This window comes from Micromonospora sp. SD19 (genome assembly GCF_054462275.1).
The window spans coordinates 115,344-173,014 of the sequence record NZ_JBTLMN010000013.1; the positions used below are offsets into that span (position 1 = coordinate 115,344).

A 57,671-nucleotide genomic window follows, 5' to 3' on the forward strand; every position below is an offset into this window, starting at 1 on the left:
GCTCCAGGTTGTCGATGGCGGTCGCCACCGACGGGCCACCGAGCTTGATGGCGGTGGAGATCAGCGGCCAGCTCATGTAGCGCGGGTGCAGGCCGGCGTACGTCCAGGGGGCGATGCCGGCGGCCTTGATCTGCTTGCAGAGCGCGATGTGGTCGTCCCAGGTCTTCGCGTACGACCAGCCGCGGTCGGCGAAGAGCTTGGCGGAGTGCCAGATGCCGTAGGCGGTGTAGGTGTAGTTGAGCACCAGGAACTTGCCGTCGTAGGAGCCGACCTCGACGGCGCCGGGCAGCAGGGTTTCCTTGACCGTCTTGCCGGGGATGTCGAGGCTCGGGGCGGCCAGCAGCTCGTCGAGGCCGGCGAGGGCGTTCTGGCTGACCAGCCCGTTGAAGTCGATCTGGCCGGAGCCGGAGTTGTTGACCACGTCGGGCGGGGTGCCGTCGACGAAGCGTGGCTGGAGAGTCTTGCTGATCTCCTGGGTGGAGGAGTGCTTGATCTTCGCCTTCGGGTACTTCTCGGTGTACATGGCCTCGTGGGCCTTGGCGTACTCCTCACCGAACCCGCCGCCGAAGATCACCACCTCAAGTGGGGCGTCCTCCTTCACGCCGAGCGGGTTCTGGGCGCTCTTGGTGCCCTGGTAGGTCTCGGCATCGTTCTTGTCACCGCCACCGCTGGTGGCGCAGCCGGACAGCAGGCCGGCGGCGGGGGTGGCCAGGAGGCCGGCGGCGGCGCTGCGCCGCAGGATGTCACGCCTGTTCATGGGTTCTCCTCGGGTCGGGTCGGGCGGCCGCCGGTGTGGGGGAGGCGTCCGCCGCGCGAGGCGCGGTGATTCTCTTCAGTTCGTGCTCTGTTGCTGAAGAATTTCTACGACAGCCGGGCCCGGACTTCAAGTCCTGACTGTCGAACCGTTATCACCACCAGCCGTCGCCGGGTCGCCTAGCCTGAGGCGATGCGCCGTCTGCGCCAGCTGGCCGAGCACACCCCGGCTGGGCGGGAACGGTACGTCGACCTGCTCCGCGCGCTCGCCATCACCATGGTCGTTGTCGGACACTGGAGCGTCACGGTGATCGGGCGCGACGCCGCCGGGCAGGCCACCGGTCACTCCGCACTCGGCGACCTGCGCTGGGCGTACCCGCTGACCTGGCTGGCCCAGGTCATGCCGGTCTTCTTCCTGGTCGGGGGGTACGCCAACGCGGCCTCACTGACCCGGCTGCGGGCCCGCGGCGGCGACGCACCCGGCTGGCTGATCGACCGCAGTGCCCGCCTGGTCCGCCCCACCAGCACACTGCTGCTGGTGCTCACCGCCGCGGCGGCGGCCGCCTGGCTGCGTGGTGCCGAGCCGACCCGGATCCGCGAGGTCGTCTGGTTCGCCACCATTCCGCTCTGGTTCCTGGTCGCCTACCTGGCGGCGGTCGTGCTCACCCCGGCGATGTACGCGCTGCACCGCCGTCTCGGCCTGGCCGTGCCGCTGGTCCTGGTGGTTCTGGTCGGCCTCGGCGACCTCGGCCGGCTGATCGGGCCGGAGGAGCTGAGTTACGGCAACTACCTGTTCGGATGGCTCGCCGTCCACCAGCTCGGCTTCGCCTGGCACGACACCCGCACCGTGCCACCCGCCGGTCGGGCCGCGCCGCCGCAGCCGTCGACCGGCCCGGCCGGCCAGACCGCGCCACCACCCGCCGAGGCCGACGCCGCCGGGCCGTCGACACCCGACCGTCCCGGGGTACGCCGACGACGGCTGCCCACCTCCCGCCGGGCCGGCCTGGTGTTCCTGACCGCTGGGATTGGTGCGGCGCTGCTGCTCACCGTGCTCGGCCCGTGGCCGGTGGTCATGCTCAAGGTGCCCGACGAACGGTTCGACAACAGCGCGCCGCCCAGCCTCGCGTTGCTGGCCGTCGCCGCCGGCCAGCTCGGGGTGATCCTGCTGCTGCGCGGCCCGGCGGAGCGGCTGCTACGGCGCACCGGGCCGTGGCAGCTGGTGATCGGGGTCAACCTGGTGGTGCTGACCGTCTTCCTCTGGCACCTCACTGCCGCGATCCTGCTGATCGGGATGCTCGACGCGGTCGGGACGCTGCCCGCCCCGGCGGTCGACACTGCCGCCTGGTGGGCCTGGCGGGTGCCCTGGCTGCTGCTGCTCAGCGCCGTCCTGGTGGCGCTCGTCGCCATCTTCGGCCCGGTGGAGGCGCGCAGCGCCCGGCACCGCACCGGACGCCGGACCCGGGGCAGCCCCGCCCGGGCGGCGTTGGCGGTGGCCGGCTACGCCGCCGTGGTGGCCGCGTTGCTGATCAACAGCGCCACACCGCAGCGGGCCCCGGAGCCGCTCGGCACGCCCGTCCCGGCGCTGGTGGCGTACCTGGCCGGGGCGGGCGTGCTGCGACTGCTCAGGTCTGGGTGGGGAACCCGAGGTTGACCCCACCGTGTCGGGGATCCAACCAGCGACTGGTGACGACCTTGCCCCGGGTGAAGAACCGCACCCCGTCCTCACCGTGCGCGTGCAGGTCACCGAAGAGCGACGACTTCCAGCCGCCGAACGAGTGGTACGCCATCGGCACCGGAATCGGCACGTTGATCCCGACCATGCCCACCTCCACCTCGTGCTGGTAGCGGCGGGCCGCGCCGCCGTCGTTGGTGAAGATCGCCGTGCCGTTGCCGTACGGGCTGGCGTTGACCAGTTCCACCGCCTCGTCGTACGAGCCGACCCGGACCACACTCAGCACCGGTCCGAAGACCTCGTCGGTGTAGATCGACATGTCCGGGGTCACCCTGTCGAACAGCGTCGGGCCGAGCCAGAAACCGTCCGGGTCGCCGTCCGGCGTCACGTCCCGCCCGTCCACCACCGGCACCGCGCCGGCGGCCACACCCGCGTCCACGTAGGAGCGCACCTTCGCCGCGTGGGCGGCGGTCACCAGCGGGCCCATGTCGCAGCCCCGTCGACCGTCGCCGGTGCGCAGACCGGTCATCCGCTCGGCGATCCGCTCGACCAACTCGTCCGCCACCGGCTCCACCGCCACCAGCACCGAGATGGCCATGCACCGCTCCCCCGCCGAACCGAACCCGGCGTTGACCGCCGCGTCGGCGGCCAGATTCAGGTCGGCGTCCGGGAGCACCACCATGTGGTTCTTCGCCCCACCGAGCGCCTGCACCCGCTTACCGGCGGCTGTCCCGCGCTGGTAGACGTACCGGGCGATCGGGGTGGAGCCGACGAACGACACCGACCGCACCTCCGGGTGGTCCAGCAACGCGTCGACCGCCTCCTTGTCACCGTTCACCACGTTCAGCACCCCGTCGGGCAGGCCCGCCTCGGCGAACCACTCCGCCAGCAGCAGCGCCGCGCTCGGGTCCTTCTCGCTCGGCTTGAGCACCACCGCGTTGCCGCAGGCCACCGCCACCGGCACGAACCACAGCGACACCATCACCGGGAAGTTGAACGGCGAGATCACCGCCACCACCCCGAGCGGCTGCCGGATCGTGTACGAGTCGACCTCGGTCGACACGTTCTCGCTGAACGCGCCGCGCAGCGCCGACGGCAGCCCACACGCGTACTCGATGACCTCCAGGCCGCGCTGCACCTCGCCCGCGGCGTCGGCGAGCACCTTGCCGTGCTCGGCGGTGATCACCTCGGCGAGCCGGTCCCGGCGGGCGTGCACCAACTCCCGGAAGGCGAACAGCACCGCCGAGCGCTTCGCCAACGACGCGTCCCGCCAGGCCCGCGCCGCGCGGGCGGCGGCCTGCACCGCGACGTCGACGTCCGCGGTGCAGGCCAGCTCGACCTCGGCGGTACGCCGACCGGTCGCCGGATCGAACACGTCGCCGCGCCGCGCCGACGTGCCGCCGACCCGCTTGCCGTCGATGAAGTGACCGATGCTCATGCCGCCACCCCCGCGCACGAGCGGATCGCGTCGACGAGGATCGCCAGGCCCTCCCGGGCCTCCGCCTCGGTGAGCGTCAACGGTGGACCCATCCGCAGCACGTTGCCGTGCAGGCCGCCCTTGCCGGCCAGCAGACCACCCTCCCGGGCGGCCTCGAAGACCCGGTTGGTCAACGCCGGGTCCGGTTCGCTGGTGCCCGGCCGGACGAACTCGACGCCGAGCATCAGCCCCTTTCCGCGTACCTCGGCGACGCAGTCGAGCCCACCCACCGCGGACCGCAGGCCGTCGGCGAGGATTGCGCCGACGCGGGCCGCGTTCGCCTGGAGGTCGTGCTCCAGGAGATAGTCGAGCACCGCGTTGCCGGCCGCCGTGGAGATCGGGTTGCCGCCGAAGGTGGAGAAGCTGATGGCCGCCACCGACTCCAGCACCTCGGCCCGACCGACCACCCCCGCGAGGGCGAAGCCGTTGCCGATGCCCTTGGCGAAGGTGAGCAGATCCGGGGTGACGCCGTGCGCCTGGTAACCCCAGAAGTGCTCCCCGGTACGCCCCCAGCCGGTCTGCACCTCGTCGGCGATGAACAGGATGCCGTGCTCGTCGAGGACCTTCTTCCAGCCGGCGAAGAGCCCGTCCGGCGGGTGCACGAACCCGCCCACGCCCTGGATCGGTTCGGCGATCAGCGCGGCCACGTCACCGGCGGTCTGGGTGGCCAGCACCTCGCGCAGGTCCTCCACCGCCGCGTCGACCTGCTCGTCGGGGCTGAGCCGGGCCATCAGCCCGCGCACCCGGTCGCCCGAGTGCAGCCAGGCCACCTGGAGCGGGTTGAGGCCGCTGGCCGACCAGTTGCGGTTGCCGGTGACCCCCATCGCCGCGTACGACCGGCCGTGGTAACTGTTGCGCACGGCCAGGACCTGGTGCGATCGGCGGTGGTTGGTGGCGACCAGCAGCGCCGCCTCGTTCGCCTCCGTGCCGGAGTTGGTGAAGAACACCCGGGCGTCCGGGATGCCGGAGCGCTGGGCGATCTTCTCGGCCAGCTCCACCTGTTGGCGGATCAGGTAGAGCGTCGAGGTGTGCACGATGCCGGTGGCCAACTGCCGCTCGACGGCCTCCCGGATCTCCGGGATGTCGTACCCGATCATGTTGGTCAGCACCCCGCCGAAGAAATCCAGGTAGCTGCGACCCTGCGCGTCGGTGACCCGGCGGCCCGAGCCGGACACCAGCTCGATCGGCTCGGCGTAGTACAGCGGCATCCAGGACGGGAGCACGGCCCGGTGCCGGGCCAGCAGGTCGTCGGTCATCGTGGCAACCCTTCAGCGGCGTTCGTGGATACCGCACGCTCCCACCGCCAGCCGAGGCGAACAACTGCCAGCCTGTAGCCCATAGCTGCCCCGACCTGACAGCACGTCAACGGTTTCCGGGGTGAAGCTTCGCCTTGGCCACCGATTTGGGCAGTCTTCTTACGTTCGCTCCACTCGATCCGCAGCGTGGTGGCACACCGCTACCCTGGTTCGGTCCACTGTGACCGGGGAGGCACGCGGTGCGCATCGAAGAGACGATCGCCGAACTGGAGCGCGTCGCGGCGCGCGAGGTGGGCCGGGGCAGCGAGGCGCTGGCCGCGCCGGCGGCCGGTGGACTGCTCGCCGCCGCCCGGTCGCTCGCCACCGCCGGGCCGCCCGACGCCGCCGTCTTCACCGGGTTCTTCATCCCCGGCGCCGACCCACCCGCCGCGGAGACCGACGGCCCGCTCGGCGCGGTGCAGATCGCCGTCGCGCTGCGCCTTCTCGGCGGCCGATGCCGGCTCGTCACCGACGAGCCCTGCGCCCCCGTGCTCGAGGCGGCCGTCGCCGCCACCGCGCCCAACCTGCCGGTGGACGTCGCGCCACTGCGCGGGTACGAGGACTGGGCCGCCGCCCGCATCCCCGCGTACGGCCAGCTGACGCACCTCATCGCCTGCGAACGGGTCGGGCCCGGGGTGGACGGTCGGCCGCGGAACATGCGCGGCGAGGACATCGGCGCACACACGGCACCCCTTGACCAGCTCTACACCTCCGGGTCTGCCTTCCGGATCGGCATCGGCGACGGCGGCAACGAACTCGGCATGGGCCGCCTGCCGGCGGACCTGGTCGGGCGGGTGGTCGCCGCGGGCGAGCGGATCCGGTGCGTGGTGGGCGCGGACGCCCTACTCGTCGGTGGCACCTCGAACTGGGCTGCCGCCGCCCTGGTCGGCGCGCTGTCGCTGCTCCACCCCGAGGTGCCCGAGCTTCGTACGCTGCTGGAGCCGGCCTGGTCGTACGACCTGCTGAGCGCGGTAGTGGGCGCGGGCGCGGTGGACGGCGTACGCCGCCGCCCCACGCTCAGTGTCGATGGCCTCGACTGGCCCGCGTACGCCGAACCCCTCACCCGCATCGCCGAACTGGTCGGAACCAGCCGCTAGGACGTGTTCCGGGCCGCTCGTCGCCGATGACGTGCGGGCCAAGACGTGTCGGTCGAGCGCGCCGGAGTCCGGGCGTCGCCCGGCCAGCACCTCCGAGATCGCCCGCCAGGTGTCCTCATCGGACGGAAGGGGGTTCGGTCGCCGGCCGGAGTGGCCTTGGCGGGCGTACCTGCGCGGCCCTCCGCGCCACCGGCGGGCCGCCGCCCGTCAACGTGGCGGGATCGCGACGGCGCGCCGACTCACCGGGGGTCGCGTCGTCGGCGGGCGGCGTGGCCGGTCGCCGGTCCGGCAAGGGCTGGTGCGGCGGCGACGCGATGGTCGGGCCCGCCGTCGAAGGGTCCGGGGCCGCCGGTCGTGGGCGCAACGGCAGGTGCAGGGCCACAGCAACCACCGCGAAGGCGGCCCAACCGGCACCCAGCGCCACGGCCGACGAGACGTCCTGGAGGTAGTGGTACGCGGTGAGGAAACCGACAAGCGCGAGACTGTTGCGGGCGAAGTGACGACTGAATTCGCGCAACTGGTGGCGGGCCTCGACGGCGACCAGCACCCCCGAGTACGGGAAGGTCACCACCATGCCGCGCAGCACGGCACCGAGCAGCGCGGTGAGAATCGCCCCGACGAAGATCACCACCAACTTGAGCAACGCCGGCAGCCCGTCCGGGCGTCCTCCGTCCGAGGTCTCGGCGACGGCGGCCCCCTCATCGGTGGGGGCCGCCGGGGCATCAGCGGGGGCGACGCTCGGGCGAGCGCGGCGGTGCAGCAGCAGCATGGCCCCCGACCAGAGCACGAGCGTGCCGACGAGCGCCGCCTCGAACGGGATGACGACGGCCAGCAGGCCGGCGCTGAGCGCCACGTAGACGGCGATCCCCGCAGCGTCGGCGAGCAGGATCGGCCAGCGCAGCCGGTGGTAGGTGACCGCCACCGTGACGAAAAAGAGGTTGAGCCCGAGCACGCCGAGCAGTTGCGCGCCGCCCACCCGGTAATCGGTGCTGAGCAGGGCGAGCGTCATCGGCAGCGGCAGACTGTAGACCAGCGCTCGGAGCCGGACGGAGCGGATCACGCTGACCGCCCAGACCACGGCCGTCACCAGCAGGACCGCACTCCACGTCATGGCTCACCCGTCTCCGCCCCGGTGGGGCCGTCAGTCCTGGAAGGTCGCGGCATTCGAGCAGAGGTCGAACACGCGGGTGAGCCGGTTGACGTCCGTCCGGTTGACCGAGAACTGGTTCTCGCCGATCTCGCCGTGTGCGGTCATGTGGGCCTCCCAGCAGCTCGACCCGTCCCAGAGTGCCAGATTGACGTGTAGCTGGGGACTGACCACACCGTAGGGCAGCAACCCCACCCGTGCCCCCGCCGCACGCTGCTTCTCCACCAGGGCGGACAGCTCGTCGCTCATTCTGGCGTAGACGAACACCCGGGTGATCTGAACGCCCCGCTGCAGGGCTTCGAGGTTGGCCTCCCAGTAGCGCCGGCCGATCTCGCTGCGCCACCAGCTCAGCTCCCCGCTCGCCCGGGGCATCACGTTGGTCAGGGCGTCCAGTCGTTGGGTACAGGTGCGGGTCGCGCCGATCAGGTCCTCGTCCTCGTCGCCGCGCCGGATGATGCGACCCTCCGCGAGTTGCTCGGCCTCCACCCGGAACTGCTCATACCGCCGCTGCGCCTCCGCCGCGACCCGGGTGCCGGCGTGCTGCTCGGCCGCGTCCCGCATCGCCCCGGCGAGCTCCGTCGTGGTGCGGACGAGCCAGGGCGGGCCATCCAGCAGGGTTCGCAGGTGGAACCGGCGCTCCGCGCGGGCCAACGAGTCCACCAGGAGTGAGATGGTGATGCCCATCAGGCCGGCCAGCAGCGACTCCACCCCCGATGCGGCGTTGCTGAGGTCGAGCGTGATGCTCAGGGTGATCGACAGGGTGATGCCGACCAACGCCACCGGGTCGGTGTGCGCCACCAGACGGACGAAGCCTCCACTGGAGCTGCCCTGCCCGCGTATCCGCTCACGGGCCATGTCACGGGCCATCGACATCCCCCAATCAGCCGCTCCCGCCAGCGTAGACAGCTGCCACAACCGCCGGGTCCCGCCGCAGCGGGCCGGTAGCATCCGGCAGGTGCAGAGCGCGGACGCGGCGTCGTCGACCGGAACGGACGACGAGCAGATCACGGCGGAGATCCGGGCCTGGGTCTGCTCATCCCCGGTCCGCGGCCTGGTCGCCCGCTTCGGCGGCGCCTGGCCCGACGGCGATCTCACCGAGGTGCTTCGATTCCTGGACGAGTTCTCCGCCCGACACTGGGACTTCCGGGGTGGCCGGGAACGGCCCGACGCACGCGAACCCGACCTCGATCCGGCCACCGCCGCGCTGGTGCTCGACGCGGCAGCCGCGCTCGGGCTGGTCCATCCGGTGCCGCCGACCCGTGGCGCGTACGCCCACCTGGTGGTGCTCGGCGGCCTGGCACACGCCTGCGTGCGCCGCGTCACCTACGCCGCGCACCTGCTGCGTGCCGGGCTGGCGGTGGGCGGCGAGGTGGCCGTGCTGGGCAGCTTCCGGCCGCTGTCCGAGTGGGAACGCGCGACGCTGGCCGACGCTGGCCTGCCGGCCGACGACACCGAGGTGGACGTACTGGACACGGCGGTCCGGCGGGCGTTCGGGGTGGCCGTCCCGGCGGAGCGCGACGGGGTCGACGCAGGCCACCCGCACCACTCCTGGTCGTCGCGGACCTACCACCCCAGGGGCCTGCCGCCGGTACGGGTGCTGGCGGCGCCGTCGAGCGAACCGCACCTGCGGCGGGCGCACACCGCGGACACGCAGCGTTTCTGGGCCGGGCACGCCCAGGTCGCCCCGGGCGATCAGGTGCTGATGCTCACCGCGCCGATCTACGTGCCGTTCCAGCACTGCGACGCGCTGCGCACCCTGGCCCTGCCGTACGGCTGCGGGATCGACACCGTCGGGGTGGACCCCACCCTGCCCGACCTGGCCCGGCTGCCGGAGCAGACGCTCAGCCCCGGCCGCTACCTGCAGGAGATCCGCTCGGCCGTCCGGTCGATGCGGGCCCTGCACGCGGCGCTGGTCGCCGGCTGACCCGGGCATGGTCGAGGGCCGGCGCACGGCGGATCGCCCGCGCACCGGCCCGGTGGAGCATGGTCAGTTCACGTAGACGGCGGCGTTGCCCTTGGTGCTGTCGCGCACCGGCGAGTACGTCGCCGAGAAGTACGCGGTGCCGAAGCAGAGGGACGGGCCGGAGAACTTGGTGAACGGCTGATGGGTGAAGGTGATCGAGTTGGTGGCGTTGGCCGCCGTGCCGGTGAGGCTGTTGGTGCTGGTCCGGTAGACGCAGGTGATCGTGCCGAGCAACGAGTTCAGCACGACGGTGCTCTGCACCGGCGCCGCCGTGGTGCCGGAGATCTTGACCACGCCGGCGCTGGTGACGGAGGTGGCGTACGGCAGGTTGTTGAGGGCGATGCTCTGCACCCCGGTGGTGCCGAACACGTTGGTGGTGCAGGTGCCGAAGCTCTGGGCGGTGAGGCTCTCGGTGGCGGTGCCCGGGGCGGTCGGGTTGGTGAGCACCTTGGCGCTGAAGCTGGACGCGGCGCACTTGATGCCGGTGGTGCCCGAGGTGGAGCTGTAGAAGGTGGCGTTGGTGCCGGTCTTGAGGCTGGCCTGGATGACGTCGTTGACGGCGACGGCGGTGCCGCCAGTCGTGGGGTAGGTCAGGACGTTGCCGGCGAGCGCGGCTGACGGGTCGGCGGAGGCTGGCGGGGCGGCTACGAGACCGGTCAGCAGCGCGAGGGCGACGAGACCCCCGCCGATTTTTCCGTACCTGAGCATGATGCTTCCTTCCGGTGGCGGGACGGGAACGAGCGGACCGCGCAGGCGGTCACCGCCGGGCGGGCACGCCGGGCGGCGATCATGGCCGTCCGAGGTGGACGGCGGTGGTGGTGGAGGCGCCGGGCGACCGTCGGGTCGGGCGCGGGTGACGGAGGTGCCGCGGATCAGCGGGCGGGTCGGCGTGGTGCACTGCGGCGTAGCCGCGTCACCTGCGCCTTTCCGGCATTGGGAGAGCGTTCGTGTTCGGCGATAATGACAGCCATCGAGCCCTCCTTCGACGAGTCAGGGTGACCATCCGGGGAGATCACCAAAGGTGACGGGGAGCGAACTGAGCGTGAGGAAAGTTATAAACCCCGGAGGGTCGCAAAGTCAATGAATCAACGGAGGTCGATGAATTGACCACGCAGAGCCACCCTCAGCCGGCGCCGGCACCCCTGCCGGGTGCACGCCCGGGCCGCGACCCGGACCGCGCGATCAAGCGCGGCCCGCGACGGGTCTCCGCAGAGGTCGTGGCCGCGACCCAGCGAGACCGCCTCTTCGACGGGCTCGTGCACGAGGTGGCGACGAAGGGCTACGACAACGCCCGGGTCAGCGACATCTGCCAGGCCGCCGGCGTGACCCGGCCGGCCTTCTACGCCCTGTTCACGGGCAAGGAGGACGCCTTTCTCGCCGCGTACCGGCACGGGATCGCCGTGGTGTCACAACTGATGGAGAACGCCTACCGCGAGGCTGGCCCGACCTGGCCGGACGCGGCACGCGCCGCGCTGCGCACCCTGCTGGAGGTGCTGGCGAGCGTTCCGGCGTTCGCCCGGATGGCGCTCGTCGAGGTGGACGCGGCCGGCCCCGACGCCCGCCGCGAGCGCGACGCGCTGCTCACCAGCTTCCGTCGGTTCTTCGTCGACGCCGGCCCGGGGCCGGCGCTCGCCGAGGTGGGCCGCGACGAGCTGGTGTCCACAGTGGTCGGTGGCATCTACGCCACTGTCCGCGGCCGTGTGGCGCGGGGTCGGGCGGCGGAGTTGCCGCAACTGCTGCCGGTGCTCACCTACGCGGCCATGGCGCCGTTCCTGGGCACCGAGGCCGCGATTCAGGCGACCCGGCCGATACGGCCGGACGACGGCCCGAGTACGACCGCGCCATGCGCACCGGCCCACCCCTCCTGATCACACGGTCGGAAACCGCAGCGGTTTCTCACCTTGGCCACATTTAACAAATACCGCCCAAATGGCCGTCACGTGCCGTTGACCTCTCCTTTACTCGGCGGTAACTTCGGCTCTGCGCCCACAGAACGCGGGTCAGGGATGCAATTCCCATTGTCGCCGATGAATCGATCTTAAGGGGAGCCGCCATGTCGGAGGAAACCACACCCGTCGCACCCGGGCCGCCGCGCAGTGGCACGCGTTGGCGTCGGTTCGCCGCCACGTTCGGCATCGTCGTGGCGGGCGCCGCCGGCATGATCATGCTGACCGCCCAGGGCGTGCTGGGCGCGCAGTTCGCCATCTCGGGCATGCCGTTCACGGTCACCGCCGACAGGCTCACCGGCACCGGGTTCGAGCAGTTCGCCACCCTCGACCAGATGATCCCGGACAGCCCCAACCAGGGCGACACCGGTGGACAGGTCCTGGTGATGGTCTCGGCGATCGACAAGGCGGAGCTGACCAACCTCTGCCAGAGCATCAACCTCGGCGGTGTCTTCCTCAAGATCACCGCCGGCAACGGCGACAAACCGGTCACCGCCCGGACCCTTGTGGTCGACGGCGACGAGATCGCCGGCAACGCCGCTTTCCGGAACATCGACATCGGGCAGGACGCCAGCACCCTGGACAAGGTGCCCGGTGTGAAGGGTAACCCCGGCGTCTTCTCCCAGCAGGCGGACTCGATCGTCATCGAGAACCTGCGGCAGAACAACTACGCCACCACCGCTGCCGTCTTCAACCTGCCCAACCTGCGCATGGCGTTCACCTCCGACGGGTGCTGACATGAGCACCGAACAACACCAGACGGCGCCGGCCGTCCGCGAAACCCGCGGGCGGTGGCGCCGCTGGCGGCGGGCCCGCCCGTTCACCGCCGCAGTGCTGATCGCCCTCGGGGGCGCCGAGATGCTGGCGACCCTGCGCGCACCGCTCGGGGTGCTGCTGCACATCGGACCGCAGGGGCTCGCCGCATACCTGGTGCCCACCATCCTCGTGATCTGCGGCGTCCTGCTGATCACCACCCCGCAGCAGCGGGTCTTCTACGCCGTGATCTCGCTGGTGCTCGGGCTGGTCTCCTGGTTGACCTCGAACCTGGGCGGCTTCCTGGTCGGGATGCTGCTGGCCCTGATCGGCGGGGCACTCGCTTTCGCCTGGACTCCGGACAAGGACCACCCTCCCACCGGCGCCGCGACGAAACCCGCGTCGGACGAGGACGAGAACGAGCACGAGGACGCCGCCCACACAGTGCTGCTGCCCGGGATGCGGTCACCGGACCCCAGCCCGGTCGACCGGGGCTGAGTCAGCGGGCGGTGTCGGCGACGGCCTGGGCGAACACCTCGGAGCGGTGCTCGTAGTTGCGGAACCGTCCGTAACTGGGCGCGGCCGGGGAGAGCAGCACCACCCCGCCGGCCGGTGTCACCTCGCGGGACAGCCGGACCGCCGCCACCAGGTCGTCGACCAGTTCGGTACGCACCTTCGGCAGGTTGGCGAGCACCTCGACGATGCGGGCGCCGCTGTCCGGGATCCCGATCACGGTCAGCTCCCGCTCGGCCAGGTGCTCGGCCAGCGGCGTGTAGTCCAGACCTCGGTCGTTGCCCCCGACGATCACCGTCAACGGCCGCCCGTCGTACGCGTCGATGGCGTGCATGGCCGCGTACGGGCTGGTGGCCAGGGTGTCGTCGACGAACGTCAACCCGGACGGGTCGGTGATCTCGGTGAGCCGGTGGGCCAACCCCTGGAACTCGGCGACGGCGACGGCGAGGTGGTCCTTGCCGGCCAGCACGTCCACGCCGAGCGCGTCCAGCACGGCGAGCGCGACGCAGAGGTTGCCCTCGTTGTGCCGGCCGACCAGCGGCAGCACGGCGCGCGGGAAGAGCGGCTGGTCGCCGACGTGGAACCACTGCGTGCCGTCGGCGCCGGTGGCGACGTGGAAGGTGTCGGGGCGACCGGCCCGGATCGCCGGCAGCTCACCCAGCTCCGCGGCCAGTCGGGGGTCGGCACCGTTGACCACGATCGTCTGCGGGTCGTGGGCCAGCAGGTTCAGTTTGTCCCGGTAGTACTCCCGCTCCCCACCGTGCGCGTCCAGGTGCTCGGGGAACAGCGCGGTGACCACTGCCACCCGGGGCGAGTCGGTGAGGTCGCTGCACTGGTAGCTGGACAGCTCCAGCACGTACAGCTCCGCCTCCGGCAGGTCCAGGGTCGGCACCCCGATGTTGCCGCCGAAGACGTTGGGCCGGCCCATCGCGGTGAGCAGGTGACTGATCAGGCTGGAGGTGGTGCTCTTGCCCTTGCTGCCGGTGACCCCCACGGTGCGCGCGGCGTGGTCGGCCATCCACAGCGCGGTGCCCTGGGTCACCATGATCCCGCGTCGGCGCAGCTCGACCAGCCACGGGTGGGTCTGCGGCACGCCCGGGGAACGGACCACCACGTCCGCGGCGGCCAGCCGTTCGAAGCCCGCCTCACCGGTGACCAGCGGCGCCGCCTCGGCCAGCGGACCGTCCCAGGGCAGCGACAGGAAGTTCGCGCTGTCGTCGACGGCGACCAGCTCGGCCGGACCGTGCGCGGCGATGGCGGTCACAGCGGCCCGGCCCTCCCGGCCGGTGCCCCAGACGGCGACGGAACGACCGCGCAGGTCAGAAAGGCGCACGAGGATCTCCTCGGGGGTCACGGCGGCGGCGGGCAGGGCCCGGTCCGGACACGGCCGGACGAACCAGGGCCTAGTATGGCGTGTGCCCAACGAGCAGCTCCGGCGGATGGACGCCTTCACCTTCCCGTCCTACTCGATCGACTTCGCCACCGGCGAGGTGTTGTTCGACTACGCCCTGACCGGCCCGGCCGGTGAGCAGCGGTTCACCGAGGTGATCACGCTTCCACTGCCGGCGGAGCCGCCGTCCGACGAGACGGTGGCGACCCTCAACCGGGTGCTGGAGGTGCTGCACCTCGTCGCCGGGGTCAGTTACTACAAGGCCGCCGCGCCGCCCCGACTCGTGCTGCCGGCGCCGCTGGGCGCGGCCACCGTCGACTACGTCACGGCCATCTACACCAAGGGCCTCGCCGAGTACGCGTACCGCAACCAGCTGCCGCACGTGCTCCAGCTGCGCCCGGAGGTGCCGGCCGGCACCCCGGAGTCGCCCCGGGTGTACGACGACTCGGACCGTCGCCCGCTCTCGGCGGTCGGCGGCGGCAAGGACTCGATCGTCAGCCTGGAGGCGCTGCGCCGCGCCGAGCTGGACCCGGTGCCGTTCTCGGTCAACCCGAACCATGTGATCGTCGCCGTCAACGAGGCGTCCGGGCTGGTCCCGCTGGCCGCCCGGCGGCGCATCGACCCGGTGCTGTTCGACCTGAACGCGGCGGGCGCGCTGAACGGGCACATCCCGGTCACCGCCATCAACTCGCTGATCGCGGTGGCCACCGCCGTGCTGCACGGGTTGGGCCCGGTGGTGATGTCCAACGAGCGTTCGGCGTCCGACCCGAACCTGGTCTGGAACGGCCATGAGATCAACCACCAGTGGTCCAAGGGCGTCGAGGCGGAGGGGCTGCTGCGGGCGTCGCTGGCCGAGCACGCGGGCCTGACCGAACCGTACTTCTCGCTGCTGCGGTCGCTGTCCGAGCTGCACATCGCCCGGCTGTTCGCCGAGTTCACCCGGTACGACGACGTGGTGACCAGCTGCAACCAGGCGTTCAAGCTACGCGACGCGAGTGAGCGCTGGTGCCGTGACTGCCCGAAGTGCCGGTTCGTCTTCCTGGCCATGGCGCCGTTCATGCCACGGGAACGGGTCACCCACATCTTCGGCGGTGACCTGCTGGCCGACGAGTCGCAGATCCCCGGCTACCGCGAGCTGCTGGGCGTGGACGGGCACAAGCCGTTCGAGTGCGTGGGCGAGGTCGAGGAGTCGGTGGTGGCCCTCGGCCTGCTCGCCGAGCAGGACCAGTGGCGCGACGCCCCGGTGATCCAGGCCCTGGTGGACGCGGTGCCGGCGACGGCCTGGTCCGCGGTGGCCACGTCCGACGTCTTCACCCCCGGCGGCCCCAACCACATCCCCCCCACCTACGCAAAAGCCCTGAACCAACTTATGTGACGCGCTAGACGTTCAGGCCCGCGCTCCGGCCCCGGGCCGGTGTTGCGAGCCCTCCCCCCGCCGTGGGTCGCATGATCGCGGCGGCTGGCCGGTGGAGTGTGTGTGGCGCTGCGCCTTTGGAGCTGATGTCGTAAACGAATCGAGCGAGGCAGGCCGAGCCCCGGCCGGGACACGCCAAGCCCAGCACGTCAGGGCGGCCCATGGTCGAGCGGACCAGGGCCGGCCCAGGGCCGGGCCGGACCCAGGGCCGAACCATGACGGGGTCGGACCCAGGGCCGAACCATGACGGGGTCGGATTCGAGGCCGAACCAGGACCGGACCGGACCCAGGGCCGAACCAGGACCGGGCCGGACCCAAGGCCGAACCAGGACCGGGCCGGACCCAGGGCCCAACCGAAGTCAGCGCCCCGCCGAGTAAGGCCAGGGGATGATTCGTTTACGACATCAGCTCCAAAGCGTGCCCGACCCAGACGTTCACCCCGACGCCGAGCCGTCGCCGCCGAATCGGCAACACAAGGAGCCACGTCAGGGCGCTCGGACCGCTTCCAGGGCCAGGAGAGCTACGTGGAGCGACAGGGCGGCCTCTACCGAGTCGAGGTCCACGTCGAGGATCCGGGCGATGCGGGCCAGGCGTTCGTAGAAGGCCGGTCGGGACAGGTGGGCGACGGCGGCCGCGGCGGACTTGTTACGACCCTGCTCCAGGTAGGCGCGCAGGGTGTCGAGCAGCTGCTCCCGGGGGTGCCGGGCGTCGTACTCCAGCAGCGTCCCGAGTTCGCGTTCGACGAAGGTCTGCAACCGGGGCTCGTCGCGCAGCAGGTGCAACAACCCCGCCAGACCGACGTGGGGTAGCCGGAAGATCGGCAGGTCGCGCCGGTCCCGGCGGGCCGCCTCGGCGATCTGCCGCGCCTCGACGAGTGACCTCCGGGCCTCCCGCAGGCTCCCCACACCCGATCCGGCGGCGACGATCACGGCAGCCGGGCCGGCACCCCGGGCCGGGTCGACACAGGCGGTGGACGCGCGGCCGGTGCCGGCGTCGAGGCGTACCCGATGAAGGGCGCTGGCGAACGCGGACAGCGCGCGGTCCTCGGCGGCCGGGTCCGGTAGGGCCAGCAGCGCGCCCACCGAGTGGTCGTCGACGGCGCTGGTCAGTGCGGTCAGCTTCGCCTCCCGCACCGCCTGCCCGACCGCCTCGGCGAGATCCCGCAGCCGGGCCTGGGCGGCCTCGGGGCCGACCTCCCCGGCGGCGTCGTCGGCGCGGTGCCGGACCATCACGCCGACCAGGTGACGCCGGTCGAGCACCACGCCGAGCGCCTTGGCGCGCAGCCCCACCTCGTCCACCGGCCGGGAGTGGTCGAGCAGCGCGGTGAGCAGGGTGCGGTGGATCTGCCGTTCCAGGCCCTCGGCGTCGCGGCGGATCAGCCGGCCCAACGCGAGGGTGGACGCGGCCCGCTCGATCAGGATGGTGAGCCGGGTGGGTGGGCCGACGGTCGGTTCGCCGGCCTGGGCGCTGGGCACGTCCCCGCTGGCCGGCCAGCGCAGCAGCAGCCGACCCCAGTCCTGCCCCCGGGCGCCGACGGTGGTCACCAGCCAGCCGCTGTCCAGGTCGTACGCGGTCCGCCCGGCCGGGCGGATCCGGCGAGAGTGCTGCTCCCAGCCGTCGAGCAGCAGTTCGGCGCTCTCGCCCGCCGGGTCGTACCCGAGCACCTGCCGGGACAGGTTCTCCAGCACGACCGGGCAACCCGACAGCTCGGCGGCCTGCCTGATCACCTCGGCGGTGTCGGCGCCTTCGACGGAGAGGTCGTTGAACCGTTGGTGGATCTCCTCGGTGGCGCGCAGCTCGGTGAGCTGCGCGTCGACGATCAGCGCGTGCACCGCCTCGGTGATCCGGACGAACGGGGTGGCCCGGCGCAGCTCCACCAGCGGCAGCCCGCGCCGGTCGGCGGCGGCGGCCATCACCCGGGGCACCCCGCTGAGGTAGCGGCGGCCCAGCTCGACGACGAGCCCGGACACGCCGACGTCGGCGAGGTCGCCGATGAAGGCGCGCAACCCGGCGTCGTCCGCGGGCAGGCCGATGCCGGTGGTGAGCACCAGTTCACCGCCGCCGAGCAGGGTGGCGATGTCCGGCACCTCGGCCACGTGCACCCAGCGGACGGGTCGGTCCAGCCCGTCGTCCCCGGCGACCACGCGCGGCGCGCCGTGGCGGACCGGGTCCAGGGCGAGGACCTCACGGACGGTAGGGAACACGGCCGACACGCTACCGTCCGTGACGCCGGAACTCGACTTGCCGCCGCGGGCCGGGACCGCCGGGCTCAGTCGACGCCGAACTCCATAGCGGCGCGGTCGAGCGCCTCGTCCTCCGGCGAGGCGACGCCCCGGGAGGCGATGGCTTCCGCGCCGCCCTGGGGCATGGCACCGATCAGGCCGGTCGAGGCGGCCTGCGCGGCCCCGATCATGCGCTGCGGGTTGCCGCCGCCGACCAGGCCGAGGGAGGCGTACTGCTCCAGCTTCGACCGCGAGTCGGCGATGTCCAGGTTGCGCATGGTGAGCTGGCCGATCCGGTCCGACGGGCCGAACGCCGAGTCCTCGGTACGCTCCATCGACAGCTTGTCCGGGTGGTAGCTGAACGACGGGCCGGTGGTGTCCAGGATCGAGTAGTCCTCGCCCCGGCGCAGCCGCAGCGTCACCTCGCCGGTGACCGCCGTGCCGACCCACCGTTGCAGCGACTCGCGCAGCATCAGGGCCTGCGGGTCCAGCCAGCGGCCCTCGTACATCAGCCGACCGAGGCGGCGGCCCTCGTTGTGGTAGTTCGCCAGGGTGTCCTCGTTGTGGATGGCGTTGACCAGCCGCTCGTACGCGTAGTGCAGCAGCGCCATGCCGGGCGCCTCGTAGATGCCCCGGCTCTTGGCCTCGATGATCCGGTTCTCGATCTGGTCCGACATGCCCAGGCCGTGCCGGCCGCCGATGGCGTTGGCCTCCAGCACCAGGTCGACGGCGCTGCCGAACTCCTTGCCGTTGATGGTCACCGGGCGGCCCTGGTCGAAGCCGACGGTGACGTCCTCGGTCGGGATCTCCACCGACGGGTCCCAGAACCGGACGCCCATGATCGGGTTGACGGTCTCGATGCCCGTGTCGAGGTGCTCCAGGGTCTTCGCCTCGTGCGTGGCGCCCCAGATGTTGGCGTCGGTCGAGTACGCCTTCTCGGTGCTGTCCCGGTAGGGCAGGCCGCGCTCCAGCAGCCACTCGGACATCTCCTTACGCCCACCCAACTCGGTGACGAAGGCGGTGTCGAGCCACGGCTTGTAGATGCGCAGCATCGGGTTGGCCAGCAGGCCGTAGCGGTAGAACCGCTCGATGTCGTTGCCCTTGAAGGTCGAGCCGTCGCCCCAGATCTGGACGTCGTCGGCGACCATCGCGCGCACCAGCAGGGTGCCGGTCACGGCCCGGCCCAGCGGGGTGGTGTTGAAGTACGCCCGCCCGCCGGTGCGGATGTGGAAGGCGCCGCAGGTCAGCGCGGCCAGGCCCTCCTCGACCAGGGCGGCGCGGCAGTCGACCAGGCGGCCGAGTTCGGCGCCGTAGCTGAGCGCGCGACCGGGCACCGACGCGATGTCGGGCTCGTCGTACTGGCCGATGTCGGCGGTGTAGGCGCAGGGAATCGCGCCCTTGTCGCGCATCCACGCGACCGCGACGGAGGTGTCGAGGCCGCCGGAGAAGGCGATGCCGACACGTTCGCCCGTGGGCAGGGAGGTGAGAACCTTGGACACGGGGAAAATTATGCAATAGAACGCATGGCCATGCAAGCCGAAGGGTCTACTCGCCGCCGAAGGGCGGGTCGTCGCGGCCCAGCTCCCAGAACGCCACCGCCGCCGCGGCGGCGACGTTCAACGAGTCGACGCCACGGCGCATCGGGACGACCACCCGCACGTCGCTGGCGGCCTGGGCCGCCGCGGTGAGGCCGGGCCCCTCCGCGCCGAGCAGCAACGCCGCCCGCTCCCGCTGCGCCGGGGTCAACAGCTGGATCGGTACGGCGTCCGGCGCGGGCGTCATGGCGAGCACCGTGAAGCCGGCCTCCCGCACCTGGTCCAGGCCCCCGGGCCAGCTGTCGAGCTTCGCGTACGGCATCGCGAAGACCTCACCCATGCTGACCCGGACGCTGCGCCGGTACAGCGGGTCGGCGCAGGTCGGCGAGAGCAGCACCGCGTCGACACCGAGCGCGGCAGCCCCCCGGAAGATCGCGCCCAGGTTGGTGTGGTTGTTCACGTCCTCCAGGACGACGACCCGGCGCGCGGTGGCGAGCACCTCGGCCGCCGTCGGCAGCGGCCGGCGGTGGAACGACGCCAGCACCCCCCGGTGTACGTGGAAGCCGGTGGCCCGTTGCAGCACGTCCTGGGTGGCGGCGTAGACCAGTGCGTCGCCGGTGTCCAGGTCGGCGAGCTGGTCGATCCGCTTGGCGTCGACCAGGTACGACCGGGCCGGGTAGCCCGCGCGCAGCGCCCGGCGCAGCACCAACTCCCCCTCGGCGATGAACAGGCCGTGCGGTGGCTCCCAGCGGGTGCGCAGCTCGACGTCGGTGAGCGCCCGGTAGTCGGCGATCCGGTCGTCGTCAGGGTCGGTGATCTGGTGTACGGGCACCGGACGATTCTGCCGGACGCGGGGCAGCGCGCTCCGACGCCCGCGCGGCGGGGTGTTTTGTCCGAAGAAGAAGGGGAATGACCGGCGGAGTATCGGACTCGACGGGAAGGACCAGCCAGGTGAGCGCAGACCACACGGCACCCGGCGAAGTGGGAGCCCTGCCCCGGCGCCCGACCGTCGCGGACCACATCGTGTCGCGGCTGTTCAGCTGGGGCGTACACCGCTACTTCGGCTATCCCGGCGACGGCATCAACGGCATGACCTCCGCGCTGCAACGCACCAACGGGCGGGCCCAGTTCATCCAGGTCCGCCACGAGGAGACCGCCGGCTTCGCCGCCTCCGCGCACGTCAAGTACGGCGGCGGCCCGCTGGGCTGCGCGCTGGTGACCAGCGGACCGGGCGCGATCCACCTGCTCAACGGCCTGTACGACGCGAAGCTCGACCACCAGCCGGTGATCGCCCTGGTCGGGCACACCGCGACCACCGCCGAGGGCGGCGGCTACTACCAGGAGGTGGACCTGCTCGCCCTCTACAAGGACGTGGCCGCCGCGTTCCTGGCCCAGCTCGACAACCCGGCGCAGGTACGCCACCTGGTCGACCGGGCGTGCCGGACGGCGCTGGCCCGGCGTACCGTCACCGCCCTGGTCCTGCCCCTGGACATCCAGGACGAGCCAGCCGTGCCCAACCCGCCGCACGCGCACGGCTACTACCAGACCAGCAACGCGCCGAGCAGCACGCCGACGGTGCCACCGGAGGCGGACGTACGCCGGGCGGCCGAGGTGCTGCGCGGCGGGCAGCGGGTGGCCATGCTGGTCGGCCAGGGTGCCCTCGGCGCGCGCGACGAGGTCCGCGAGATCGCTGACCGGCTCGGGGCCGGCGTGGCCACCGCGCTGCTCGGCTTCACCGCCGTCGACCATCGCGAGCCGTGGGTGACCGGCGCGATCGGGCTGCTCGGCACCCGACCCAGCTGGCAGCTGATGAACGGCTGCGACCGGCTGCTCATCGTGGGCAGCAACATGCCGTACTCGGAGTTCTACCCGCCGCCCGGACAGGCCCGCGCGGTGCAGATCGACCTGGACGGCACCCAGCTCGGGCTGCGGTACCCGACCGAGGTGAACCTGACCGGCGACGCCCGCCCCACCCTGCGGGCGCTGCTGAACGAGCTGGGCCCCGGCCCCGGGCCGACCGCCTGGCGGGCGGAGGTCGCCGAGGCCACCTCCGCGTGGCGCCGGGTGCAACGCGACCTGGCCGAGCAGAGCGCCGAACCGGTCAACCCGCAGTTGCTCTTCCACACCCTGAACGAACGGCTACCCGACGACGTGCTGCTCGCTGTCGACTGCGGCACCACCACCGCCTGGTACGCCCGGCACATCCAGGTACGCCCCGGGATGCTGGCCAGCCTGTCCGGCACGCTGCTGTCCATGGGCGGTGCCATGCCGTACGCGCTGAGCGCCAAGTTCGCCCACCCGGACCGACCGCTGGTCGCGTTGATCGGCGACGGCGCCATGCAGATGAACGGCGTCAACGAGCTGATCACCGTGGCGAAGTACTGGCGCAGCTGGGCAGACCCGCGCTTCGTGGTGCTCGTGCTCAACAACCGGGACCTGGCGTTCGTCAGCTGGGAACAGCGCTCCACCGAGGGGACGCCGATGTTCCCGGACAGTCAGCAGTTGCCGGACATCGCCTACCACCAGTGGGCGGAGGTGCTCGGGCTGCACGGCGAACTGATCGACTCACCGGAGCAGGTGCGCGACGTCTGGGACCGGGCGCTCACCGCCGACCGGCCAGTGGTGATCAACGCCCTGGTCGACCCGGCCGAGCTGATGCTGCCCCCGCACTTCACCGCCGAGCAGGCCCGCAACACCGCTGCGGCGGTGCTGCGCGGCGACACCGACTGGGCCGGCATCATCCGCCGCGGCCTCCCTGCCACCCTGGCCAGCTACCGCCCCCGCCGCCGCGAACGCTGAGGCGTCAGCCTCGGCGGTCCAGCCAGCGTTGCAGGGCTGAGCGGGGGTCCTGGGTGGGCTCCTGGCGGTCGGGGACCGCTGGGCGCTCCACCGGGCGGCGTGGGTCGCCGGCCAGTTCCTTGCTCGGTGCGGCGAACGCCTTCTCCGGCTGGCCCTTCACGGCGGTGGCGATGACCCGGGCGACCGCGTCGATCACCTTGGTCTGCACGGCCGACCCCACCGAGTCTGCCGGGTCGTCCGGGTTGGCGGCGATACCGGCCACCGCGACCTGCGGGGTGAAGCCGACGAACGTCTCGGTGGAGTTCTGCTCCGAGCTACCCGTCTTACCGGCCACCGGCCGGCCGTCGAGGATGTCGTTCACGCCGGTGGCGGTGCCGCCGTTGCACTGCCCGAACGCGGACTGCTGACCCACCGGGCAGCGCGCCGCGTCGGTCGCGGCGCGGGCGACGTCGGCGTCGAGAACGCGCTTGCAGGAGGGCTGCCCGACCGGCACCTTCGCACCGTCCGCGCCGGTCACCGAGACCACCGGCAGCGGCGTGCAGTAGGTGCCCTCGGCGGCCACCGTGGCGTACGCGTTGGCCAGGTCGAGGGGGGTGGTGGCGGCCACGCCGAGGGTGAACGAACCCCAGTTCTTGGCGTTGTCCTTGGCGAAGGCGGCGTCCGAGTCGGCACGGAAGGTGATGCCGAGCCGCTGCGCCATCTCGACCACCTTGTCCTGGCCGACCTGTTCGGCCAGCCAGACGAAGTAGGTGTTCACCGAGCGGCCGAAGCCGTCCCACATCATCCGGTACCCGTCCATCCAGTCCGGGTTGGCGTTCGCCGGGCACCAGCGGCCGTCACAGCTGCCCGGCCCTTCGGCGGCGTACCGGGTGGGCAGCTTGGCGGGAGCGTCGAAACCGGTGGAGAGGGTACGGCCCGACTCCAGCGCGGCGAGCATGGTGAACAGCTTGAACGTCGAACCCGCCTGGTACCCGTCGACGCTGGCGCCGCCGGAGATCAACGGGTTGACGGTGTGCGGGTAGTTCGCCTGCCCGGCCGGGTTGTCGGCGAGGCTGTAGTGCCGGTTGACCGCCATCGCCAGCACCCGCCCGGTGCCGGGCTGGACCGCCGCGATCGGCAGGGCGCGCTTGTTGTCGTAGGAGTAGACCTTGGTGGCCTGCTGCTGCGCGGTGGCCTGGATCTTCGGGTCCAGCGAGGTGACCACCGTGTAGCCGCCGGAGCGCAGCGCCTGCTCGCGCTCCGCGACGGTGGCCCCGAAGGCCGGTTGGGTCAGCCACCAGCGGCGCAGGTAGTCGCAGAAGTAGCCCCAGTCGTCGTGGCCCTGGGAGACGGCGGTGCAGCCGTTGGGCTGGGCGGTGGGGCGCAGGGCCAGCGGCTCGGCCTTGGCCTGGGCGGCCTGCGCGGCGGTGATCGCGCCGGTGGCGACCATCGAGTCCAGCACGTACGACCGGCGGGCCAGCGCCTGGTCCTTGTCCCCGTCGATCGGGCTGTACGCGTCCGGGGACTGCACCAGACCGGCCAGCAGTGCCGACTCGTTGAGGGTCAGCTGCGCCGGAGATTTGCCGAAGTACCGCTGGCTGGCCGCCGCGATCCCGTACGCACCGGAGCCGAAGTAGGCGATGTTCAGGTACCTGTCGAGGATCTCGTCCTTGCCGAGGCTCTTGTCCAGCGCGCTCGCGTACCGGATCTCCTGGATCTTGCGCCCGACGGTGGGGTCGGTCGCGGCGGCGCGCTCCTCGGCGGTGCGGGTGGGGTCGGTCTTCAGCACGTTACGGACGTACTGCATGGTCAGCGTCGAGCCGCCCTGTTCGGTGCCGCCGCCCTTGACGTTGGCCACCAGTGCCCGGGCGAGGCCGCGCAGGTCCGCGCCACCGTGGTCGTAGAAGCGCCGGTCCTCGGCCGCCACGATCGCCTCCCGCATCACCGGAGCGATCTCGGACAACGGGACGTCGGTGCGGTTCACGTCGTAGAACGTGGTGATCAGCGTCTTGCCGTCGTTGGCGTACAGGTACGAACGCTGCGGCGTGGCCGGGGTCTTCAGCGAGGCCGGCAACGCGGCGTACGACCCGAGCGCGGAGCGGGCGGTGAGCCCGAGCAGCAGGTTGCCCGGCAGTGCGGCGACGGCCAGGACGAGCCCGGCCAACACGCCGGCGAGCAGCACGGTGAACAGCCGCGACAGCGGCGAGCGGGGGGCGGCCATGCAATCCAGGATTGCCACAAAAACCGCCAACCGACCACCCCCAGAGCCCGATTGTCACCAACTTCACGGCCCCCCACCAGCCAAACCCCAGCCAGCGGCTGCCTCCCCGCTCCCCGCTCCGATGATCATGGGGTTAGCGGGAGGTTTGATCACGGAATCGCCCGTCAACCTCATGATCACCGGAGCTGGCCGAGGTCCGGGGTGGGGCTGGCCGGGGGTTAGGGGTTGGGGTTGGGGGTGCTGAGGCTGGCGGAGGCGGCGTCTCTGGCGGTTTCGCGGGGCATCAGGCGGCCGGAGCGGTAGCCGATGCCGATGCCGGCGATCAGCACGAAGATCGCGCCGAAGGTCTGGAGCGACCCGATCAGTGCCCCGCCGAGGCCGAGCAGCGGCGCGGCGATGATCAGCATGACGCCGTCGCCGAGGCTGAAGGTGCCCGAGCGGGCCACCGCCCACCCGGTGAGGAACCAGCCCGCGCTGTAGAACGTCGCGCCGAGCAGGACCAGCGACCGCGCGGTGGTGCCGAAGACCGGTGTCTGCTCTTCGAACCCGGCGAACGGCAGCATGAGCACGGTGCCGGCGATGCTGACCAGCAGCCCGGCGGCGGCCACCCGGCGGCTGCGGGTCGCGGCCAGCAGCCCGGTGAGCGCCAGCAGCGCGAGCAGGCCGAGCCAGACCGCGGCGACCCAACCGATGAGGTACACCGCCTGGCCGTCGGCCGGATAGGGGTCGTTGCCCACCCCTCCGTCGCTGGCCATCGCCACCGCGCCGTAGAGGATGGCGTACGCGGGCAGCAGCCAGACGGCCGCCCGGGCGAACCGACGCACTGACCAGGCCCAACTGGCGTTCGTGGCGGGGGCGCCCGGGGTCGGCTCGCCGACGAAGGGCAGTACGCCGAACCCGCCGCCGCTGCGCCGGGAGCCCAGCGGGGCGACCGGGTCGTGCGCGCCGGGCACCGGGGCCGAGGACCACATCCGATTCGCCGGATCCTTCATGCGTCACCTCGCTCGTCGTCGAGCGGTGCACCGACGCGCCGGGGCGCCCCGATTGCCTGGTCACCACCCGTCCTAGGACCGATGGTGGCAGGCGTCGGAGCGCCCCATGAGTCTTTCTCGCATTTAGCCGGCCGGGTGGCCGGTGTCCTGCGTCAGCCGCGCTCGCGCTGGTCGGCCGGGTCCTCGGTCAGGCTGGCCGGAGACACCGGCTCCGGGGCGGGCAGCCCCTGCGGCTTGTTGCCGCCGGTGGCCTGCGCCTCGGCGACGCGTACCTCGTCGTGGATCTGCTGGGCGGCGGCCGCCGCGGCCTGCGCCGCCTCCGCAGCCTCGCGCTCCACCTGGCTCGCGTGGTCCGCGGCCTCCGGTGCGGGCAGGTCCCCCACCATCTGGCTCAGCCCACCGAGCGCGCCACCCATGCCCTCCAGGGCCTTGGTCAGTTCGGCCGGGACGATCCAGACCTTGTTGGCGCTGCCCTGAGCGATCTGCGGCAGGGCCTGCAGGTACTGGTAGGCGAGCACCTTCTGGCTCGGGTTCGCCTGGTGGATCGCGTCGAAGACCGTACGGATCGCCTTCGCCTGGCCCTCGGCCTGCAGGATCCGGGCCTGCCGGTCACCGTCGGCCCGCAGCACCGCCGACTGCTTCTCACCCTCGGCGGTGAGGATCTGCGACTGCTTGTGCCCCTCGGCGGTCAGGATCGCCGCGCGGCGGTCCCGCTCGGCGCGCATCTGCTTCTCCATCGAGTCGCGGATGCTGGCCGGCGGCTCGATCGCCTTGATCTCGACCCGGGTCACCTTGATGCCCCAGCGGCCGGTGGTCTCGTCCAGCACACCCGAGAGGTGCCGGTTGATCTCGTCCCGGCTGGTCAGCGCCCGCTCCAGATCGAGCGAACCGATCACGTTACGCAACGTGGTGACCGTCAACTGCTCGATGGCCTGGAGGAAGCTGGAGATCTCGTAGGTCGCCCGGACCGAGTCGACCACCTTGAAGTAGAGGACAGTGTCGATCGAGACCACCAGGTTGTCCGAGGTGATCACCGGTTGCGGCGGGAAGCTGACCACCTGCTCCCGCATGTCGACCTTGGTACGCACCGCGTCGATGAACGGCACCAGCAGATTGAGGCCGGGGCTGAGGGTGCGCTTGTACTTGCCGAGCCGTTCCACCACATCCTGGCGCTGCTGCGGCACGATCCGCACCGCCTTGGCCAGCGTAATCACGGCGATCAACGCCACCGCGATGATCAGCACACCGATGACCGTCATCCGTTCACCCTCTCGCTTCCGGCAGCTCGCCGGCGGAAGAAACATCGTCCTGCCACACCAGGGCTGTCGCGCCCCGGACCTTTATCACCCGAACCCGTTGACCGGGCTCGAAAGTCTGCGTCGTGTCATACGGTCGGGCCGTCCACAGTTCCCCGTCGATCTTGACCAGGCCGTGCTCGGCGTCCACCCGTTCCAGCACCAGCGCCGTGGAGCCCTCGATCGCCTCCACGCCGAACGGCTGCTCGCCGCTCTCCAGCGCGGAGCGGCTGTGCCGCCGGATGACCGGTCGAACCACCAGCAGGCTCAATGCCGACACCACCGCGAAGACCAGTGCCTGCACGGCGACCGGCGCCCCCAGGGCGGACGCACCGGCAGCGGCGAACGCACCGGCTCCGAACATGATCAGAAATAGCGTCGTCGTGAAAATCTCGGCGACCGCCAGCACCACACCCAAAACGATCCACACCACGGCGTCCACACCGCAAGGGTGACACGTTAATGCACGAGCAGCCCACCCGTGATCATCAGTAGGCTCGGCGAAACGATCGCCGCCCACCGAATCCACCGGCCGAACGAGGAGATCCCCGTGACTCTGCTGCCCGCGACCGCCCGACAGATCGACACCCAGGTGGCCCAGGCGCAGATCGACGGTCGTACCCCGTCACTGGTGCTGGGCGTGGTCCGCGACGGCGCGCTGGTCCACCTGGCCACCGCCGGCGAGCACCCCCGCCCGGACGCCGATCTGCAGTACCGGGTGGGCTCGATCAGCAAGACGATGACCGCCACCTTGATCATGCAGTTGCGTGATGCCGGCCAGCTGTCCCTCGACGACCCGCTGGAACGGCACCTGCCGGGCACCGCGGTGGGCGCGCTCACACTGCGTCAGCTGCTCGGGCACGCCAGCGGCATGCAACGCGAACCCGAGGGCGACTGGTGGGAGCGGAGCGCGGGCACCGACCTGGCCGGGCTGCTCGACGGGCTGAACGCCGACAAGATCGCCTATCCGCCGCACACCGCCTACCACTACTCCAACCTGGCGTACGGGCTCCTCGGCGGCCTGCTCGAACGGCTCACCGGAACGCGGTGGGCCGACCTGCTCGACGAACGGGTGTTCGGCCCGCTGGGAATGCGCCGCACCACCTACACGGCCACCGAGCCGTACGCCCGCGGCTACGTCGTCCACCCCTGGCACGGCACGTTGCGCGAGGAACCCCGTACCGACACCGGCGCGATGGCCCCCGCCGGGCAGCTCTGGTCGACGATCGAGGACCTGGGCCGCTGGGCCGCCTTCCTGGCCGACCCCGACCCGTCGGTGCTGGCCGCCGGGACGCTCACCGAGATGTGCGCGCCCGTGGTGATCAACGATCTCGACTCCTGGACCGGTGGGCACGGGCTGGGGCTGGAGCTCTACCGCGACGGCGAGCGGGTGTACGTCGGGCACGGCGGCTCGATGCCCGGGTACGTGGCCAGCCTCGTGGTACACCGACCCACCCGTACCGCCGTTGTCGGCTTCGCCAACTCGTACGGCTTCCCGATCACCGAACTCGGTCGCCGGGTGCTGACCAGCGTGCTGGACGCCGAGCCGGCGCTCCCGCAGCCGTGGCGGCCGGCCGCCGCCGCGCCCGGTGCCGACCTGGCCGAGCTGAGCGGCCGCTGGTGGTGGATGGGCCTTCCGCTGGATCTGCGCTGGGACGCGGGTGACCTGGTGGCCCATGTCCGTGGTGAGCGGGTGAGCCGGTTCACCGCCGAGGGGCCGGACCGCTGGCGGGGACGCTCCGGCCCGGAGAACGGCGAGATCCTGTCGGTGCTGCGCGACGACAACGGGCGGGCGACGGCTGTCGACATCGCCACCTTCGTCTTCACCCGCAGCCCGGACGAAGCCCCCTGAGCCAGCCGCCGACAGGGCCGGGCGGCGGCGGAGCCGGGCGGCGGCGGAGCCGGGCGGCGACAGGGCCGGCCGCCGGCGGGGCCGGGCGGTCAGGGGGTCTCGGTGACGAAGTCGATGAGGCGTTCCATGGCGTTGATCAGGGGCGTTTCCACGTCGGCGAAGCTGTTCACCCGGGACAGGATGTGCCGCCACATGTCGGCCGGCTCGGCCACCCCGAGGGCCGCGCAGACCCCTTCCTTCCACGGCCGCCCCGGCGGCACCACCGGCCACGCCGCGATGCCCAACGCCGCCGGCTTGACCGCCTGCCACACGTCCACATAGGGGTGGCCGGTCACCAGCACGTACGGCGAGTCGACCCGGGCCACGATCCGGCTCTCCTTGCTGCCAGGCACCAGGTGGTCGACGAGGACGCCGAGCCGTCGGGTCGGGCCGGGGCCGAAGTCGCGTACGTCGGCGTCGAGGGCGTCGATGCCGTCCAACGGCTCCACGACAACGCCCTCGATGCGCAGGTCGTCACCCCAGATCCGCTCGACCAGGGCGGCGTCGTGGATACCCTCCACCCAGATCCGGCTGGCCTTGGCCACCTGGGCGCGGACGTTGTCCACCGCCACCGAGCCGGACGCGGTCCGCCGCCGGGCGGCCGGCACCGGCGCGCGGGTGGGGCGGCGCAGCGTGACCGGGCGGCCGTCGAGCAGGAACGCCGCCGGCAGCAGCGGGAAGTTGCGCCGCTTGCCGTGCCGGTCCTCCAGCACCACGGCACCGGCCTCGAAGCCCACCACCGCTCCGCAGAACCCGGAGTCGGCGTCCTCCACCACGAGGTCCGGTTCGGCGTCCACCTCGGGGGTGACCTTCCGCCGTCGCCAGTCCCCCGCCAACACGTCCTCGCCGTATCGCCCCGCCATGTCGATCACGCTAACTCCCGCGCCATCACCCCGCCCTCCGACACACCGCCCCACCTCGTCCACCCGCCACCACCGCGGCGATCACACAGTGGATTCGAGGCGACCCAGGTCGCTGTCGACCGGTGCCGGCCAGACGGATTCCTCGCCTCCGCCGCGGCCGGTCACGGCCAGCAGGACGCCTGGCGTCCACCGGGGTTGGGCGCTGGCATTGCGCGCACGGTCGCTCCTGGGTGAGTTGGTGTTGGCCTGCCGTTCTGGCATGCTGCATATGTGGAACTTGGTTCCGCTAAAACATACGGAACGAGGTTCCGTTTTCCCCAAGGGATGTGACGGAGGCAACGGTGGCCAGCACCGGGACAGATCCCGCGCGCAAGCAGCGGGCGGATTCGCTGCGCAACCAGACGGCGCTCCTGGAGGCGGCCGCCGCCGCGTTCATCGCCTCCGGGGTCAACGCGCCGGTGCGCGACATCGCCGCCAGGGCCGGCGTCGGGGTCGGGACGATCTACCGCCACTTCCCGACCCGCGCCGACCTGATCGTCGCGGTGTACCGACACCAGGTCGAGGCCTGCGCCGAAGCCGGCCCCGTGCTCCTGGCGCAGAGCGCCACACCGCACGCCGCCCTGGCCAGTTGGATCCACCTCTTCGTCGACTTCCTGGTCACCAAGCACGGTCTGGCCGAGGCGATGCGGTCCGACGACGCCGCCTTCCAGACGCTGCACGCGTACTTCCTCGACCGGCTCGTCCCCGTCTGCGCCGACCTGCTCGCCGCCGCCAGCGCGGCGGGCGAGATCGTTCCCGACATGAACCCCCTGGTCCTGATGCAGGGCATCGGCAACCTCTGCATCGGCGCCGACAACCCCGCCTACGACGCGCGTCTCATGGTCGACGTGGTCATCGCCGGCCTACGGGTGCATTAGCGGCCGGAAAGACCCGCACCCCGGACCGTGCCGCACGCGGGATCGGGCGAAGGGGGCAGTTCGGGGCACGCAGGGCGGCCGGAGCGGCAGTCGAGACAGGGCCGGTCGTGACCACGTACCCTTTCGGCATGTCCACCCCCGCAACGGGCGCGGCCACACTCGCGCCGCGCCGGTCGAGCCGGTTCGTTGCCTGGGTGCGCGCGTGGCGCGCCGGGTTGGTGCCGTACGACGAGGTCGCCGACGCCATCGCCGGCGACGAGGAACATCTCGTTGCGGACGCCCCGGGCACCTGGACCGACGTCCCGCTGGGTTCCGCGCTGCCCACCCTGGCCAAGCTCTCCCCCGACGAGATCCGCCTGGTGCTGCCCGCACCCGGCGACCCCCGGGGTCTGCCCGGCCCCGGCGACTTCGCCGGCGCGGCGCTGGTAGCGGGTGAGGCGGTGGTCGCCGGCGGGCTCGGGTTGATCCCGGAGGTCCGCTCGCACACCTCCGGCTCCGGGGACTGTTTCGAAACGGTGCTGTGGCGGGTGTACCCGCTGCCGGCCAACGCGCCCGCCGCGTCGCTCTCGTTGCCCGGCGCCGCCGAGGCGGAGGCCGAACTGGCCGCCGCGCTGGCCGAGACGACCGCCGCGCTGACCCGCCTCGACGTCGCCCAGTGGCGGCCCGAGCTGGCAGGCGCGCTGGCCGCGTTGCGCCGCCCCGACGGCACCACCGACCTGCCACCAGGGTTCGACCCGAGGGCCCGCCGGCTCTTCGCCCGAGCCGCGGTGCTCGACCGGGTGCTCGCGCTGGCCGGGCACTCCGCGCCCGGCGGGGCGATCAACAACTATGAGGCGCAGCAGCGCGACGCCGCGCTGCGTCCGCTCACCGCCGCCTGCCGCCAGGCCCTGGTGGCCGCCTGCAACGCCCCCCTGCGCCCCTGACCGCCCCCTGACCGACGCGTTACCGCCCGGGACCGCCCGGGGACCGACGCGTTACTGCCCGGGACCGACGCGATACCCCTCATGATCATGCTCGAACATGGATGTAGTGGCCTCCGGCTCCGCCGGTGACCCCTACATCCTGGTTACAGCGCGATCATGGGGGCGGCGCGGCCCAGGAGCGGCGCAGCGCGGCCGCAGCGAGGTCAGACCTCGTCGAGGAGGTCTGCGACCGAGTTGATGATCCGGGAGGGGCGGTACGGGTAGCGCTCGGCCTCGGTGCGGCTGCTGATCCCGGTGAGCACCAGGATGGTCTCCAACCCGGCCTCCAGACCACACAGGATGTCGGTGTCCATCCGGTCACCGATCATCGCGGTGCTCTCCGAGTGCGCGTTGATGGTGTTGAGCGCCGAGCGCATCATCATCGGGTTGGGCTTGCCGACGAAGTACGGCTCCACCCCGGTCGCCTTGGAGATCATGGCGGCGACCGAGCCGGCGGCGGGCAGCGCGCCCTCCACGGACGGGCCGGTCACATCCGGGTTCGTGCAGATGAACCGGGCGCCGTCGTTGATCAGACGGACGGCCTTGGTGATCGCCTCGAAGCTGTAGGTGCGGGTCTCGCCGAGCACCACGTAGTCGGGGGCGAAGTCGGTCAGCACGTAGCCGACGGCGTGCAGGGCTGTGGTCAGCCCGGCCTCACCGATGACGTACGCGGTGCCACCCGGCCGCTGGTCGGCGAGGAACTGGCCGGTGGCCAGGGCCGAGGACCAGATCGACTCCTCCGGCACGTCCAGCCCCATCCGGCTGAGCCGGGCCGTCAGGTCGCGCGGGGTGTAGATCGAGTTGTTGGTCAGCACCAGGAACGGCTTGCCGGAGGCGCGCAACCGGTTGATGAACTCGGGCGCGCCGGGCACCGGCTGGCCCTCGTGCACCAGCACGCCGTCCATGTCGGTCAGCCAACTCTGCACGGGCTTACGGTCATGCATGATGATCCTCAGAGGTCAGGGACGACGGGTCGGCACGCAACAGACGGTGGGGCAGGTGTCCCACATCGGCAGCTCGCCCAGGCGGCGGCGCAACTGCGCGCCGTCCGGGTCGGTCCGCTCGGTGACCAGCTCACGCACCATGGTCACGAAGCGCGGGTCGGTGCCCGGCGTGGCGGCCCGGACGAAGTCCAGGCCGAGCTGCTTCGCCGTCTCCAGCGCTTCGGTGTCCAGGTCCCACACGACCTCCAGGTGATCGGAGACGAACCCGATCGGGCTGACCACCACGCCGGTGGTGCCGCCCTGCGCGAGGGTGGCCAGGTGGTCGTTGACGTCCGGTTCCAGCCATGGCACCTGCGGCGGGCCGGAGCGGCTCTGCCAGACCAGGTCGTATTCCAGGTCGGGGGCGGCGGCCGCGGCGACGAGCCGGGCGGTCTCGTGCAGCTGCGCCTCGTACCGGCCGCCGTGCGGGCCGGCGTTGGCCGCCATCGAGCTGGGGATGGAGTGGGCGGTGAAGACCAGCCGGGTGCTGTCCCGCTTCCCCGGGTCGAGCTGGCCCAGTGCCGCCCGGACCGCGTCGACGTGCGGCTCGACGAAACCGGGGTGGTCCCAGAACTGGCGCAGCTTCTCGATCACCGGGGCGTCCGGGCCGACGGCGGCACGGGCGGCGGCGATGTCCTCCTGGTACTGCCGGCAGGACGAGTAGCCGCCGTACGCGCTGGTGACGAAGGCCAGCGCACGGGTCACCCCGTCGTCGCGCATCCGGCTCACGGTGTCGGCGAGCATCGGGTCCCAGTTGCGGTTGCCCCAGTAGATGGGCAGGTCGACACCGTGCGCGGCGAAGTCGGCGCGAACGGCGGCCAGCAGGTCCCGACACTGCTGGTTGATCGGGGACACTCCACCGAAGTGCTGGTAGTGCTCGGCGACCTCGGCCAGCCGCTCGGGCGGCACACCTCGACCCCGGGTCACGTTCTGCAGGAACGGCATCACGTCCTCGGGCCGTTCCGGCCCGCCGAAGGACACCAGGACCACCGCGTCGTACGACATGGGGTCATTCTTGCCCCTCGGCCGGGACGCCCCGGCGACGCCCCCTGATCCGGATGCGTGGATCACGCGTCCGGACCTCGGCGGCGTCGCCGGAGAGCGTCAGGCGCCGATGGCGTGGTAGCCGCCGTCGACGTGGACGATCTCGCCGGTGGTGGCCGGGAACCAGTCGGAGAGCAGCGCCAGGCAGGCCCGCGCGGCGGGCTCCTGGTCGGTGAGGCTCCAGCCCAGCGGGGCCCGTTCGGTCCAGGCCTCCTCGAACTGGTCGAAGCCGGGGATCGACTTCGCGGCGATGGTGCGCAGCGGCCCGGCGGCCACCAGGTTGCTGCGGATGCCCTGCTTGCCCAGGTGCAGCGCCAGGTAGCGGGACGCCGACTCCAGGCCGGCCTTGGCCACGCCCATCCAGTCGTAGACCGGCCACGCCTTCGTCGCGTCGAAGGTCAGGCCGACCACCGCGCCACCGGGCGACATCAGCGGCAGCGCCGCCATCGCGAGGGACTTGTACGAGAAGGTGGAGACGTGCAGGGCGGTCGCCACGTCCTCCCAGGGCGCGTCGAGGAAGCCGCCGCCGAGGCAGCTCTGCGGGGCGAAGCCGATCGAGTGCACGACACCGTCGAGGCCGTCGACGTGCTCGCGCACCCGGTCGGCGAGGCCGGCCAGGTGCTCGGTGTTGGTGACGTCCACCTCGATCACCGGCGCCGGCTCGGGCAGCCGCTTCGCGATCCGCTCGACCAGGGAGAGCCGGCCGTAGCCGGTGAGCACGACCTGCGCGCCGTTCTCCTGAGCGAGCTTCGCCACCGAGAAGGCGATCGAGGCGTCGGTGATGACACCGGTGACGAGCAGTCGCTTACCGGCGAGCAGTCCGGACATGCAGATTTCCTCCGTAGTCAAAAGGGTTAGTGGCCCATTCCGAGGCCGCCGTCGACCGGGATGACGGCACCGGAGACGTACCCGGCGCTGTCGGAGGCCAGCCAGGTGACAACGGCCGCGACCTCGTCCGGGCTGGCCATCCGGCCGGCCGGGATGGACTTGAGGATCTCCGCCTTGCGGTCGTCGGAGAGGCCGGCGGTCATGTCCGTGTCGATGAAGCCGGGCGCCACCACGTTCGCGGTGATGTTGCGGCTGCCCAGCTCCCGGGTGATCGAGCGGGCGACGCCGACGAGGCCGGCCTTGCTGGCGGCGTAGTTGACCTGCCCGGCGCCGCCGGCGAGGCCGACCACCGACGAGATGAAGATCATGCGGCCCCACTTGGCGCGGAGCATCTTGCCGGAGGCCCGCTTGGCGACCCGGAACGCGCCGGTGAGGTTGGTGTCCACCACATCGGTGAACTGCTCCTCGGACATCCGCAGCAGCAGCGTGTCGGCGGTCATGCCGGCGTTGGCGACCAGCACCTCGACCGGCCCCAGCTCGGCCTCGACGGCGGCGAACGCGGCGTCGATCGAGGCGGCGTCGGTGACGTCGGCGCGGACGCCGAACAGCCCGTCGGGTGCCTCGCCGCTGCGGTGGGTGACCGCCACCCGGTCGCCCTGCTTGGCGAAGGCCTGCGCGATGGCCAGGCCGATTCCCCGGTTGCCCCCGGTCACCAGCACGGTACGGGCCACTGTTCCCCCTTGCGAATGGTCAGCACAGACGCGCGAAAGCCTAGGCGTTACCGACAGGTAAGCGCTAACGGGAGTCGCGTCACACTGGGGTACGACAGCGGGATCAACCCCTGGTGGCACGCCTCGTGACGGTCTCGGCCCGTAGCCTCCGGGTGGTGAACCGGCATCCGATCGCCGTGGCCCTGCGGGCCCTGCGGCAGACAGTGCTGGGCCCGGACGCACCGGTCGAACGGCCGCTGCTGGCCCGGTGGCCCGGGCCGGCCCGCTACGCCGCCCCGGTCGGCCTGCTGGCCGCTCTCGGCCTCTTCCTGATCACGCTGACCGTGGAGAGCGAGTGGGGCCTGCCGATACTGGTCGCGCTGCTGTTCGCGGCGATGACCGTGGCGCCGCTGCTGGCGCTGCCCCGGCGTCCGCTGCTGGCCTGGCGGCTGACGGTGCTGGCCCTGCTGATCTGCACGTTCAACGCGCCGGCCGACCAGGCCTGGCCGTGGACCCCGCCGCTGGCGCTCGGGTCGATCGTGGTGGTGGCGGTGGTCGTCACGCGGGTCGACCGGCCGGTGCTGGGCTGGGTGGTGGCGATCACGACGGTGCCGGTGCTCACCCTGGTCGAGCCCGAGAACCGGGTCGCTGTCCTGCTGCTGCTCGGGGCGTTGGCGATCGTCGGTGACCTGATCCGACGCAACCGGCTGTCCCGGCGGGCGCTGGCCGCGCAGACCGAGCTGAGCGAGCGGGAGCAGGAACGCCGCGGGGTGCTGGAGGAGCGCACCCGGATCGCCCGGGAGCTGCACGACGTGGTGGCCCACCACATGTCGCTGATCGCGGTGCAGGCGGAGACCGCCCCGTACCGGCTGACCGACGTGCCGGCGCCGGCAGCCGCGGAGTTCGTCGCCATCGCCGCGTCGGCCCGCGACGCGCTCACCGACATGCGGCGACTGCTGGGGGTGCTGCGCAGCGAGACGACCGGGCCGCAGACCGCGCCGCAGCCGGACCTGACCGACCTGGGCGCGATGGTGGACGCCGCCCGCCGGGCCGGGCTGTCGGTCACGCTGGACGCCGAGCAGGTGGACGACGACCGGGTGCCCGCGCCGGTCGGGCTGGCCGCGTACCGCATCGTGCAGGAGGGCCTGGCCAACGCGGCCCGCCACGCGGCCGGCGCCGCGGTGCGGGTCACCGTCCGCGCCGGTGCGTCCGGCCTGGGGGTACGGGTGGAGAACGCGCCACCCGCCACGGCGGGCTCCCGGCCTGGCGAGGCGGGCTCCGGGCACGGGCTGACCGGCATGCGGGAACGGGCCACCTCGCTGGGCGGTACGTTCACCGCCGGGCCGCTGCCCGACGGGGGTTACGCGGTGGCGGCCGAGTTGCCGTACGACGCGGAGGGTGGGGACCGATGATCCGGGTGCTGATCGCCGACGACCAGGCGATGGTCCGGCAGGGCTTCGGCGCGCTGCTCGCCGCCCAACCGGATCTGCTGGTGGTGGGTGACGCCGCCGACGGGGCGCAGGCCGTGGCCGCCGCCCGCCACCTCGACCCGGACGTGGTGCTGATGGACGTGCGGATGCCGGTGATGGACGGGCTGGAGGCCACCCGCACGCTGCTCGGTGACCGGTCGGCGCAGCGTCCCCGGGTGCTCATCCTCACCACGTTCGACCTGGACGACTACGTGTACGAGGCGCTGCGCGCCGGGGCCAGCGGTTTCCTGCTCAAGGACGCCCCGGCGGCCGACCTGGTGCAGGCGGTGCGGGTGGTGGCGGCCGGGGACGCGCTGCTCGCCCCCGCTGTCACCCGCCGGCTGATCGCCGAGTTCGCGGCCCGCCCGGACCGCCGCCGCCCCCGTCCCACCGACCTGGCCGGGCTCACTCCACGAGAGACCGAGGTGCTGCGGTTGATCGCCCGGGGCCGCAACAACGCGGAGATCGCGGGTGACCTGGTGGTGGCCGAGCAGACAGTGAAGACGCACGTCGGGCGGATCCTGGCCAAGCTGGGGCTGCGCGACCGGGCCCAGGCCGTGGTGCTGGCGTACGAGACGGGTCTGGTGGCCGCCGGCGAGTAGCCCCGTGGAGCCAGCACGGGAACGGCTCCGCGGCACGACGACCGGGCCCCGCCCCTGGGCGCACTCTCCCTCCGGACGACATTCCGGAGGGAGAACGTGATGCGACGACGAGGTGCCAGCCGGTTGGCGGTGGCCGCGCTGCTCGGCGTGAACCTGGTCCTGCCGACCCCGGCCAGGCCGGCCACGGCGGCGGGGTTCGTCGAGGCGTACCCGCAGATGGCGGCGGCGATGCGCGCGGCCGGCCCCCCGTACGCGGACTGGGCGGCCGACGGACGCCGGTTCCTGCTGTTCGACACGCGCGGTGACGGCCGCGCGGTCGAGGTGCTCGGCGACCTCGCCACCGCCGACCGGATCGCGGTGCTGGTGCCCGGGGTCGGCAACACGCTCGCCGACTTCGACAGGGGGTTGGGTGGGGTGGCCCGGCGGGCGCCCGCCGTGCAGGCCGGGCAGGTCTACCGGGAGCTGCGGGCGACCGACCCGGCGGCGCGGGTCGCGGTGCTGGCCTGGCTGGGCTACGACCCGCCCGACGGGGTGCTGACCGCCGCCGGTGGGGTCAGCGCCCGGCGCGGCGCGGCCGGGCTGGCCCCGCTGCTGCGCGAGCTGGCCGGGCAGCGTCCGGGCGCGACGATCACGCTGGTCGGGCACAGCTACGGGGCGCTGGTGGTGGCACTGGCGGCGGCGCACGCCCCGCCTCAGGTCACCGACGTGGTCAGCCTCGGTGGGGTGGGCGCTGGCGTGCAGCGCGCCGACGACCTGCCCGGCGGGCGGCGGTTCTGGGCCGCCGAGGCGCCGACGGACTGGATCCGACGGGTCCCGCCGCTGCGGCTGCCCGGGTTGGGCTTCGGTCGGCGACCCGGCGACCCGGCGTTCGGCGCCCGACCCCTGCCGGTCGGCGGGGTGGCGGGGCACGACGGCTATCTCGCGCCGGGCAGCGCCGCGCTGGTCGCGGTGGCGGCGGTCGTGCTGGGCGGCGTCGACGCCGACCGGACCGGGGACGCCCGGTGAGCCGGGATCGGGCCGTCGACGCGCTGCGGGCGTACGCCATCGGCGGGGTGGTGCTGGGGCACTGGCTGGTCACCGGCCTGGTGTTGACCGGCGACGGCGGGCTGCACCAGGCCAGTCCGCTGACCGCCCTGCCCGGCCTGGCCCCGCTGACCTGGGTGTTGCAGACGCTCGGGTTGTTCTTCTTCACCGCCGGGTTCGGCTCGGCCCGGTCGCTGGCCCGGCACCCGGGCGGTACGGGCGGTCGGCTGGCCGGTCGGCTGCGTCGGCTGCTGCTGCCCACCGTGGCGCTGCTCGGGGTGGGTGCGGCCGTCCTGCTCGCCGCCACCGTCGTCGGCACCTCCGACGACACGCTCGCCGTCGCGCTGCGGCTCGCGGTCAGCCCGCTGTGGTTCCTGCTACCGCTGGTGATCCTGGTCGCGTCGACCGGCCCGCTGCGCGCCGCCGTACGCCGCTGGGGTGTGCTGCGCTGCGCGACACCGGCGGTGGCCGTGGTGGCCGCGGCCGACCTGGCCGTCCGCCTGGTGCCGGCCGCCGGCGACCTGCCCCCGGTCACCGTGCTGGCGGCCTGGTCGGTGCCGTACCTGCTGGGGGTGGCGCACGCCGACGGGTGGCTGCGGAGCCGGCGGGCCGGTGGCACGGCGGCGGCCGGTGGGGCGCTCGCGCTGGCGACGCTGCTGGCGCTCGGCTACCCGGTGAGCGCGGTGGGGGTGCCCGGGGCCGGGGTGTCCAACCTGAACCCGCCGTCGCTGCTGGTCGTGGCGCTGGCGGTCACCCAGGTCGGGTTGGGGTTGCTGGCCCGGCCGGCGCTGCGACGGCTGCTGGCCCGGCCACTGCCGGGTCGGGCGGTGACCGAAGTGAACCGGTTCGCGGTCCGGATCTATCTGTGGCACCAGCCGGTCCTGGTGGCGGTGACAGCGCTCACCGCCCGTGGCGGGCTCGCCCTGCCCGGTCTGCACACCGTCCCGGACGACTCGGGGTGGGTGCTGGCCCGCTGCTGCTGGCTGCCGCTGCTCGCCGGGGTGCTGGTCACTGTCGTGCGGGTGGGCCAGCCGGGGTCGCCGCGCCGCCGAGGCGTCCGGGCTGGTGATCAGCGGCGTCGCCGACCGGGCGGTGGAGGGGTCGCCGGCCGGTCGGCCGAGTGCGTTCGGCCGGCACCGCAGGTGTACGATCATCGACGTTCCGGCCCGCCCGACTTGCAGGAGGTGATCGCTGTGCGAGATAGCGATCCTCCCAGTCGTGGCCGGGCCGATGGTCAGTCCCGCTGAGCCACGACTCAGTCTGGTGAGCTGACCCCGCTCCGCTCCCCACCACGTCGGCACCTGCCGAGGTGAGTGTGCCGCGCCGCCCGAACCCGGGCGGTCGCCGGGAGCCGCCCGGTCACGACTTCGTGTGCGCGTCCCTACCCCCTGCGGTCCGCCCCCGCACGCGGACCGTCCAGCCGCCACCCGGAGCCGTCCATGAGCCGCTACGTCGCCCCGCTGGGCTTCACCCTCGCCGCCGTCTGGGTGGCCATCGTCTTCGTCCTCGCCGGCGGCGGCCACTGAGCTGGTCGTCCTCCCCGGCGGCGGCCACTGAGCTGGTCGTCGTCACGGCGACGGCCACCGGGTTGGTGCCGACCGGCGGCGGTGGGTGACCGCCGCCGGTCCCACCGCTCAGAGCATCCGCGACGACCACAGCAGGCTGAGCGCACCGGCGCAGAGGGCCAGCAGCAGCGCCACCCCGGCGTACCACTGGGTCACCTCACGCGGCTCGGTGCGGAACCCGATCGAGCTGCCCATGTCCTGATAGACCTGCTTCAGCTCGCTCACCGAGGCCGCCTCGTAGAAGTAACCCTCGGTGGTCTCGGCGAGTTCGGCGAGGGCCAACCGGTCCACCGGCACCCGCTGCAACTGCCCGCCGATGTCGACCTGGCCGGTGTCCGTGCCGAAGGCGATCGTGGAAACCGGGACGTTGGCGGCCTGCGCGGCGGCCGCCGCCTCCTCCACCGCCCGACCGGAGGTGCGGAAGCCGTCCGAGAGCAGCACGATCCGCGCCGGTGGGATACCCGCCGCGCCGTCGGCGGGCACCGACCGGATCGCCTCCAGGCAGGTGAACACCGCCTCCCCGGTCGCTGTCGCCTCGGCCAGCACCAGCCCGTCGATGGCGCTGGTCACCGCGTCGCGGTCCTTGCCCGGCGGCACCAGCACGTTGGCCGCCTTGGCGAACGACACGAGGCCCAGGTTGTAGCTCTCCGGCAGCTCACTGACGAACTGCTTGGCGGCCTCCTGGGCCGCCTCCAGCCGGTTCGGTGACACGTCGTCGGCCTGCATCGACAACGACACGTCGATGGCGAGCATCACGGTGGCCCGCTCCAGCGGCTCCTTGGTGTCGACAGCGGGCCGGGCCAGTGCGGTGGCCAACACCAGCAGGCAAAGCAGGAACGCGGTCGCCGGGACGTGCCGACGCCAGCCCAGGCCCTTCGGCGCCACCGTCCGCAACAGGTCCACATTGGTGAACCGCATCGCGTACGCCCGGCGGTGCAGCTGCCGCCAGACGTAGAACGCGGCGAGGGCGAACACCGGCAGCACGGCCAGCAGCCACCACGGTTGCAGAAAACGGATCATCGTGTCGTCCCCCGGGTGCGTGCGTGCCGTTGCGCGGCCACGAATCGCACCATGTCCAGCAGCCAGTCTCGGTCGGTACGCAGACGCAGGTGGGCCGCACCGGCGCCGCGCAGGGCGGCGGCGATGGTGGCCCGTTGGGCGGTGGCGGCGTCGGCGTAGCGCTGCCGCAGCCGTGGGTCGGCGGTCTGCACCTCGTGCAGTTCGCCGCTCTCCGGGTCGACCACCGGCAACACGCCCACGTCGGGCAGTTCCAGCTCACGCGGGTCGACCACCTCGATCGCCAGTACGTCGTGCCGGACGCGCAGCTTACGCATCGGCCGGGCCCACTGCTCGGCCGGAGCGAGGAAGTCCGAGACGACCACTGCCACCCCACGGCGGCGGGGCGGGCGGTTGAGCATCTCGATCAGCGCGCCCAGATCACCACGACCGGGCTGGATGGCGGTGCCGGCGACGGCACGCAGCAGACCCTGCGCCTCCTTGCGCCCGGAGCGGGCCGGCAGCCGGGTGAGCACCCCGGGCCCCGGCGGCGGTGGTCTGCCCCGCCAGCGTCGGGCCGGCGCGGACACCCCGCCGCCGGTGCCGATCACGGCGCCGATCCGGTTACCGCCGCGCACGGTCAGGTGGGTGATGGCAGCGGCGGCGGCCACCACGACCTCCCGCTTGAGCCACTGCCCGGTGCCGAAGTCGAGGCTGGCGGAGAGGTCCAGCGCGAGCCAGGTCTCCAGTTCCCGGTCGGCGACCGTACGCCGCACGTGCGGTGTGGTCGTGCGTGCCGTGACCGGCCAGTCCATCCGACGCACGTCGTCGCCGGGGCGGTACTCCCGGGACTCCCCCGCCTCACTGCCCGGTCCGGGCAGCAGGCCGGCGTAGTCGCCCTGGAGCAGACCGTCGAGCTTGCGGGTGACGAGCAGCTGAAGCCGGGACAGCACGGCCTCGCTACGGTCGCCGAGGAGGGCTGGACGAGGGGTGGGTGAGGTCACGGCCGCTGCCCGGGCCAACCAGCGCCCGGCGGCGGCGCGATCGAGGGCGGGGTGGCCTGCTGCCGGGGCGCGACAGCGGGAAGCGGGATCGTCGACATCACCCGTTGCACGATGTGGTCGGCGGGCACGTCGTCGGCGAGCGCGTCGTAGCTGAGCACCAACCGGTGCCGCAGGATGTCCGGCGCGATGTCCTGCACGTCCTGCGGCAGCGCGTAGTCCCGCCCGCGCAGCAGCGCCAGGGCGCGGGTCGCCCGGACCAGACCCAGCGAGGCGCGCGGGCTGGCACCGTACTGGATCAGTTGCGCGACGTCGGGCATGCCGTGCTCGGCCGGGGCGCGGGTGGCCAGGACCAACCGGACCGCGTAGTCGACCAGGGCGTTGTGGACGAAGACCTGGTCCGCCTTGCGTTGCAGGGCGATCAGGTCCGGTGTGTCGAACACCGCGGTCGGCTCGGGCGCGGCCACGCCCATCCGGTAGACGATCTCCCGTTCCTCAGCGTCGGTCGGGTAGCCCACCACGATCTTCATGAGGAACCGGTCCCGTTGCGCCTCCGGCAGCGGATAGACGCCCTCCTGCTCGATCGGGTTCTGGGTGGCCATCACCAGGAACGGGTCGGGCACCCGGTGGCTCTCGCCGCCGATGGACACCTGCCGCTCGCTCATCACCTCCAGCAGCGCGGACTGCACCTTGGCCGGCGCCCGGTTGATCTCGTCGGCGAGCAGGAAGTTGACGAAGACCGGCCCCAGCTCGACGTCGAACTTCTCGCTCGACTGCCGGTAGATCCGGGTGCCCATGATGTCGGCGGGCACCAGGTCCGGCGTGAACTGCACCCGGGCGAAGGACCCACCGACGACCTTGGCGAGGGTTTCCACCGCCAGGGTCTTGGCCACCCCGGGCACGCCTTCGAGCAGGCAGTGACCACGGGAGAGCAGCGCGACGAACATCCGCTCCACCATCCGGTCCTGCCCGACGATCACACGTTTGATCTCGAACAGCGCCTTTTCCAGCAGGGTGGCGTCCTGCGCGGGTGTGGTCACCGGCGCAGGTGCCGCGCCGTTCGGCGTCGGGGCGTCGGGCATGGTCGGCTGGGCCACCGGTCCTCCACAGCGTTTGTCGGTCGTCGCGGCTTGTGCGGTATCAAGACTCGCACGCCTTGCTGAGTGCCGAGGTGGGGAGAAGCCGATTTTGGCCGCGCCGTCACCAGCAGCCGAATTGCGTATCGCGGGTGTGCACAGACCGGCCCGCCGCGTGTACGATTCACCCCGTCGCCGGGCGGCTCCCCCCGTGGTCGCCCGGCGCTCAACCTCTCCGTCCCGCCGCCCTACACTGGCCGGGATGAGCATTCCCTCCCCCGCCGACGAGGCCCTGGTCTGTTCGGCCCGGGGCTGCCGGTCGGCCGCCGTCTGGGTGCTGGAGTGGAACAATCCCCGTCTGCACGACCCCGATCGGCGCAAGACCTGGTTGGCCTGCGACGAGCACCGGGGCAGCCTCGGTGACTTCCTGGACGCCCGAGGCTTCCTGCGTGCCGTCACTCCGGTGCCCGGATCGCCTACGCTCGACCTGTGAGCGGCGACCCTCCGGCTTCCCCCGGCCCCACTTCTCCGTCCTGGCCGCCCACCCCGGCCGCCACCCCTCCCGGCGTCGATCCGCCGCCCGGCGCGTTCCCGGCGCCGGGCACGCTCGGCCCCGAGCCCGCCGCGCCGGACGTCTCGACGCCCGCCCCACTGCCACCGGGCGCGCTGCCACCCGGTCACCGGCCGACACCCGGCGCCGACCACCGCGCACCCGAACTGCCACCCCCCGGTCTCCTGCCGGCCGACCCCGGCGCGTCCGGGGCTCACCCGTCCGACCCCGGCGCGTCCGGGGTGCTGCTGACGGCCGCGCCGGGTGGTCGGGGGCCGCTGGAGCCCTGGCCGGACACCGTCAACTGGCAGCCGATCTCCACCGACCTGATCTGGGTGGAGCTGATCCGGCTGGCGGTCGTGGTCGCCATCGGGCTGGCGGTGACGGCGGTCGGCTGGGCCCTCAGCGGCCACTGGCTGTTCGGGCTCGCCGTCGCCGTGGTGCTGGTGCTCGGCGCGTGGCGGGCCGTCGCGATCGTCCGCGCCGTCCGGGCCTGGGGGTACGCAGAGCGGGAGAACGACCTGTTGGTCCGGCACGGGCTGCTGGTCCGCCGGCTCTCCATCGTGCCGTACTCGCGGATGCAGTTCGTCGACGTGAGCGCCGGGCCGTTGGAGCGCGCCTTCGACCTGGCCACCGTGCAGTTGCACACCGCGGCTGCGGCCAGCGACGCCCGGGTGCCCGGGCTGCGGCCGGCGGAGGCGTCCCGGCTGCGCGACCGGCTCACCGCGCTCGGCGAGGACCGGGCGGAGGGGCTGTGAACACCCGCGCGGGCAACCGCCGAACGCGTCGAGGGCCGCGCCGATGAGCGACGGACCCGCCGAGCCGAGCACCGTGCCACCCACCGGCCCGACGCCCCCGGGACCGGTGGTGCCCACCGGCACGGCACCCGGCGGCGCGCCGTTCGCTGAGACACCTGGTGGCGCGCCGTTCGCCGGCGGACCCGGTGGCCCGCCGTTCGCCGGTGCGGCGTCGTCCGGGCCGGTGCCGCCGGGGGTGCCCGCGCCGTGGCCGGGACCACCGGGCGGCGGCGTCGGCGAGCCCCGGCAGCGGCTGCATCCGCTCAGCCCGGTGCTGCACGGCGCCAAGTCCCTGGTCGTGGTGATCGCCGGGTTGTCCTGGTCGACGCTGTCCCGGGTGGGCTTCGGCTGGTTCGCCGTCACGGTGGCGGTGCTGGCGCTCGGCGCGACGGTGCTGTCGGTGATCAGCTGGTACAACACCGGCTACCACGTCGTGGGCCGGGAGCTTCGGGTGTACGAAGGGCTGCTCTGGCGGCGTACCCGGGCCATCCCGTTGGAACGGTTGCAGGCCGTGGAGGTGGTCCGGCCCCTGCTCGCGCAGCTCACCGGCCTGGCCGAGCTGCGTCTGGAGGTGGTCGGCGGCGGCAAGACCGAGGCGCCACTGGCGTACCTCGGGGTGGCCGACGCGACAGTGCTGCGCGAGCGCCTGCTGGCGCTGGCCGGGCGGGTGGCGCAGCCGCCCACGCCCGGCGACGCGGCGACCCCGGTCACCCCGGGTGCGCCGGCGCCGCCGCCGGCCGCGCCGGGCCGGCCACTGCACGCGGTACGCAACCAGAACCTGCTGATCAGCCAACTGCTCACCCCGCAGGCGTTCCTGCTCCCGTTCGGTGTGGCGTTCGTCGTGGTGCAGTTCCTCACCGCCGGCTCATGGTCGTTCGTCGCGGTGGCGAGCACCCTGACCGCGATGGCGGGTGTCCTGCTGCAACCGATCCGCCGGGTGCTCGACGACTGGAACTTCCGGCTGGCCCGCGACCGCGGCACGCTGCGGGTGCACAACGGCCTGCTGGAGACGCGCGCGCAGACCGTGCCGCTGGAGCGGGTGCAGACCGTGCGGGCCACCTGGCCGCTGCTGTGGCGGGTGAAGGGCTGGCTGCGGCTGCGGCTGGAGGTGGCCGGTTACTCCGTCGCGGAGGCCGACGACCGCAACCGGCCCGACCGGCTGCTGCCGGTCGGCGACCTGCCGACGGCGACGATGATCGTCGCCGAGGTGCTTCCCGGGGTACGCCTCGACGCGCTCCCGTTGAGCCCACCACCACCGCGAACCCGTTGGCTGCACCCGCTGGGCCGTACCGCGTTCGGTGCGGGCCTGTTCGAGCGGGTGTTCGCCACCCGGTCCGGGCTGCTCACCCGACAACTGGTGATCGTGCCGTACGCCCGGATCCAGAGCGTGCGGGTGGTCCAGGGGCCCATCCAACGCCGTCTGGGCCTGGCCTCCGTCCACGCGGACACCGCTGGCGGCTCCGGTGCCACCGCACAGGACCGCGACCTGGCCGAGGCCTGGGCCCTGGCCGCCGACCTGACCACCAGAGCCCACCAAGCCCGCACCCACCCCCACCCCTCACCTCGTTGATCATGAGGTTATTGCCCGACAGGCCGTGCTGGAGGGCAACAACTTCATGATCAACCGGCCCGGAAGCCGGGGCCGGGGGGGGTGGTTAGTGGTCGGCGGGGACTGAGGTGGGGGTGGTGGGGTCGGGTTCGCGGGGGGTGGGGGGTTCCGGCTGGTTGGTCGGGGTCGGTGGGGGTTCCTTGGCCTGGTCCGACTTGGCGCTCGGGTGGCGGGTGCGCCACGCCGCCCAGCCGCGCTCCGCCAGACCGACCACCAGGAAGGTCATCCCCACGTACGCCCAGCCGACCAGCACGTCGATCACATAGTGCTCACCCGAGTAGACCAGGGTGAAGGTCATCGCCAGCGGGTACGCGAGCAGCAGCGGCCACCAGCGACGACGGGTGGCGGTCAGGAAGAACAGCACCACGAACAGCGCCCACGCGGTGTGCAGCGAGGGCATCGCGGCGACCGGGTTGGAGGCGATCTGGCCGGCGTTGAGGACGTTGCCGGCGCCGTGCATGCCGAACGCCTTCCAACCCCGGGTCGAGATCCGGGCGACCTCGGTGAGCAGGCCGTTCTGCGCCGCCCACCAGGGCGGGGCGGCCGGGTAGACGAAGTAGGTGACCAGGCCGGCCGCGCAGAGGAAACCCCAGCGCCGCATGTACGCCGCCCAGCGGTGCCGGTCGCGTATCCAGAGCACCGCGGCGGCGGCCAGCGCCACCACGAAGTGGGAGAAGTACACCCAGCTCGCCGCGACGTCCCACCAGTGCACCTGCGGGTGGTAGAGGTGCTGCTGCAACCAGACGGTGGGCACCTCACCGCCGGTGGCCCAGCCGAACATGAACCGGTCGGCGACGATCAGCTCCATCGCGTGCGGCGTCGCCCCGTTGTCGGCGAACCCGCGTGAGAGGTTGTACACCACGAACAGCAGCACCACCGGCACCCAGTCCCGGGCGAAGCGCAGGTGACTGCGCCAGGGCCGTTCGCTGTTCCAGGCGATGGTCGCGGCCCAGATCCAGACGAAGGCGTACGCCGGGTCGGTGGGCAGGCCGATGGCCAGCCACGCGGCGACGAAGGCGACCGCCCAGACGGTCATGGCGACGATGCGCCGACGACCCCCGTCCGGGGACGCGGGCGGGTCGGTCCGGGCGGGGGGCTGGGGGTCAGTCACGACGGCCATCGGGGTCAAGGTTAACGACGGGGCCGGCATCGACCGACGGGGACCACCTGGCGGGGTCGTGCACAGGTGGGCGGGCGGGCGGTTCCGGATACCCGGCCGCTTGCTCGGCGGGCCCGGTGAGCACCTAGGCTGACGCCATGCAGGAGCAGCCTGAGCCGGCCCTCGCGCCGGGTCTGACCGCCCAGGTCGAGTTGACGGTCACCGACGCGGACACCGCCCAGGCGGTCGGTTCCGGGGACGTACCGGTGCTGGGCACTCCCCGGGTGCTGGCGCTGGCCGAGGCGGCCACCGTCGCGGCGACGGCGACCGGGATGCCGCCCGGTTCGACGACGGTGGGCACCCGGGTCGAGTTGGAGCACCTGGCGCCGACGGTGGTCGGCCGGACGGTCCGTGCGCAGGCGCTGCTGGCGGCCGTCGACGGCCGCCGGTTGTCGTTCGAGGTCACGGTCAGCGACGGGGACCAGACGGTGGCCCGGGGTCGGGTGGAACGGATCCTCGTCGACCGGGCACGTTTCGTCGAGCGCGCCGGGCGGGCGTCGTGAACGCCGGCTTCGCCGAGGTCGCCGACCGGGTGTACGTGCTGGCTGAGCCGCTGCTGCGGGTCAACGTCACACTGGTCGTCGGCGACGACGAGGCGCTGGTGGTCGACACGCTCTCGTCGGCCGCCCAGGCCACCGAGCTGGCCGGGGCCGTCCGGGCGGTCACTGACCGTCCGTTGACGCTGGTCAACACCCATCACCACTACGACCACTGCTTCGGCAACGCGGTACTGGCCGGCGACCCACCCCGCCCGGTGTACGCGCACGAGCTGGCCGCCGCCGCCCTGCGCGAGGAGCCGGAGCGGCTGCGCCGGGAGGCGTACGAGGAGTTGCGCACGCAGCATCCCACGCTCGCCGCGGAGCTGGCCGACACCCCGCTGCTCGCCCCGACGCACACCGTGCACGTCGAGACGGTCCTCGACCTGGGCGGCCGACGGGTGCTGCTGCGACACCCGGGGCGGGGGCACACCGAGGCCGACCTGGTGGTGCACGTGCCGGACGCCGACGTGCTGGTCGCCGGGGACCTGGTGGAGCAGAGCGGCCCGCCCGCCTTCGAGGACTCGTACCCCCTGCAGTGGCCGGACGCGGTCGCGGACCTGCTGCGGCTGACCACCGCGCGCACCGTGGTGGTCCCGGGCCACGGCGACCCGGTGGACGTCGACTTCGTCCGGGCCCAGCACGCGGAGCTGGCGAAGCTGGCCTGGCTGATCCGGGCCGCGCACACCGGCAGCGCCCCGCCGGAGCGGGTGGCCGCCGAGGCCCCGTTCGGCGCCCGCCCCGCCCTGGTCGCCGCCCACCGTGGCTACCTCGAACTGACCGGCACGGCCTGACCGCCTACACCGACGTACGGCGCCACTGCTGGTGGGTGCCGGTGCCGCAGGTCCACTGGGCGAGGCGGGCACCGTCGGTGGTGGCGGCGTTGAGCACCTCCAGGCACTTGCCGCTGTGCCGGGCGACGAGCTGCACGTACCCCGAGCCGACATCCTGAACGCGCCACTGCTGGTTGGTGCCGCCGTTGCAGCTCCACTGGATCACGCGGACCCCGTCGGCGGTCGCGGTCGCGCCGCCGTACACGTCGAGGCACTTGCCGCTGTGCACACTGACCACCGTCTGGTAACCCCCACCCGCATCCTGGAACCGCCACCGCTGGTTGGGTTGACCGTTCGCGGCCCACTGCACCACGTCGGCGCCGTCGGTGGTCGCGTTGTTGTACACGTCCAGCAGCTTGCCGCTGTGCCGCGCGGTGACGGTGTACGCGGTGGGTACCGGCACCGTGGTGTCCGGGGCCAGCCGGTACAGCCCGGACCCGTGGGCCGGGAGCGACCGGGTGAGGGTGCCGGTCACCGTGCCGAGTGCCGCGCCGGACCACAGGTCGGTCACGGCGGCCGACCCGATCCCGAGGTCGGCGAGGTTCACCGACACCTGTGCCGCGCTGCTGTTGCGGTTGAAGAGGGCGACGTAGCGATGGTTGCTGCCCGGCACGTCGGCGGCCCACACCTGCTGGCTGCCGCCGTAGAGCTGGCGGTTGTTAGTGCTGTTCTGGTTGACCCCGATGACCGCGGCGTTGGTCATCAACGCCAGCTCCGCGGCGCGGTTCTCGACCAGGTTGCCGCCCCACATCAGCGGCGCACGGTTGATCGCCCAGAGCGACATCAGGGTGCGCTGCTCGTCGGAGGTCAGGTTGGAGTATCGCGGCGACCCCACCGGCCCGTACTTGGAGAGCCGGCCGATCGGGATCATGTCGGCGTCGGGCCAGGCGCCGGTGGCGCGGTACGGGGTCCAGTTGCGCAGTTGGTCGAAGAGCGCGTCCACCGACGACCAGTTGTCCCACAGGTCGTTGACGATCCGCCACATGTGCGCGTTGGCCTGGACGTGTGCGCCGCTGGCCAGCGAGGTCGGGCCGGGTGACAGGCTCAGCACCATCGGCCGGCCGCTGCGCTGGATGGCCAGGCGGTACCCCTCGACCTCCGACTGCCGGTAGGTCGGGGCGGCGATGTCGTCCACCTTCACGTAGTCGACGCCCCAGGAGGCCAGCAGCTGGAACATCGAGTCGAGGTAGGTCTGCGCGCACTGGTTGGCCATGTTCAGGCCCCACATCAGGTTGAGCCAGGCCGCGGTGGTGCTGTTGTTGACCTGGTTGGCGCGGCAGGTGGTGCCGAGGATCGGAACGTTGTCGGCGACCGCCTGGCGGGGAATGCCACGCATCAGGTGGACGCCGAACTTCAGCCCCTTCTGGTGGACGTAGTCGGCCAGCGGTTTGAACCCGTTGTCACCGGCGGCGGAGGGGAACCGGGTGGTGTCCGGCAGCAGCCGCCCGTTGGCGTCCATCCGGAGCCGGGGTTGCAGGTTCGCGTCCTGGTTGGGGCTGTTGTTGTGCCGACCGGGGTAGTACCAGGCCCAGTCGATCACCACGTACTCCCAGCCGAACTGCCGCAGGTTGGTGGCCATGTAGTCGGCGTTGGCCCTGACGTCAGCCTCGGTGACGCTCCAGTTGAACGAGTCGTAGCTGTTCCACCCCATCGGCGGGGTGTCGGCCACCCCGTTGTCCCACGCGACCGCCCGCTCGGGTGGGTCGGCGGCGACCACTCCGGCGGCAACGAGAAGCACGACCAGCAGGGCCGCGACGCGGCGGAACGCCAGAGGAACCAGGACCACCCGCATCAGAGCCTCCCCGAGAACAGCACGTTTCCATCGCGTATCGTCGATGTTAACGTTCACAATTCCCCGAGGTCAACCCACTCCCCCACCCGCCATCCCGCGCCTCCCACCCGCCATCCCGCGCCCCCGCCCGCCATCCCGCGCCGATCTTGCACTTTCTGCGGCACCACATATGGGCAAACCGGACCAATCACTAACCGAAGGTGCAAGATCGGCGGAGTGAGGGCGGGGGCGCGGGGTGGGATCAGGGGTTGAAGCGGTTTTGGACGGCGGCGCGGGTGGGCATGGCGGTGGCACCGCCCGGGGACTCGCAGACCAGGCCGGCCACCCGCAGGGCGAAGGCCACCCGGTCGACCCAGCCCGACGGGTTCTCCGGTTCGCCGTCGACGAGCAGGTCGGCGATGAGCGCGGCCATCACCGAGTCGCCCGCGCCGGTGGCGTCGATCGCGGTGACCTTGGGAGCCGGAACTCGGACCGGGTCGGCGTCGGCGGCTGCCAGTACCGCACCCGCCGCGCCGAGCGTCACCACCACCGTGGCCGCCCCCAGCTCGCGCAGGTACGCCGCCACCCCCTCCACCGGCTCACCGGGATAGAGCAGGACGGCGTCGGCGGCGCTCAGCTTGACCAGGTGCGCGCCGGCCGCGAACTCCGCCACCACCTCGCGCAGCCCTTCCAGCGTCCCCGGCCCGGTCAGCAGCCGGGGACGGACGTTCGGGTCGAAGACCCGCAAACCCGTGGCGAGCGACCAGGCACGTCGGGCAGCGGCCAGCGTGCCGGGTTGGAGCAGCACTATCGAGCCGCAGTAGAGCACGTCGGCACCCTCCAGCAGCGCCAGCTCCAGATCGTCGGGGCCGAGCAGTCCGTAGGAGGTCGGTTCGCCGTAGAAACGGAAATCCGGTTCCGGCCCGGCATACGTGACGACCGCCAGCGTGGTCGGCGCGGGCACCGTGATCGCACCGGCCACCCCGACGTCGGCCGCGGTGAGGAACGCGCGGATCCGGCCGCCCAGCGCGTCATCACCGAGCGAGCCGACGAACTGTGCCGCGCCGCCGAGTCGGGCCACCCCGACCGCGACGTTGAGCGGCCCACCGCCGATGGCCTGCCGGTAGACCCGCTCCCCGTCCACCTCGCTGTCGAGCAGGTCGACGAGCGCTTCGCCGAGCACCACCGCGTATCCCATGCCGTTCCTCTCGTCGTCGCCACCGGCCGCCGCTCGCCGAACCGATCGCCGTGGCACCAGGCTGGCACAGCGCGCGCCCCGATGGGCGCCGAAGGCCCGGCACCGACGGGCGCGCTACCCCGACCGGTGGATCGGCCCGTCGAGCGCGGCGAGAGGGCGGCCGGTGCCGCCCCACCGGGCCGCGACGATCTGCGCGGCCACACTCACCGCGGTCTCCTCAGGGGTACGACCACCGAGGTCCAACCCGATCGGTGAGGCGAGCCGGGACAGCTGCTGCGGGCTGAGCCCCGCCTCGGTCAGCAGCTTGTGCCGCTCGTCGTGGGTGCGCCGTGAGCCCATCGCGCCGACGTACGCCAGCGGCTGGCGCAGCGCCAACTCCAGCAACGGCACGTCGAACTTCGGGTCGTGGGTCAACACGCACACCACAGTGCGCTCGTCGAGTCGACCGGCCGCCACCTCGGTAGCCAGGTAGCGGTGCGGCCACTGCACCACCACCTCGTCCGCCCCGGGAAAACGCCGCGCGGTGGCGAAGACCCGCCGGGCGTCGCAGACAGTGACCCGGTAGCCGAGGAACGCGCCGATCCGGGCCACCGCGGCAGCGAAGTCGATCGCCCCGAAGACGATCATCCGGGGTGGGGTGGCGTACGTGGTCACGAAGAGACCGACGCCGTTGCCTCGGCGCTGCCCGTGGTATCCGTACCGGAGCATCCCGCTGCGCCCCGCGGCGAGCAGCCCGAGGGCGTCGGCGCTGGCGGCGTCGTCGAGCCGGTCGTCGCCGAGCGAGCCGACGCGGCGCTGGCCGGTCAGCACCAGCCGCCGGCCGAGCCGCCGGGCCGGGTCGCTCGCTCCGGCGTGGTCAGCGGCGGCCGGCGAATCATGCGCGTCGGCCGGTCGACGGCCGGCGTCGGCGGCCGGTGTGTTGGTGGCGTCATCGACCGGTCGGCTCCCGGCGTCGGCGGCGACGCAGGTGGCGTCGGCGGTCGGTGGGTGGTGGGCGTCGGCGGCGACGCAGGTGACGACTGCCGCCGGGTGGCCGTCGCGGCGGGCGGCGGCGACCGCGTCCAGCGCCGGCAGGGCGCTCGCGTCGACACGCTCGACGAACACGTCGAGGATGCCGCCGCAGGTCAGGCCCACGGCGTACGCGTCATCGTCGCTGATCCCGTAGCGGCGCAGCTCGGGTTGGCCGGTGTCGAGCACCCGGCGGGCCCGTTCGTAGAGATCCGCCTCGACGCAGCCGCCGGAGACGCTGCCGACGACGGTGCCGTCGGTCGTGACCACCATGGCGGCGCCGGGTGGCTGCGGGGCGGATTGCCAGGTGGCCACGACGGTGGCCAGCGCGACCGGCTCGCCGTCGCGGCACCGGCGGTGCACCTCGTCGAACACGTCCGGCACCGGCGGCCGCCTCTCCGTTCCCGCTCCCCGTAGGCAGGATATGGCGTTCAACGGCGACCGGCGGGTCTTCTCCTGCATCGAGCAATGCCTATTGCGCCCGCCCGGTACGGCATGGTGGGATGACGCGTACCGGGCGGTGCGAGGGCTGCGGCGCCGCCGGTTGCCGGGTTGGTTAGACGCGAGGGCACCGGTCCAGGACAGGACCGTCGACGGCGCACGTCCACCGGCCGATTCCGCCGGGGCACGTCGCTGTGATCGTCGCACCGCTCACGACAGCGGGGCGATCAGGCCACATCCCACCCGATTGCGGCGAGGCGGCTCAGGCAGCGCGCCTCGCGAGTCAGGAGAACCCGTGAATCGTTCCCGTACGGCCGCGTTACTCACCGCGGCCGTGACCCTCGCGCTGGGCGCTGTCGCCGTGGCGTCCGGTCCGGCCGCCGCGCACGGCGCGGCGATGACGCCGGGCAGCCGCACGTACCTGTGCTGGCAGGACGGCCGCAGCCAGACCGGTGAGATCAGGCCGAACAACCCCGCGTGCGCCGCCGCGGTGGCGCAGAGCGGGGCGAACTCGCTCTACAACTGGTTCAGCGTGCTGCGCTCCGACGCGGGTGGCCGGACCACCGGCTTCATCCCGGACGGGCAACTGTGCAGCGGCGGCAACTCCGGTTTCCGCGGCTACGACCTGCCCCGCACCGACTGGCCGCTGACCCACCTGACCGCCGGGGCGCGGTTGGACTTCAAGTACAGCAACTGGGCGCACCACCCGGGCACGTTCTACTTCTACGTCACGAAGGACAGCTGGAGCCCGACCCGGGCGCTGGCCTGGAGTGACCTGGAGCAGCCGTTCCTCACGGTGACCAACCCGCCGCAGCGCGGCAGCGTCGGCAGCAACGACGGGCACTACTACTTCAGCGGCAACCTGCCGTCGGGTAAGAGTGGCCGGCACATCATCTACTCCCGTTGGGTCCGCTCGGACTCGCAGGAGAACTTCTTCGGCTGCTCCGACGTGACCTTCGACGGCGGCAGCGGCCAGGTCACCGGCGTGGGTCCGGGTGGTACGCCGACCGACCCGCCGACCGACCCCACCGATCCGCCGACCGACCCGACGGATCCGCCGACCGACCCGACCACCCCGCCGCCGTCCGGCGGTGCATGCATGGCGGCCTACAAGGTGAGCAGCTCCTGGCAGGGCGGCTTCCAGGGCGAGGTCACGATCATGAACCACGGCAGCACGCCGTTCTCCGGTTGGACCGCGAGCTGGACCTGGCCCAACGGGCAATCGATCAGTCAGATCTGGGGTGCCACCCAGACGTCGTCCGGTTCAACGGTGACAGCGACGAACGTCGCCTACAACGGCACCGTCGCACCGGAGGGCAGCACGACGTTCGGCTTCCTGGCCAGCAGCACAGGAACGAACGGACTTCCCACTGTCACGTGCGCCGGCCGCTGACCACCACCTGAAATGATCAAGAGGTTTGCGTCACCCGGAGTGCTTCCGGTGACGCAAACCTCTTGATCAACAGGGTGGGGCGTGGGTCAGCGGACCATGGAACCGACCACCGGCTTCGTGAGCAGCGCGGACTGGTTGCGCTGGATACCCGGGTCGAGCGTCTTGGCCACGAAGATCGCGTGCCAGATGCAGAAGATCAGCACCGTCCAGACCTTGCGGGAGTGGTCGGCCTCCTCCCGCTTGTGCTCGTCGAGCAGCCGCAGCGCGTACGACAGGTCGAGCAGATCGCCCGCACCCGAGGTGCTGAGCACGTGCCGGGCCCACTCGTACATCTCGCCGCGTAGCCAGACTCGGGTCGGGGTCGGGAAGCCCAGCTTCTTGCGGTTGACGATGGCCGGCGGCACGACCCCCTGCAACGCCTGACGCATCGCGTACTTGGTGGCGTCCGAGCGCGGCGGCAGCTTCAGGTCCACCGGGATCTTCGCCGCGACGTCGAAGACCTCGCGGTCGAGGAACGGCACCCGCACCTCCAGCGAGTGCGACATCGAGATCCGGTCGGCCTTGACCAGAATGTCGCCGCGCAGCCAGGTGTAGAGGTCGACGTACTGCATCTTGGTGACGTCGTCCAGCTCCGTGCACTCGGCGTAGATCGGGGCGGTGACATCCGTGTAGCGCACCGAGGGGTCGTAGCGGCGCATCAGCTGCTGCTTCTCCTCCTCGGTGAACATCCGGGCGTTGCCGTAGTAACGCTCCTCGATCGGGGTGGTGCCGCGCTCCAGGAAGCTCTTGCCCTTGACCCCCTGCGGGATCGCCCTGGAGACCGCGCGCAGCCCCTTCTGCACCCCGCCGGGCAGGCCGTTCACGGTGCCCAGCGACAGCGGCTCCCGGTAGATCGTGTAGCCGCCGAAGAACTCGTCCGCGCCCTCACCGGAGAGCACCACGGTGACGTGCTCGGCGGCCTTCTTGGCCACGAAGTAGAGCGGCACCAGCGCCGGGTCGGCCACCGGGTCGTCCAGGTGCCACACGATCTTCGGCAGCGCGTCGATCATGTCCTGCGGACCGATCTTGGTGGGGATCGTGGTGACGTCCAGGTGCCGGGCCGAGTCCTGCGCGACGTCGATCTCCGAGTAACCCGGCACGTCGTAGCCGACGGTGAAGGTGAGGATGTTCGGGTTGAACTCCCGGGCCAGCGCCACCACAGCCGTCGAGTCGATGCCGCTGGACAGGAACGAGCCGACCGGCACGTCCGAGCGCATGTGCATGCGCACGCTCTCCCGCAGCGTCTCCCGGATCTCGTGGTAGAGCTTCTGCTCGTCGTCCACCGGCGCCGGCCGGAACACCGGCCGGTACCACCGACGCACGTCGATCCGCCCGCCCGGGGTCCAGTTCAGGTACTCCCCCGAACCGATCCGGCTGATCCCCTTGTGCAGGGTGCCCGGCTCGGGGACGTACTGCAGGGTCAGGTAGTGGCTCAGGTTGGCCGTGTCGACGCCCGCGTCGCCCTGGTAGTTGCTGTGCGCGAACGGCAGCAGTGCCTTCTTCTCCGAGGCCAGGTAGAGGCCGTCGGCGGTCTCCAGGTAGTGCATCGGCTTGATGCCGAAGTAGTCGCGGGCACCGAACGCCCGGCGCTCCTGCCGGTCCCAGATGACGAAGGCGAACATGCCCCGCAGGCGGGTGAGCACCTGCTCACCCCAGAAGTGGTAGCCCGCGACGATCACCTCGCCGTCACCGGCGGTGGCGAACTGGGCACCGAAGTTCCTGATCAACTCCTCGCGCAGCTCGATGTAGTTGTAGATCTCGCCGTTGAAGGTCAGCAGGTAACGGCCGTTCGCGTAGGGCAGTGGCTCGTGGCTCGACGCGACGTCGATGATGGCCAGCCGCTTGTGGGCGAACACGCCGTCCGCGTACCGGCCGGAGGCGTCGCCGACCACCTCGACCCCGGTCTCGTCGGGGCCGCGGTGGTGCAGGCATTCCAACGCTCCGGCGATGTGGTCGCGGTGCGCCGCGGCGTTGCCGTTCGCGCTGAAGAAGGCCAGAAGTCCGCACATGGTCGTCATCTTTCCACGCGCGCTGTCGGCCCTTGCAGCCGTCCGTCGATCCACCCGACTCCCGGGGGGCGTTACCGCCAACCGCACGCGCGGTACCGTCGGGACCAGCAACGAAGCGGAGGGAGCGGCGCAATGACCGAGGGACGCACCGACGGTACGCCAACGGACGGTACGGAATCGCACGATCCGGACTTCCCGGAGGCGTTCCTGTCCTTCATGCGGCAGGGCTGGCGCGACACCGCGCTCCCCGTGACGCCCCGCCCGGAGACCCCCAACTACGCCAAGCGGCGGGCTGCCCTCTCGGCGGCCTTCCCCGGCGAGACGCTGGTGATCCCCACCGGCACCGAGAAGGTCCGGGCCAACGACACCGACTACCCGTTCCGGCCGGGCAGCGACTTCGCCTACCTGACCGGCGACCACGACGCCGACAGCGTGCTGGTGCTGCGCCCCAACGGCTCCGGGCACGACGCGATGCTGTACATGCGGCCCCGGTCCTCCCGGGAGACCGACGAGTTCTTCCGCAGCCGCAACGGCGAGCTGTGGGTGGGCCGGCGGCACACCCTCGCCGAGAAGTCGACCGAGCTGGGCCTGCCCACCGCTGACCTGACCGGCCTGGAGGCGACGCTCGCCGACCTGGCTCCGGGGCGTACCCGTGTGTTGCGCGGTTTCGACGCCCAGGTGGACGCGGCCGTCCGCCCCTATGACGGGCCGCGCGCCGACGGCCAACCGGCCCGGGACCGGGAGCTGGCGATCGCCATCTCGGAAATGAAGCTGGTCAAGGACGAGTGGGAGATCGGCCAACTCCAGGACGCGATCGACGCCACCGTCCGCGGCTTCGAGGACGTGGCCCGGATCCTGCCGGCCGACCGGGCGGTCTCCGAGCGGCTGCTGGAGGGTGTCTTCGCGCTGCGGGCCCGCCACGACGGCAACGACGTCGGGTACAGCTCGATCGTCGGTGCCGGCGAGCACGCCACCATCCTGCACTGGGTGCACAACCACGGCGCCACCCGACCGGGTGACCTGCTGCTGATGGACATGGGTGTCGAGGGCCGCAACCTCTACACCGCCGACGTGACCCGGGTGCTCCCGGTGAACGGGCGGTTCACCGCCCTGCAACGCCAGGTCTACGACATCGTGTACGCCTCGCAGCAGGCCGGCATCGAGGCCATCCGCCCCGGGGTGAAGTTCAAGGACGTCCACCTGACCTGCATGCGGGTGCTCGCCGAAGGGCTGTCCGACCTGGGCCTGCTGCCGGTGAGCGTGGACGAGGCGATGGACGAGAAGTCGACCGTCTACCGCCGGTGGACACTGCACGGCTTCGGGCACATGCTCGGCATCGACGTGCACGACTGCTCCAACGCCCGCAAGGAGACCTACCGCGACGGCGCGCTGGGCGAGGGTTACGTGCTCACCGTCGAGCCCGGTCTGTACTTCCAGCCGGAGGACGAGCTGGTCCCCGCCGAACTGCGCGGCGTCGGCATCCGAATCGAGGACGACGTGCTGGTCACCGCGACCGGCGCGGTGAACCTGTCGGCCGGGCTGCCCCGCACCTCTAACGAGGTGGAAACCTGGCTCGCCGAACAGCGCGAAGCCGGCCCCCGCCTGCCCAGCTAACCCGCCCCGCCCCTGGCCAGCCCGGCCAGGCCCGCCCCTGGCCCGCCCGGCCCCGGCCCGCCCGGCCCTGGCCCGCCCGGCCCTGGCCCGCCCGGCCCTGGCCCGCCCGGCCCCGGCCCACCAAGCCCCGGCCCACCAAGCCCCGGCCCGTCGACTGACGGGCCGGGGCCTGGCCCGTCTGGCCCCACCCCGCCAGGATGTGGACGTGGCCCCTGGTCCGCCTGGCCCTCGCCTGAGGGCCGGGTTGAGCCCCGCCCGTGATCCACTCGGTTTTCTTGAAGTCGTGCCATCCGCGTCGCTCGGATACCGCGTTATCAGGAA

The 57,671-nt window shown here is 72.3% G+C and carries 49 protein-coding genes (1 of these 49 only partly in view); 22 read left to right on the forward strand and 27 right to left on the reverse strand.

Annotation, left to right across the window (positions count from 1 at the left end; all coding sequences use genetic code 11):
* Positions 1-757 carry the 5' portion of an N-acetylglucosamine/diacetylchitobiose ABC transporter substrate-binding protein gene (ngcE, locus tag ACX27O_RS30300; protein WP_210859592.1) on the reverse strand. The gene continues 659 nt to the left of window position 1, outside the view, so the window shows 757 of its 1,416 coding nt (coding positions 1-757); it begins with the start codon at positions 755-757; its stop codon lies off the left edge, out of view.
* A gap of 189 nt (positions 758-946) precedes the next feature.
* Here ngcE and ACX27O_RS30305 point away from each other — a divergent pair, with 189 nt between their 5' ends.
* On the forward strand, positions 947-2,404 hold the full coding sequence (locus tag ACX27O_RS30305) for an acyltransferase family protein (RefSeq protein WP_210859591.1): 1,458 nt from the start codon (positions 947-949) through the stop codon (positions 2,402-2,404).
* Here ACX27O_RS30305 and ACX27O_RS30310 read toward each other — a convergent pair.
* The gene (locus ACX27O_RS30310; RefSeq protein ID WP_458940465.1) at positions 2,376-3,863 is read right to left on the reverse strand and encodes a CoA-acylating methylmalonate-semialdehyde dehydrogenase; all 1,488 of its coding nucleotides are present in this window, start codon (positions 3,861-3,863) and stop codon (positions 2,376-2,378) included. The genes ACX27O_RS30305 and ACX27O_RS30310 overlap by 29 nt on opposite strands.
* Positions 3,860-5,158, reverse strand: a complete 1,299-nt coding sequence (locus ACX27O_RS30315) for an aspartate aminotransferase family protein (protein WP_458940466.1) — start codon at positions 5,156-5,158, stop codon at positions 3,860-3,862. Before ACX27O_RS30315 ends, ACX27O_RS30310 begins: the two co-directional genes overlap by 4 nt.
* Positions 5,159-5,397: 239 nt before the next feature.
* Between ACX27O_RS30315 and ACX27O_RS30320 the strand changes: the two genes are divergently transcribed.
* On the forward strand, positions 5,398-6,294 hold the full coding sequence (locus ACX27O_RS30320) for a glutamate cyclase domain-containing protein (protein ID WP_357637539.1): 897 nt from the start codon (positions 5,398-5,400) through the stop codon (positions 6,292-6,294).
* 115 nt (positions 6,295-6,409) lie between these two features.
* Here the strand turns inward: ACX27O_RS30320 and ACX27O_RS30325 are convergent, their stop codons facing one another.
* Complete coding sequence (locus ACX27O_RS30325; protein WP_210861281.1) at positions 6,410-7,405, reverse strand: hypothetical protein; 996 nt, start codon at positions 7,403-7,405, stop codon at positions 6,410-6,412.
* A 30-nt stretch (positions 7,406-7,435) separates the two neighbouring features.
* Positions 7,436-8,308 (reverse strand): phospholipase D-like domain-containing protein, encoded by an 873-nt coding sequence (locus ACX27O_RS30330; RefSeq protein WP_210861282.1) that lies wholly within the window; start codon positions 8,306-8,308, stop codon positions 7,436-7,438.
* An 88-nt stretch (positions 8,309-8,396) separates the two neighbouring features.
* Here ACX27O_RS30330 and ACX27O_RS30335 point away from each other — a divergent pair, with 88 nt between their 5' ends.
* Positions 8,397-9,365 carry a hypothetical protein gene (locus tag ACX27O_RS30335; RefSeq protein ID WP_210861283.1) on the forward strand — a complete coding sequence of 323 codons (969 nt, stop codon included), beginning with the start codon at positions 8,397-8,399 and terminating at the stop codon, positions 9,363-9,365.
* A gap of 63 nt (positions 9,366-9,428) precedes the next feature.
* On the opposite strand, the gene ACX27O_RS30340 is transcribed toward ACX27O_RS30335, so the two are convergent.
* Positions 9,429-10,112, reverse strand: coding sequence for a Tat pathway signal sequence domain protein (locus ACX27O_RS30340; RefSeq protein ID WP_210861284.1), 684 nt, complete (start codon positions 10,110-10,112; stop codon positions 9,429-9,431).
* A gap of 395 nt (positions 10,113-10,507) precedes the next feature.
* On the opposite strand from ACX27O_RS30340, the gene ACX27O_RS30345 reads away from it, so the two are divergent.
* The 3 genes from ACX27O_RS30345 to ACX27O_RS30355 all read left to right on the forward strand — a co-directional run bounded on the left by ACX27O_RS30345 (position 10,508) and on the right by ACX27O_RS30355 (position 12,601).
* Positions 10,508-11,272: a TetR/AcrR family transcriptional regulator gene (locus ACX27O_RS30345; protein WP_210865348.1), complete on the forward strand. Its 765-nt coding sequence runs from the start codon at positions 10,508-10,510 to the stop codon at positions 11,270-11,272.
* Between the two features lie 185 nt (positions 11,273-11,457).
* Positions 11,458-12,087, forward strand: coding sequence for a DUF6230 family protein (locus ACX27O_RS30350; RefSeq protein ID WP_030337762.1), 630 nt, complete (start codon positions 11,458-11,460; stop codon positions 12,085-12,087).
* Position 12,088: 1 nt separating this feature from the next.
* Positions 12,089-12,601 carry a DUF6114 domain-containing protein gene (locus ACX27O_RS30355; RefSeq protein WP_458940467.1) on the forward strand — a complete coding sequence of 171 codons (513 nt, stop codon included), beginning with the start codon at positions 12,089-12,091 and terminating at the stop codon, positions 12,599-12,601.
* 1 nt (position 12,602) lies between these two features.
* On the opposite strand, the gene murD is transcribed toward ACX27O_RS30355, so the two are convergent.
* Complete coding sequence (murD, locus tag ACX27O_RS30360; protein WP_030337760.1) at positions 12,603-13,949, reverse strand: UDP-N-acetylmuramoyl-L-alanine--D-glutamate ligase; 1,347 nt, start codon at positions 13,947-13,949, stop codon at positions 12,603-12,605.
* 82 nt (positions 13,950-14,031) lie between these two features.
* On the opposite strand from murD, the gene ACX27O_RS30365 reads away from it, so the two are divergent.
* Positions 14,032-15,381: a hypothetical protein gene (locus tag ACX27O_RS30365; RefSeq protein WP_030337759.1), complete on the forward strand. Its 1,350-nt coding sequence runs from the start codon at positions 14,032-14,034 to the stop codon at positions 15,379-15,381.
* 524 nt (positions 15,382-15,905) lie between these two features.
* Here ACX27O_RS30365 and ACX27O_RS30370 read toward each other — a convergent pair.
* From ACX27O_RS30370 to ACX27O_RS30380, 3 genes are all read right to left on the reverse strand, one after another.
* Complete coding sequence (locus tag ACX27O_RS30370; protein WP_458940468.1) at positions 15,906-17,624, reverse strand: PucR family transcriptional regulator; 1,719 nt, start codon at positions 17,622-17,624, stop codon at positions 15,906-15,908.
* Between the two features lie 65 nt (positions 17,625-17,689).
* Entirely contained in the window at positions 17,690-19,141 is a 1,452-nt protein-coding gene (gene argG, locus ACX27O_RS30375; protein WP_030337757.1) for an argininosuccinate synthase, read from the reverse strand.
* 46 nt (positions 19,142-19,187) lie between these two features.
* A complete protein-coding gene (locus ACX27O_RS30380) occupies positions 19,188-20,036 on the reverse strand; it encodes a TrmH family RNA methyltransferase (protein ID WP_458940485.1) in 849 nt (282 codons plus the stop codon).
* A 92-nt stretch (positions 20,037-20,128) separates the two neighbouring features.
* On the opposite strand from ACX27O_RS30380, the gene ACX27O_RS30385 reads away from it, so the two are divergent.
* Positions 20,129-21,976 carry a thiamine pyrophosphate-requiring protein gene (locus ACX27O_RS30385; RefSeq protein WP_051708878.1) on the forward strand — a complete coding sequence of 616 codons (1,848 nt, stop codon included), beginning with the start codon at positions 20,129-20,131 and terminating at the stop codon, positions 21,974-21,976.
* Positions 21,977-21,980: 4 nt separating this feature from the next.
* Here ACX27O_RS30385 and ACX27O_RS30390 read toward each other — a convergent pair whose 3' ends face one another.
* The 4 genes from ACX27O_RS30390 to ACX27O_RS30405 form a co-directional block, all read right to left on the reverse strand.
* A complete protein-coding gene (locus ACX27O_RS30390; protein ID WP_458940469.1) occupies positions 21,981-24,176 on the reverse strand; it encodes a transglycosylase domain-containing protein in 2,196 nt (731 codons plus the stop codon).
* 218 nt (positions 24,177-24,394) lie between these two features.
* Positions 24,395-25,168 carry a hypothetical protein gene (locus tag ACX27O_RS30395; RefSeq protein ID WP_030337790.1) on the reverse strand — a complete coding sequence of 258 codons (774 nt, stop codon included), beginning with the start codon at positions 25,166-25,168 and terminating at the stop codon, positions 24,395-24,397.
* A gap of 152 nt (positions 25,169-25,320) precedes the next feature.
* A complete protein-coding gene (locus ACX27O_RS30400; RefSeq protein WP_030337791.1) occupies positions 25,321-26,427 on the reverse strand; it encodes an SPFH domain-containing protein in 1,107 nt (368 codons plus the stop codon).
* A gap of 4 nt (positions 26,428-26,431) precedes the next feature.
* The gene (locus ACX27O_RS30405; RefSeq protein ID WP_210865353.1) at positions 26,432-26,905 is read right to left on the reverse strand and encodes an NfeD family protein; all 474 of its coding nucleotides are present in this window, start codon (positions 26,903-26,905) and stop codon (positions 26,432-26,434) included.
* Between the two features lie 108 nt (positions 26,906-27,013).
* Between ACX27O_RS30405 and ACX27O_RS30410 the strand changes: the two genes are divergently transcribed.
* A complete protein-coding gene (locus tag ACX27O_RS30410) occupies positions 27,014-28,315 on the forward strand; it encodes a serine hydrolase domain-containing protein (protein ID WP_030337793.1) in 1,302 nt (433 codons plus the stop codon).
* 89 nt (positions 28,316-28,404) lie between these two features.
* On the opposite strand, the gene ACX27O_RS30415 is transcribed toward ACX27O_RS30410, so the two are convergent.
* The gene (locus ACX27O_RS30415) at positions 28,405-29,217 is read right to left on the reverse strand and encodes a DUF3097 domain-containing protein (RefSeq protein ID WP_030337794.1); all 813 of its coding nucleotides are present in this window, start codon (positions 29,215-29,217) and stop codon (positions 28,405-28,407) included.
* Between the two features lie 341 nt (positions 29,218-29,558).
* Between ACX27O_RS30415 and ACX27O_RS30420 the strand changes: the two genes are divergently transcribed.
* A complete protein-coding gene (locus ACX27O_RS30420) occupies positions 29,559-30,134 on the forward strand; it encodes a TetR/AcrR family transcriptional regulator (protein ID WP_030337795.1) in 576 nt (191 codons plus the stop codon).
* 128 nt (positions 30,135-30,262) lie between these two features.
* Positions 30,263-31,057 (forward strand): hypothetical protein, encoded by a 795-nt coding sequence (locus ACX27O_RS30425; RefSeq protein WP_030337796.1) that lies wholly within the window; start codon positions 30,263-30,265, stop codon positions 31,055-31,057.
* A 203-nt stretch (positions 31,058-31,260) separates the two neighbouring features.
* Here the strand turns inward: ACX27O_RS30425 and ACX27O_RS30430 are convergent, their stop codons facing one another.
* The 4 genes from ACX27O_RS30430 to fabG all read right to left on the reverse strand — a co-directional run bounded on the left by ACX27O_RS30430 (position 31,261) and on the right by fabG (position 34,682).
* Positions 31,261-32,040 carry an HAD-IIA family hydrolase gene (locus tag ACX27O_RS30430; protein WP_030337797.1) on the reverse strand — a complete coding sequence of 260 codons (780 nt, stop codon included), beginning with the start codon at positions 32,038-32,040 and terminating at the stop codon, positions 31,261-31,263.
* Between the two features lie 15 nt (positions 32,041-32,055).
* Positions 32,056-33,084, reverse strand: a complete 1,029-nt coding sequence (locus tag ACX27O_RS30435; protein ID WP_458940470.1) for a ferrochelatase — start codon at positions 33,082-33,084, stop codon at positions 32,056-32,058.
* 99 nt (positions 33,085-33,183) lie between these two features.
* Entirely contained in the window at positions 33,184-33,951 is a 768-nt protein-coding gene (gene fabI, locus ACX27O_RS30440; protein ID WP_030337799.1) for an enoyl-ACP reductase FabI, read from the reverse strand.
* Positions 33,952-33,977: 26 nt separating this feature from the next.
* The gene (fabG, locus tag ACX27O_RS30445) at positions 33,978-34,682 is read right to left on the reverse strand and encodes a 3-oxoacyl-ACP reductase FabG (RefSeq protein WP_124770856.1); all 705 of its coding nucleotides are present in this window, start codon (positions 34,680-34,682) and stop codon (positions 33,978-33,980) included.
* Between the two features lie 155 nt (positions 34,683-34,837).
* On the opposite strand from fabG, the gene ACX27O_RS30450 reads away from it, so the two are divergent.
* The 4 genes from ACX27O_RS30450 (at position 34,838) to ACX27O_RS30465 (ending at position 39,002) form a co-directional block, all read left to right on the forward strand.
* Positions 34,838-36,073, forward strand: a complete 1,236-nt coding sequence (locus tag ACX27O_RS30450) for a sensor histidine kinase (RefSeq protein WP_156058005.1) — start codon at positions 34,838-34,840, stop codon at positions 36,071-36,073.
* Complete coding sequence (locus ACX27O_RS30455; protein ID WP_030337802.1) at positions 36,070-36,732, forward strand: response regulator; 663 nt, start codon at positions 36,070-36,072, stop codon at positions 36,730-36,732. Before ACX27O_RS30450 ends, ACX27O_RS30455 begins: the two co-directional genes overlap by 4 nt.
* Before the next feature lie 99 nt (positions 36,733-36,831).
* Positions 36,832-37,737: an alpha/beta hydrolase gene (locus ACX27O_RS30460; RefSeq protein WP_458940471.1), complete on the forward strand. Its 906-nt coding sequence runs from the start codon at positions 36,832-36,834 to the stop codon at positions 37,735-37,737.
* On the forward strand, positions 37,734-39,002 hold the full coding sequence (locus ACX27O_RS30465) for an acyltransferase family protein (protein WP_458940472.1): 1,269 nt from the start codon (positions 37,734-37,736) through the stop codon (positions 39,000-39,002). The genes ACX27O_RS30460 and ACX27O_RS30465 overlap by 4 nt, the downstream gene beginning before the upstream one ends.
* A gap of 387 nt (positions 39,003-39,389) precedes the next feature.
* Here the strand turns inward: ACX27O_RS30465 and ACX27O_RS30470 are convergent, their stop codons facing one another.
* Genes ACX27O_RS30470 through ACX27O_RS30480 form a run of 3 tightly spaced genes read right to left on the reverse strand, consistent with a single transcriptional unit; the run spans position 39,390 to position 42,414 of the window.
* Positions 39,390-40,340: a VWA domain-containing protein gene (locus ACX27O_RS30470; RefSeq protein ID WP_030337805.1), complete on the reverse strand. Its 951-nt coding sequence runs from the start codon at positions 40,338-40,340 to the stop codon at positions 39,390-39,392.
* Positions 40,337-41,338 (reverse strand): DUF58 domain-containing protein, encoded by a 1,002-nt coding sequence (locus ACX27O_RS30475; RefSeq protein ID WP_210865358.1) that lies wholly within the window; start codon positions 41,336-41,338, stop codon positions 40,337-40,339. The genes ACX27O_RS30470 and ACX27O_RS30475 overlap by 4 nt, the downstream gene beginning before the upstream one ends.
* Entirely contained in the window at positions 41,317-42,414 is a 1,098-nt protein-coding gene (locus ACX27O_RS30480; RefSeq protein WP_030337807.1) for an AAA family ATPase, read from the reverse strand. Before ACX27O_RS30480 ends, ACX27O_RS30475 begins: the two co-directional genes overlap by 22 nt.
* Before the next feature lie 241 nt (positions 42,415-42,655).
* Between ACX27O_RS30480 and ACX27O_RS30485 the strand changes: the two genes are divergently transcribed.
* From ACX27O_RS30485 to ACX27O_RS30495, 3 genes are all read left to right on the forward strand, one after another.
* The gene (locus ACX27O_RS30485) at positions 42,656-42,886 is read left to right on the forward strand and encodes a hypothetical protein (protein WP_030337808.1); all 231 of its coding nucleotides are present in this window, start codon (positions 42,656-42,658) and stop codon (positions 42,884-42,886) included.
* 299 nt (positions 42,887-43,185) lie between these two features.
* Entirely contained in the window at positions 43,186-43,701 is a 516-nt protein-coding gene (locus ACX27O_RS30490) for a PH domain-containing protein (protein WP_210865372.1), read from the forward strand.
* Positions 43,702-43,744: 43 nt separating this feature from the next.
* Positions 43,745-45,310, forward strand: a complete 1,566-nt coding sequence (locus ACX27O_RS30495) for a PH domain-containing protein (protein WP_458940473.1) — start codon at positions 43,745-43,747, stop codon at positions 45,308-45,310.
* 85 nt (positions 45,311-45,395) lie between these two features.
* On the opposite strand, the gene ACX27O_RS30500 is transcribed toward ACX27O_RS30495, so the two are convergent.
* Positions 45,396-46,469 (reverse strand): phosphatase PAP2 family protein, encoded by a 1,074-nt coding sequence (locus ACX27O_RS30500; RefSeq protein WP_247680451.1) that lies wholly within the window; start codon positions 46,467-46,469, stop codon positions 45,396-45,398.
* A gap of 137 nt (positions 46,470-46,606) precedes the next feature.
* On the opposite strand from ACX27O_RS30500, the gene ACX27O_RS30505 reads away from it, so the two are divergent.
* Together ACX27O_RS30505 and ACX27O_RS30510 are read left to right on the forward strand one after the other, a co-directional pair.
* Complete coding sequence (locus tag ACX27O_RS30505) at positions 46,607-47,011, forward strand: thioesterase family protein (protein WP_210860977.1); 405 nt, start codon at positions 46,607-46,609, stop codon at positions 47,009-47,011.
* Positions 47,008-47,838, forward strand: coding sequence for an MBL fold metallo-hydrolase (locus ACX27O_RS30510; protein ID WP_030337813.1), 831 nt, complete (start codon positions 47,008-47,010; stop codon positions 47,836-47,838). The genes ACX27O_RS30505 and ACX27O_RS30510 overlap by 4 nt, the downstream gene beginning before the upstream one ends.
* 4 nt (positions 47,839-47,842) lie before the next feature.
* Here ACX27O_RS30510 and ACX27O_RS30515 read toward each other — a convergent pair whose 3' ends face one another.
* The 3 genes from ACX27O_RS30515 to ACX27O_RS30525 form a co-directional block, all read right to left on the reverse strand.
* Positions 47,843-49,669 (reverse strand): alpha-galactosidase, encoded by a 1,827-nt coding sequence (locus ACX27O_RS30515; RefSeq protein WP_458940474.1) that lies wholly within the window; start codon positions 49,667-49,669, stop codon positions 47,843-47,845.
* A gap of 241 nt (positions 49,670-49,910) precedes the next feature.
* Positions 49,911-50,846, reverse strand: a complete 936-nt coding sequence (locus tag ACX27O_RS30520; protein ID WP_210863509.1) for a PfkB family carbohydrate kinase — start codon at positions 50,844-50,846, stop codon at positions 49,911-49,913.
* Between the two features lie 114 nt (positions 50,847-50,960).
* A complete protein-coding gene (locus tag ACX27O_RS30525) occupies positions 50,961-52,238 on the reverse strand; it encodes an XdhC/CoxI family protein (protein ID WP_358129177.1) in 1,278 nt (425 codons plus the stop codon).
* A gap of 352 nt (positions 52,239-52,590) precedes the next feature.
* Here ACX27O_RS30525 and ACX27O_RS30530 point away from each other — a divergent pair, with 352 nt between their 5' ends.
* Entirely contained in the window at positions 52,591-53,688 is a 1,098-nt protein-coding gene (locus ACX27O_RS30530; RefSeq protein WP_358129174.1) for a lytic polysaccharide monooxygenase, read from the forward strand.
* A gap of 86 nt (positions 53,689-53,774) precedes the next feature.
* Here ACX27O_RS30530 and asnB read toward each other — a convergent pair whose 3' ends face one another.
* Positions 53,775-55,736, reverse strand: coding sequence for an asparagine synthase (glutamine-hydrolyzing) (gene asnB, locus ACX27O_RS30535; protein ID WP_036412658.1), 1,962 nt, complete (start codon positions 55,734-55,736; stop codon positions 53,775-53,777).
* Positions 55,737-55,868: 132 nt separating this feature from the next.
* Between asnB and ACX27O_RS30540 the strand changes: the two genes are divergently transcribed.
* The gene (locus ACX27O_RS30540) at positions 55,869-57,350 is read left to right on the forward strand and encodes an aminopeptidase P family protein (protein ID WP_458940475.1); all 1,482 of its coding nucleotides are present in this window, start codon (positions 55,869-55,871) and stop codon (positions 57,348-57,350) included.
* The last annotated feature ends 321 nt before the right edge of the window (positions 57,351-57,671 follow it).

Bases quoted from the DNA above. Each gene is read 5' to 3' on its own strand.
- ACX27O_RS30305 (WP_210859591.1), top strand. From the start codon at position 947: ATGCGCCGTCTGCGCCAGCTGGCCGAGCACACCCCGGCTGGGCGGGAA.
- ACX27O_RS30310 (WP_458940465.1), bottom strand. From the start codon at position 3,863: ATGAGCATCGGTCACTTCATCGACGGCAAGCGGGTCGGCGGCACGTCG.
- ACX27O_RS30315 (WP_458940466.1), bottom strand. From the start codon at position 5,158: ATGACCGACGACCTGCTGGCCCGGCACCGGGCCGTGCTCCCGTCCTGG.
- ACX27O_RS30325 (WP_210861281.1), bottom strand. From the start codon at position 7,405: ATGACGTGGAGTGCGGTCCTGCTGGTGACGGCCGTGGTCTGGGCGGTC.
- ACX27O_RS30330 (WP_210861282.1), bottom strand. From the start codon at position 8,308: ATGGCCCGTGACATGGCCCGTGAGCGGATACGCGGGCAGGGCAGCTCC.
- ACX27O_RS30340 (WP_210861284.1), bottom strand. From the start codon at position 10,112: ATGCTCAGGTACGGAAAAATCGGCGGGGGTCTCGTCGCCCTCGCGCTG.
- ACX27O_RS30350 (WP_030337762.1), top strand. From the start codon at position 11,458: ATGTCGGAGGAAACCACACCCGTCGCACCCGGGCCGCCGCGCAGTGGC.
- ACX27O_RS30355 (WP_458940467.1), top strand. From the start codon at position 12,089: ATGAGCACCGAACAACACCAGACGGCGCCGGCCGTCCGCGAAACCCGC.
- ACX27O_RS30390 (WP_458940469.1), bottom strand. From the start codon at position 24,176: ATGGCCGCCCCCCGCTCGCCGCTGTCGCGGCTGTTCACCGTGCTGCTC.
- ACX27O_RS30395 (WP_030337790.1), bottom strand. From the start codon at position 25,168: ATGAAGGATCCGGCGAATCGGATGTGGTCCTCGGCCCCGGTGCCCGGC.
- ACX27O_RS30400 (WP_030337791.1), bottom strand. From the start codon at position 26,427: ATGACGGTCATCGGTGTGCTGATCATCGCGGTGGCGTTGATCGCCGTG.
- ACX27O_RS30415 (WP_030337794.1), bottom strand. From the start codon at position 29,217: ATGGCGGGGCGATACGGCGAGGACGTGTTGGCGGGGGACTGGCGACGG.
- ACX27O_RS30425 (WP_030337796.1), top strand. From the start codon at position 30,263: ATGTCCACCCCCGCAACGGGCGCGGCCACACTCGCGCCGCGCCGGTCG.
- ACX27O_RS30430 (WP_030337797.1), bottom strand. From the start codon at position 32,040: ATGCATGACCGTAAGCCCGTGCAGAGTTGGCTGACCGACATGGACGGC.
- ACX27O_RS30435 (WP_458940470.1), bottom strand. From the start codon at position 33,084: ATGTCGTACGACGCGGTGGTCCTGGTGTCCTTCGGCGGGCCGGAACGG.
- fabI (WP_030337799.1), bottom strand. From the start codon at position 33,951: ATGTCCGGACTGCTCGCCGGTAAGCGACTGCTCGTCACCGGTGTCATC.
- ACX27O_RS30455 (WP_030337802.1), top strand. From the start codon at position 36,070: ATGATCCGGGTGCTGATCGCCGACGACCAGGCGATGGTCCGGCAGGGC.
- ACX27O_RS30460 (WP_458940471.1), top strand. From the start codon at position 36,832: ATGCGACGACGAGGTGCCAGCCGGTTGGCGGTGGCCGCGCTGCTCGGC.
- ACX27O_RS30470 (WP_030337805.1), bottom strand. From the start codon at position 40,340: ATGATCCGTTTTCTGCAACCGTGGTGGCTGCTGGCCGTGCTGCCGGTG.
- ACX27O_RS30485 (WP_030337808.1), top strand. From the start codon at position 42,656: ATGAGCATTCCCTCCCCCGCCGACGAGGCCCTGGTCTGTTCGGCCCGG.
- ACX27O_RS30495 (WP_458940473.1), top strand. From the start codon at position 43,745: ATGAGCGACGGACCCGCCGAGCCGAGCACCGTGCCACCCACCGGCCCG.
- ACX27O_RS30500 (WP_247680451.1), bottom strand. From the start codon at position 46,469: ATGGCCGTCGTGACTGACCCCCAGCCCCCCGCCCGGACCGACCCGCCC.
- ACX27O_RS30505 (WP_210860977.1), top strand. From the start codon at position 46,607: ATGCAGGAGCAGCCTGAGCCGGCCCTCGCGCCGGGTCTGACCGCCCAG.
- ACX27O_RS30515 (WP_458940474.1), bottom strand. From the start codon at position 49,669: ATGCGGGTGGTCCTGGTTCCTCTGGCGTTCCGCCGCGTCGCGGCCCTG.
- ACX27O_RS30520 (WP_210863509.1), bottom strand. From the start codon at position 50,846: ATGGGATACGCGGTGGTGCTCGGCGAAGCGCTCGTCGACCTGCTCGAC.
- asnB (WP_036412658.1), bottom strand. From the start codon at position 55,736: ATGTGCGGACTTCTGGCCTTCTTCAGCGCGAACGGCAACGCCGCGGCG.
- ACX27O_RS30540 (WP_458940475.1), top strand. From the start codon at position 55,869: ATGACCGAGGGACGCACCGACGGTACGCCAACGGACGGTACGGAATCG.